Here is a 57,671-nt window from a genome sequence, read left to right as displayed (position 1 = left end):
TAATAAGTAAATAGGGGTAAGATTTATCGTCGCGTAGTAAAATATTATATTTAGGTTGGTACTTCTTAATATAATTGTTTTCTAGGATCAGCGCTTCGCCTTCCGTATGCGTTACGGTAACGTCAATAGCTGAGATTTGTTTAACTAGGGCGCGAGTTTTATTGCTACCAACATCTTTGCGAAAATAACTCGCTAGTCGTTTTTTTAGCTGTTTAGCTTTACCTACATAGATCACCGTTTGGGTTATATCGTACATACGATAAACCCCGGCTTGTTCGGAAACGGCGGCTAGAAATGCTTTATGATCAAATAATGTTTCATCATTTGATAAGATATTTTCAGACAATACTATAGAACTTCAGTCTTCAACATACCATGACGTATAGCCAAGTGAGTTAACTCAACATCATTACCAACATTAAGCTTTTCAAACATGCGATAACGATAGCTGTTGATGGTTTTAGTACTAAGTACTAGTTGTACTGAAATATCAGGTACTTTTTCTCCACGCGTGATCATTAGCATGATTTGTAATTCACGTTCAGACAAACTACTAAAAGGGTTTTCATCTGGGGATTTAAATTGGCTTAGCGCCATTTGCTGGGCAATCTCAGGTGTTATGTAGCGTTGACCACTATTCACAGCACGAATTGCATTGATCATTTCATCAGGACCAGCACCTTTAGTAAGGTAACCAGCTGCGCCAATCTGCATAACTTTGGTCGGAATGGGGTCCTCACTATAAACCGTTAACACAATAACTTTTACATCAGGCGCATAACGAATAATTTTTTTCGTCGCTTCTAAGCCACCAATACCTGGCATGTTCATATCCATCAGAACAACATTAGGTTCGACTTTACGACAAAACTGCACGGCTTCCTCGCCTGTTTTGGCTTCACCAATCACCTTAAGTCCTTTTACTTCGTCCAGTATTTTTCGTATTCCAGTACGAACCAACTCATGGTCATCAACTAACAAAACATTTATCAACGTAAGATTACCTTATAACACTTCATTAAAAGCAGTAGAATTAATAAAAATAATATAGCGAATTGGCCTTTAACACAATATAAATTCCTGCTTTCACATGAATTTATTTCACCTAAAAAGTGTTTAATAAGCAAGAATTACAGGTCATTTTTATTCAACCAGTTATTCAACAAACCAATTTGGCCATTTTTATATGCCGCGTAAGTCAAACGAACGGCATTACTTAAAATGATACTGTCATTCCATTTTGTTTGATCAGCAATCAATTCGTAGCATTTTTGCGCTTCTGGTGAGAGATAACCGCGCATTTCTTTTTTACCGCGGTCTTTTTGTCGTTCGCGATAACGCTTTTGTTTTTCAGCATTAGTTAATGCTTTCTTTTTTATATTCATCAATACTTTACCTTTTATAGGTTTAAAACCCTAGCGGTTACGCATAACCAATTCTTACAAATTTATTTACCTTTGTTAAGTAAAATCTTGATTTATTTAACTGTTCGGAGTTGTTTAGCGTACAAGTGTTCGCTAAAGTAACGCCTTTGAAATTATTAATAAATCTAAGTGATCACATGGAACAACAAAATTCGTTCTCGAAAGAAGACCTAGTCAAAGCAGGTACAGGTGAAATGTTTGGCCCTGGTAATAGTCAATTACCCTCTGACAATATGTTAATGATGGATAGAATTGTTAGCATTACTGATGACGGTGGTGAACATGGTAAAGGCGAAATTATTGCTGAATTAGACATAACGCCTGATCTTTGGTTTTTCGATTGTCATTTTAAAGGTGACCCGGTAATGCCTGGTTGTTTGGGGTTGGACGCTATGTGGCAATTAACAGGTTTCTTCCTAGCATGGTCAGGCGGCCCAGGTCATGGACGTGCTTTAGGTGTAGGTGAAGTTAAATTCACTGGTCAAATTTTACCAACAGCGAAAAAAGTAACTTACAAAATCACCTTAAAACGCGTGATTAAACGTAAACTATTTATGGGTATAGCTGACGGTACAGTATCTGTTGATGGTCGTGTAATTTACACAGCGAAAGATTTAAAAGTCGGTTTATTTACTGACACTACAAAATTCTAAACATTAGTTTAAACAATTTTTTCCTGAACATAAAAAGCCAGCATTTACGCTGGCTTTTGTTTATTTAACTTTAAATACATTTTAAATCTTAGGTGTTAGCTATTTGCAATTCGTGCATCAACAACAGCAATAGCTTGGTTAATTCTGTCTAAAACTTTCTGTTGGTCTAATAACGCTAGAGTAATATCCAATGACGGTGAATTACCACCACCAGTAGCCGCAACACGCAATGGCATACCAACTTTACCCATACCTACTTCAAGTTCAGTCGCAGTATCGTTAATCGCGGCATGAATAGCTGCAGGTGACCAATCAGTTAACGCGGCTAACTTCTCTTTTACTAACAACAATGGCGCTTTAACTACTGGACGTAAATGTTTTTTAACAGCGCCGGCATCAAGTTCAGTAAAATCTTCATAAAAGTAGCGGCTAATTTGCGCCATTTCTTTGAGTGTTTTAACGCGATCCGCTTGTATTTTAACTATGTCTTCAAGTGCGGGGCCATTTTCAATATTAATGCCCTGTTCATTCATGTGCCATGCAAGATGAGTGGCAACATAAGCAGGTTCTAGCGTTTTCATGTAATGCTGATTCACCCAAATAAGTTTATCAGTATTAAAGCCTGAAGCTGCACGGTTACAATCTTTAAGATCAAATAACTCAATCATCTCTTCACGAGAGAAAATTTCTTTATCGCCATGTGACCAACCTAAACGCACTAAATAATTAAGTAATGCTTCAGGTAAGTAACCGTCATCACGATATTGCATCACACCAACCGCACCATGACGTTTTGATAAACGTTTACCGTCATCACCCAATATCATAGGAATATGAGCATACTCAGGAACTGTTGCACCTAAGGCAATTAAGATATTAATTTGTTTTGGTGTATTACTAATATGATCATCGCCACGCACAACATGAGAGACTTTCATATCCCAATCATCAACAACAACGGTTAGGTTATAAGTTGGTGTACCGTCTGAACGCGCAATGATTAAATCATCAAGTTGCTCATTACTAATCGTAATATCACCTTTAACCATATCTTTAATAACAACATCGCCGGCTAACGGATTCTTAAAACGAATAGCATATGGCTTATCTTCTGGGTAATCAGTACGTTCACGCCATAAACCATTATATTTCTCAATTTCACCTTTTGCTTTAGCTTCCTCACGCATCGCGTCAACTTCTTCAGCGGTGCTGTAACAACGATAAGCGTTGCCTGAAGCTAATAATTGCTCGATAACTTCTTTATAGCGGTCAAAACGTTGAGTTTGAAAGTAAGGTCCATGTGTCCATGGTAAGTCTAACCAATTCATGCCGTCCATAATGGCGTCAACAGAAGCTTGTGTTGAACGTTCTATATCGGTGTCTTCAATTCTAAGAATAAAGTCGCCACCATTTTTTTGAGCATAGAGCCAACTATATAAAGCAGTACGAGCACCACCAACATGTAAATATCCCGTAGGGCTAGGGGCAAATCGAGTTGTTAAAGTCATAAAAGTCTCAATGAAATATATCTATTTGTTTAAGTAAATAAATTAAACAAAGGTTATTAATAAAGTTGCCAGTATTTTATCAGGCAAGCACAGGAAATACACCTTTTAGCGCGTTAAATTTATTGGCTATGATAGATGACAAATAAAAACAAAGTTCACAAAACCATCAGTCTGTCTAAATTTAGAGCGCTCAAGCTAAATAGTTAAAAAAAATATAAAAAATTACTGAGTTTTGGTTGACAGCTTTTTCGATCTCCCTATAATACGCCCCAATAGAGCAGGACGATTAGCTCAGTTGGGAGAGCACCGCCCTTACAAGGCGGGGGTCACTGGTTCAAGCCCAGTATCGTCCACCATTTCTATGCCATATAGAAGTAAAACTAAAATGGACGATTAGCTCAGTTGGGAGAGCACCGCCCTTACAAGGCGGGGGTCACTGGTTCAAGCCCAGTATCGTCCACCATTCTTTATTTATCAAAAACCAATAAAACCTAATTAAAAAAAGTCAGAGCACATTCTACCCTTTGCCATCCGCGCCGATTCACGAGTTCAAGCCCAGTATCGTCCACCACTTCTATTTTCCTGATAAAAAGTAATAGCAAATAAATTATGAGCTAAGTTGTGAAGCACCTTCTTCTCTCTACACCCGCACCTAGTTATTAAAGCTTAAGGTATTAGGGAGAATAATTGGCCTATGAAAAATAGTAAAAGTAGGTTTGATGGAATTGAATACTATAAATTGAGAAGTTAATTTTTTAATATAACTTAGCACCTATAACTAAGCATTTATAATTAAGACCAAATGGTAAATCGGCCTTAATTACTGGCGGTGTAAATTATTAAATAAGTATTTATAACAAATATAAAAATCTATTTAATCTATGGAGTTAATTCTAATCTAAACCAAAAAATGCGCTCATTTTTGTCAATAGGTGAACAGATATTTCATCGATCTTCTGATTTTTCGCATCTTTATTTAAACGTTCTTTTATTGTTTGAGTTTCAACTTCACGTTTAGCTAAAACTGTTGATATTTGCTCTATCATACTTGGCCGTTTAGTAATAATTTCTTGAAAATCATTTCGATGTAAACGATAACAGTACACATCTGTACTTGCTACTATAGTTGCACTCCTTGGTGCGCCGGTCATAAGCCCCATTTCGCCAATAAACGTCGGGGCTGTAATATCGGCTACTTTACTTTGTTTTTTAGCTGAACCTACCCAAACTTCAGCACTACCTTCAGTTAAAATATACAGCCAATCTGCTTGATCATTTTGGATCATTATATTCTCACCCTGAGTATATAGAACAGGTTGTAATGATTTAGCCAACTGCATATATTCTTGTTCAGTTAATACTTTCAAGAAACCAATCTCTTTTAATGCTTCAACTCTTTTTTCTATATTTTTCTGATCTTTACGTTTCCGCCGCTCATTATTGTCATTATCGATAAATAATTGTGAAGCAGGTATAGCTAACGGAATATTTGCGCGTTGTAAGGCTGCATATAAACGACGCCTAATTAAAGAACTAGTTGGATCATCATCGTTAATTTCTGTTAGCCAATAGCGCACAGCATAATGGGCATAGCTGTCACGATTATCTCCTGAAAAGTCTAGACATATACAATTGGGTGGTGGGGTTTTAGCGACATTTAAAATCTCAGGAGGTGCTTGTAGAGCTTTCTGAACTATTTCAATAACATGTGAAGGATTAGTGCGAAAATCCACATTAAAATATACCCACATTCTGTGCTGTAATGGCTCACCTACCCTTTTGCCTAAAATAATAATATTGGCTGATAACAATGACGAGTTAGGTACAATAATCGTATCCCAATCTCGGGTTTGTATCACAGTGTGCCGCCACCTGATTTCTTGTACTTTGCCTTGTTTACCATTTTCAAGCTGTATCCAATCACCGATTTTAATTGAACGATCAAGTTGCAAAGCTACACCACCAATAATATTACCTAGAGTAGCTTGTAATCCAATGGCTAAGATACCCGTTACCACTGCTGATGTAGTTACAATACTTGCCGTATCAACACCAAAGTTACGCAAAGTTAATGCGATTAAAATGATAATGGATATGCCTAAGAATAAATCAGCAATAATTGATGGTGGATGCTGTCCAAGTTTCGGTAGTGCTAACTTAAACAAAAGTATTAAAGACAGCTCAATTATGGTTATCCAGCCGGTTAAAAATGCAATATTATCAACAGTATTCGAAGCTTCACTCCACGCATAAATCTCAGAAAACTGCAGGAACACAACCGTTAATAAATAAATTAAGCAAAAATAAGCGACACGCTTTATTTGCGTATTATTGCCCGGCGAAAAGGCTCGCAACAGCGCTGCGGTAATGAGAAAAGCTACCGAGATAATACTGGCGGTAAACATAGTGGTTAGGATCATTAAAACTCCAACATTATTATCATTGGTGTATCAGTATGTCGCCATATATTCCATAAAATATATTTGGCAACTGTTTATTTATCGGTATGAGTAAACACGCCATTCCAGTCTTCAATATACGGCAAATCTACTAGCGTACTAATCCGGTCTATATATATTTGATAAATTTTCCGGTCTTTATAAGTAGATGATATTTCTATAAATGCTTGCTTTGCCAAAGCCCAATCTTGCGATAAATAATATTGATAAGCTTGCTCATAAGCTGCAATTTCTTCATCAAACGTCACTTCAGCCAATTGTGTTTCATTCAAGGGTTCAAAAATAGTAACCGGCTCACTTTTACCTTTCACCTTTACACAATCCATAAATCTGAAACTATAATCAGGGCATTGCACTTTAGTATTCTCACTAACTAAGCACTCAACGCCGTAGTACTTTGTTAAGCTCTCTAATCTAGCTCCAAGGTTCACCGCATCGCCTAGAACTGTATAGGCTCTGCGATATTCTGATCCCATATCACCAACACTCATATCACCTGTATTCAGACCAATACCAACATAAATCTCAGGCAGACCCGCTTGTTTAAATTCCACTCTTAAGCGCGTGGTAATATCAAGCATATCCAACGCGGCTTTTAAGGCATTTTGCGCATGTTCAGGATCATTTAAAGGTGCTCCCCAAAAAGCCATCACCATGTCACCAACATATTTATCAATCGTTCCTTTATGATCAAAGATACTTTTGGTAATAGGGTTAAAATATTTATTTAATAAATTCTTCAGATCAGATGCACTTAAAGACTCTGAAATTGACGTGAAACTACGAATATCAGAAAAAAGTACCGTCATTTCTTTTCTTTCACCATCTAAATTCACTGAACTGGGATCTGCTAACATTTTATCAATATGGGCAGGAGGGACGTATTGGTCAAAAATACTTTTAATGATTTTCTTTTGACTATTTTCTTTAAAAAACCCGAGAGCTAAATTATAAAACCCAACCAAGAAAATCAGCAATAAACTGGTAGTTAACATCAAACTAATATGATGCTGTTGCCAAAGCCAAAAGTTTGCATAGGTAGTGATTACCATAACTAAAGTACCAGTTATCATTAACGGTAACGGTCCAATTGCTGGAAATAAGAATACACAAAATACCGCTAAAACAAATAAAATTATAGCGATTGCAGCCTCCCACCAATCTGGCTGGTGTGGCAAAATTTCAGGATGTAATAGTCCTTCAAGAACATTGGCATGAACTTCAACACCTGGATAGGCTAACTCAACGGGTGTTGCCCTTAAGTCAGATAATCCGACAGCACTTGTACCAACAAAGACTACTGAACCTTCTAATTTATTCAGTGCAACTTTACCACTCAATACATCCGTTGCCGATATATAGGGGAAGCTTTTACGCTTGCCCCTAAAGGGTATTAACACTCTACCTGCGGCATCTGTTGGTATAACATCGTTACCCCATTTAACCCCCGCAATTTGTTTTACGCCTTTACCAATATCGACAATCTCTAGATCTATTTTATCGGTAAAAGTCAGTAACCTAGCGGCTTCTAGTGCTAATGATGGATAAAATTCACCTTTATATTCAGCAATTAACGCAGCCCGTCTAATAAAGCCGTCTTCATCTGGAGTTGAATTAATAAAACCACTACCAAAAGTTTGAGATTGCAAAATGTCGATATTGCTTTCGTAATTGGGAAAAGATACGCGTATTAGTTTATTTAAATCAATATCAACTGGCTTATTGATAACACTTAAAGGCAATTGTCCTTTACTTAATTTATCTTCATCTTGGAACAAAAGTCCAAGCACAGTATCAGTATTAGACAAACTATCGGAAAATAATCGATCAGCATCTAAGGCTAATTTTGCTTCGCTAAGAAATCTGGGAATGTCCATATTCACAGCGCGTAAATGCTTTGTTATAACATCAGCGGGATTTCTTTCTGGCTCTGAAAATAACACATCAAATGCGACAACAGCGACGCCTGCTTCTGCTAATTTATTCACTAGATCAGCTAACTTTCTGCGTGACCAAGGCCAACGACCTTCAGCTGCTAAGCTTTTCTCATCAATATCAATGATAAAAATAGCTTGATCAGTTAAGCCTCTATCTTCTAGCGTAGATCTCAGTCTAAGATCGTAAAATATACCGTCGAACCTAGCCAGTAATTGCTTTACGTCCGGCTGGGAAGTGAATTGTAAAAAAATAACACATGAGCTAATAAGCAGACCAGCAAGAATGGCATTTTTCTTATTTTTAATATAACTAAACACCTAGATAATTATTCCTTGCATCGTGAAGATTATAATAATGATAACGGCCTACAATTGTACTACTTGCCCTTCCATACTTAAAAAAGCATTTACGTTCTGATTCATATTATTAATTTCTGCTTGTAACTGATCAAGTTCATCGTCAGTTCGTTCTGGATCATGACTATAAATGGCTAAATTTTTCACTTTTGCTTGCACAGCTAAATCTAGGCTTTCTGAAATCAAGGAATGACCCCAACCAAATTTCAGGGGCATATCTGACGCGACATATTGACCATCATGGATCAGTAAATCGACATCGCTAACAATACTTATCCATTGAGAAATAGTAACTACAGGATTTGGAAAATTCAACTCATTGTCAGTAACGTAAGCAACGGTTTTATTGTCACAAGAAATTAAATACGCCATACCACCATTGGGATGATTAATCGGTTGTCTGGAAACACTAAAGCCATTAATTATTATTGGCTGTAGTTGCCAATCAGGAAATTGAAATTGAATATTAGCCTGCAGCATAGTACTGGCAATGGGCGAATAACTTCCGTGCATTTGTTCAACGATAGCTTTAGGTTCATTGGGTTGAGTTATTGCCGGATAGATATAAATATTTCTTTGTGCTTGAAAGGCTGGTTTGAAAAATGGAAAGCCTTGAATATGATCGAAATGATTATGAGTTACCAACAAGTAGATATCTTCCTGTTGTTTGACAAGTTCATCACCTAGTCTACGAATACCGGTGCCAGCATCTAAAATAAGCTTTTTACCATTGTTTGCTTCAATTAAAGTACAAGCGGTATTTCCACCATACTTAAGGGTGTCTTTACCCGGCGATGGACATGAACCTCTGGTACCATAAAAGCTTACTTTCATATTAACTCTACTTAATAAATGGCTAAAATATTGAATTTATCTTACATCGTTGGTTACTTATACTCTGAGTACCACATAATTAACCAACGATTCGTATCTACGTATTCATACTATTTATTAATTATCATCTTGTATAAGGTTAAAAGCTCGCACTCTAATGTCAACAAGCCCTAATGGACCAGAAGTAGTATCACCTAAAATGATTCGACTTTTTAATGGGTCAAATAATACTTTATTTAGCTTATCGCTGCTGCCTTCATCAAAAACCCAGTAACCAGGAGAACTGAACGCATTAAACAAAGGATCTAAACTGCCATCAACAGAAGATATTTTTACCACTAAGCTATCATCATCAACATTAGTGACATGACCTACAGCATAAAGACTCCCACTATCATCTAGGGTGATATCGGTCACTTTAGTCACCGAAGTACCTAGGTCTAATTCAAGTAACCCCGAATTAGCAAAAGCACCATCAAGAACGCCTGCGGTATCAGTTTTAACAACAAAACTGGTACCTGATGTACTGTTGTTGGCGTTAAAAATGAGAGAGCTATCGGCCAATTGAACAAAGTCTTCCTCTGTAATATTTTCTCCAATCGTACCTAAATCATAACTTTTAAAGCCAACACCGTTAAAACTGCTATCAAGAGCTCCACCCGCATCTATTTTTAATAAATATGGATTAGAGAAGCCAGCAACGCTTAAAGAGCCTAACCCAATTAAACTCCCATCGCCTTGAGGGATTATACGGTTTAAAGTTTCTGAGTTATTACCTGGCACATTGATAACAACTAAGCCATCGACATAACTACCACCAGAGAATAATGTGCCATCCGTTGCATTAACTTTTACGACAAAGACATCAGTTCCCTCGCTAACAACAGTACCAACAATAATGATATGGTCGCTGAAGGCATCATAGGCAATAGCATTGACTTCTGAACCAAATGGAAGATTCACTTGCGCATAACCAAAACCAGGAACAAAGTTTTCATCAACCGTAAAGTTTTTATCTGTGATCTTATGAATTAAAAAAGGAATCCAATCGAATTTCTTATAGTTTGTATAGATCAAACTGCCGTCTGCTAATTCTAGTGAAGGGCCATATGGAAAATCACCACCTATTACGGTAGTTTTGCCATTATTTAAACGATGATCTATTTTCCCATCACTATCCAATAAAGCTATAGTTCCACTGGTTTCTGCTACTCCAACAAGCTTATCTGTGTTAACCCATAAAGCACTGCTATTAGGTGATACCGTCAATAAATCGATATCCACAAGTGTTTCGTCACTGCCGGTAAAGTTAAATGTTTGTGCACTCGCCACAACCTCAGTACCGTCATTTAACAACTTCTTAAAGTTAATATCTGCATTAACGTTTATTTCGACAGTACTTGCTAAAAGTAACTCATCCGTACTCGGATCTACAATCAATTGTGCTTTGGGTTTCATAGTATAGTTTGACCGAAATACAACTGAGGAAAAACCTACATTAAAGTCACCACTACTGGTTAATTGTTCAACAAAATAACTTTCGCCATCTTCACCAATATTAGCAATTGAGACAAAAGTAATATTGCCAGCACTATCAAGGCTTGAAGTCACTATTTCTGAGAATTCAAAATTATTTCCATCGACGTCATCGATCAAGGCACCTGATGTAGCAAAACTCGTATTTGCAACAATGGTTGAATTGGTCACATCTATTTTTAATAAGGCAGATTCAGGTTGTCCTCCTAAATAATCTGAAGCGCCGACCAGTAAAAAGCTATCATTATTAAAACTTGAATAACTGTTTATTTTATCAATAGAGGCACCACTGCCATCTATAAGTTGGGCTAGATCAAATTTAGCAGTAACTAAACCGTTCTGAGCAAAATCGTTTTGATTTAACACAGCAGTCGCGAAATCTACTTGGAAAGTATTATCACTTGTGCCCATTACCACTAATTCTCCAGTTGATAATTCAGCTATGCCAACCGGATAAAACTTGAACGATGCAAATAAATCAAACTCACCAAAACCACTATCTGAGTTTAAATTAACTAGATTACCAGCAATATCAATACGCAGCATTTTCAGCGTGTGAGTAGAATGAGTAGAACTGAAACCATCACTGGCGATATAAATAAAGCCATTACTATGGAGAAGGATATCTTGACCGTAACTTGACTCAGCAAAGCTGAACTCAAACTTGCCATCACTATTAAAGCTGGTATCTAAACTCCCCGTATTGTCTACTTTCAATACAAAAGGATAATCATTAGAATTATTTTCAGTACCAACAATATATAAGTTTTCTGATGAGTCCAAAATAGCTTTACTGGCAAATTGACTATTAACAAAATTAAAGGTTTTTCTTCCTTGAATACCGTAGCTAACATCAAGGGAGCCATCAATATTTAATCTGATAACGCCCACATTGTCATTACCTTGAAAAGATATATTGGCAACCAAGAGTAATTTCCCATCAACTTGGCGTAAAACACTCACTAAATTGTCATCACTATTATAAGAGTAGGTATTAAATGTTGTTATACCATTTACACCAAACAAAGCATCTAGTGCTAATACCTGATTTTCAATAACATCAGAAACATCAACAGTAATATCAATGGTTTCAAAAATAGCAGGAGTGCTCGAATCTGCCGCTTTAATGGTTAATATATATTGTGTTGTGGTTTCATAATTTAATTCAGTGGTATCAATTACTGTAATGTTTCCAGCGCTATCAATATCAAAAATACCGTTTTCATTGCCCGCAATCATAGACCACGTTTGTGGATCATTTTCTGGGTCTGTGGCAGAAATACTCGAGATCGCGTCGTTAACTTGAGCTTTCTCACTAATTACTTGTGATGTCGGCGTAGCTGTTAATGTTGGCTTCTCATTGACATCGGTTAAAATCACCGTGATTAATATATTATCCGATTGTGCTGGTACACCATCATCTGTCGCGCTCAGTTGTAAATCATAAGTAGTGAATGTTTCAAAATCTAAGGAGCTATTATCGTTGATGGTTATTACGCCGGTTAACGAATCAATAATAAAGGCACTATTGGCATCCATGAGGCCCCAAGTAATATTTCCGAGTTCAGCATCAGTAGCCGTTGCGTTATAAACAGCAGTATTATTAGCAGTATTTTCGGCCATACTTACATTATCAGCTGAGGTAATAACGGGGGCATCATTGACCGCAGTAACCGTTATTGAAACCGTTGCGGGTGCTGAATCGAGGCTGCCATCATTAATGGTGTAGGTAAAACTGTCGGTTAAGGTTTCACTGCCATTATGTGTGTAGGTAGCTGTGCCATCGTTATTGTTAACAATGGTGCCATTAGTCGCTGTACTGATATTAGTGACCGTTAACGTATTAGCTGCTGTTTCAGCATCACTATCATTACTGCGCAAATCAATAATCGTACTCGCGCCTTCATTCACTGCGCCCATATCATTATTGGCGATCGGTGCATCATTGACCGCTGTAACCATAATTGAAACCGTTGCAGGTGCTGAATCGACACTGCCATCATTAATAGTGTAGGTAAAACTATCGGTTAAGGTTTCACTGCCATTATGGGTATAGGTAACCGTGCCATCGTTATTATTAACAACGGTGCCGTTACTAGCAGAGCTAAGATTAGTCACGGTTAACGCATTATTTGCTGTTTCTGCGTCGCTATCATTACCGCGCAAATCAATAATCGTACTCGCGCCTTCATTAACTGCGCCCGTATCATTATTGGCGATCGGTGTATCATTGACCGCTGTAACCGTAATGGAAACTGTTGCGGGTGCTGAATCGACGCTGCCATCATTAATAGTGTAGGTAAAACTATCGGTTAAGGTTTCACTGCCATTATGTGTATAGGTAACTGTGCCATCGTTATTATTAACAACGGTGCCGTTACTGGCAGAGCTAAGATTAGTCACGATTAACGCATTAGTCGCTGTTTCTGCGTCGCTATCATTACTGCGTAAATCAATGATAGTACTCACACCTTCATTAACCGTGCCGGTATCATTATTTGCAATGGGCGCATCGTTTATCGGATTAACACTAATAGAAACCGTTGCCGGTGCTGAATCAGCACTGCCATCGTTAATGGTATAAGAAAAACTGTCCGTTAAGGTTTCGCTGCCATTATGAATATACGTTACGCTGCCATCGTTGTTGTTGACAATTGTACCATTACTAGCCGCACTGATATTGGTCACAATTAACGCATTAGTGGCTGTTTCTTCGTCCGTATCATTACTGCGTAAATCAATGATAGTACTCGCGCTTTCATTAACTGTCCCGGTATCATTATTTGCTACAGGTGCATCATTGACCGCAATAACAGTAATAGAAACGCTTGCGGGTGCAGAATCAACACTGCCATCGTTAATGGTATAAGTAAAACTGTCAGATAAGGTTTCACTGCCATTATGAATATACGTTACGCTGCCATCGTTGTTGTTGACAATTGTACCATTAGTAGCCGCACTGATATTGGTCACAATTAAAGCATTAGTCGCTGTTTCGGCGTCTATATCATTACTGCGTAAATCAATAACAACGCTCGTTCCTTCATTTAAAGTTGCTACATCATTGTTAGCTACTGGCGCGTCATTCACTGCGCTAACATTAATAGAAACGGTCGCTGGTAGTGAATCTAAACTGCCATCACTTATGGTGTAGGTAAAACTATCAGTCAACGTTTCACTACCATTATGTCTATAGCTGACCGTACCATCGTTATTATTAACGACAGTTCCGTAATTAGCTATGCTGATATCGGTAATGGTCAATTCTGTAGTAAGAGTTTCCTCATCACTATCATTAATACGTAGATCAATAGTAACTTCACCACCCTCATTTACATTGGCGATATCATCTATGGCTTTAGGCGCATCGTTAACTAAATTAATCACCAAAGTCACGGTGGCTGTAGCAGAAGTAAATTCACCATTAGTAACTTTATAAGTGAATTGGTCTGAAGTCGTTTCAGAGCCATCATGACTATATGTTACGGTGCCATCGCCATTATCAATTACAAGTCCATTTGTACCGTTATTTAATTCTATAAAAGATAATGATGAATCATCGCTGTCGTTTGCTAATACATTAAGGATAATACTTGAATTTTCATCAAGCTCAGCAAAATCATCCTGTACTACAGGTGCACCGCGAGTAAGGTCAATCACACTTTTCTGTAAACTAAATGCACTTTCACCGCCATCATTAACCCCACTAACCGTGAAAAAATATTCTTTAGTGGCATCAAGTCCTGCAATAATTACATTATTTTCTACTAGCGATAATCTTGCTTGTCCATCAGTAAGCTCAGTCACATTATCACTGTTAACTCCTGATTCTGTTGCAATAAATACGTTATAAAATTGATAGTCAGCAACTTCAGACCAACTGATAGATAAATCACCAACAAAAACACCTGTGGTGTCATTGCCAGTAACATTGGTAAATTCGGCTTGGGTTTGGGCAATAACGACAGCTTGCCAGTTTAAATTAAAGGTAGTGGCAACACTTCGCTCACCAGCACTGTTATCAACCCATACTTTGATGGTATTAGGGCCACTTTGCCAATTGTAATCATGGGGATTAATACCATTGATGAATAATCGATAATTGCTGTTGTCGCCAGAGACTTCGTTAAAGTCATCACTTAAACAACTACCCGAGTTAAAGCCACATATTTCTAAGGCAGGGATCTCTGGATTTCCATTAGAAAAATCTAATGATATTTGTTCTATACCTGCAAGATCAATGACATCTAGCGCAAGTAAAATGTTACCCATAATCGTCTTGCTTTGATCAGGTAAATCTAAAACCGCAGTGGCAGGTTGACTTTCACTGACTGTTTCGGATGCGATGTAATTAAATGAAACTTGCGCTAAGGAGCTTGCTTTAACTGTTGATAATGAGGATTCGGTCGGCGCAATTACTTCAGCTATTGGTAGTGATGGTGCTGATTCCTTTTCACTTTTACTGCCGCCACAACTACTCAAACTAAAAATCAACACACCTAGTATTAAGCATTTTTTTGGTAGTGATTCCATTATATTTTCCATTATCGTTTTCTAATCAAATAAGCGCCATCGACTGCTATACCTGTGGTTCTATCAAATAATTCAAAACCTCCAGAAACAGCATCTAAGCCCATAAAGTTGATGAAGCTAGTAGAAATATTTCCGTAAGCTATATTATTGCCATGACTGGCAAAAGTAATCCCAACTTCCATAAATACATTGTCATTTCTAATATACATATTTCCGTTAAATACCGCATTCCAAAGATCGGTACTACGATCATCATTGAATGACAAATGACCGTTTGATATTTCACCAGAATCAAAATCAATTGCCATGCCCGCAGAAAAATTAGACAAGTTATAACTCGATGTAAACGCTGCGTCTGAATATTCTAAAACACCTTTTCGAGCAGCAACTAGATCGGCAATATTTTGCGGTTCAAGTACGTTAAATTGATCGTATACAATAAATTCAGTATTATCTTTTTCTAAAGACGTAATAATAGTTTCCGTTTCTATATTCAATGATTTTTTTTCTTCAATCGATGCGATGTATGATGTATTTTCATCATAAGATAACTCATTGCTCTCTTGCGTTTTAGAGCTCAGTCCTTGTTTAAAAATTTTAGGTGGCTCAATAAAATGTGTAACTGTGCCATTTTGACCAACACTGGCATAAGAATAATTTTCGCCAAATCCAAGTGATAATGTCGAGCCTGCATTAATGCCTATCGCTAATTCAACATCTATCGCCCCATCCCAAACAGCGAACCAAACAGTATCATTTACTATTTGAACTTCGTAATGTGTACCTCGAATACCAATACTTCCGATTGGGGTTTTTAACTTGTAATCGCCTTGGTCTGCTTTAATTGCGCCAGTTATTGAACGTAATCCTCCTTGTACTAAGTCTAAAACCACTGAATCTTTGTCATTATCAATACCAAATTTATACTCTGCTATTATCAGTTGAGAGTTTTCTTTCATGGCGATCATACTACCATCAGTCATTCTCAATTGAGTCTTGCTCGATGGTCCAGTAGTAACAACATCATTGACAAAAACAGCTGAACGACGCTTTAACGGCCGAATTTCTTCTTGCTCATTGGAAATAGCATTCACCGTGCCTTTGGTGATCATGGTTTTACCCGCCGTTTCTACGGCATATGAATGCGAAGTTAATAAACAACAAAACAGCGTAGCTAAAATACTTTTACTATGATTTAATTTAGTCATTAGAATGCATATTTCCATGTAAGGTTTGCTTCAAAGCGATCATATTCATATATTTTCATCGCCGAAATTTCACTATCTAACCGTTTATCTTGATAGCTTAATTGTAACTGTATTATTTGATTTTCGAAGCCAGTGTAGGCAAGCTCAGTTGAAACTACCGATAGCACCGAGTCACTATAAACGCCAAACAAAGGATTTGGTTCATCATAGTTTTGCTTTTCTAATTTAATCAATGTGTTACCAGTGAAATTTTGATAAATGGGGTAACTGACAATATATGAAATCCCCACTGCCATCCTACTATTATGATCAAAACCTTTTTGGTTTTTGTCTTGATACCAATTCAACAGAAACATATGTTGATACTTTGCTTGCATACGATAAAAAGCATTCATTTGATAACGTTCGAAATCTAAATCACTGTAAATATTATGCTTAACATCTGCAACAAGACCATTAACACCATAATTACTGGCTGTATTGATAGCTTGCTGCCAACCAAAATTCAATGCATTTTGTGTGCGATATTTTTCACTTGAAAACCAAAGTGGTGCGGTACTCGCGCCTAAATACCATGTTGAATTTTCTTGTAACTGTTGTTCATACTTGATTGAGACACTTAACATTTGGCGATTATATTCATGATGAGAAACGTAATGTTTATTCTGCACAGCAAAGTCAAATAGAAGTTTTTGATTCTGGCTTAAAGGTTGCTGATACTTCAACGCATATCTCGCTTGATAGGTGCCATCAGAAGTTGCTTTTGAAGAGTCAAATAGAGGGATTAACGTGCCGTCAGGTAAGGCAATTTCGTCTTCAGAACTACCACTATTTATATTGTTATCTGAACCAACACCAAACAAAATTTCATGTGACCACCTGCGTTTACGCTCAGATAAAATTCTGTTAACCGATTTTAATTGGTTAACTACATTCGCTTTTTGTTCATCGGTTAATGAACTTCCAGTTGATCGTGTAGTTAATAAAGTTTCAAATTCAACGATAGCACCATGGAGATTATCAACGGCTTTATAGCTTAGCGCTAGATAATAACGGCCGGTGTATGACATAGGGTCATGGATAACGACACGTTCAAAGGCAAACACCGCGGCTTGATATTTTTCAGCACCAAAAGCCGCTATACCTGCCATGAAATCAAAAGCAAATTCACCAGCTAAATCATCAGCTAAAGTCTCCGAATAATCATAAGCTTGAATATATTGCTTATCTGATAAATAACTTTTTAACTGCTTCAACTCTGCTTCATAACTTGCTAATGCTAGCGAGCTAAAGAAAAAGGCTAACCAAATAAATGTTATTTTTGTTAAACTTTTAATCATTAATTTTTTCATCCATTAACATAATTGATCACTGACAATTACTCAGTAAATTTATTTATTCTTTTAAATATAGTATTAATAACGCTTAAAATTTAGTTATTGTTTCACCCACCGATCATTAATTTTCTTCAGTTGCTTGGAAAATAAAGCGTCATCAAATTTTTCATCATCGGCAACAATATCAAATAAAAGCGATATATCAGCTGCAAACGTTGCTTTTTCATCAATAAACTCAAACAATAAATCTATAGCCATCACCACTTGCTCTGCAGCTATGTAGTCAGAAAACGCCCCTTTAGCCCCTTCCTGCAATATATTATTTAACGTTGATGTGGCAGAAACTTTTTTCTGAACTAAATTTTGTTGCACTAAGCTCGTTTCAATAAAGTCTATATCTTCTAAAATACCAGTAATTGTAATCTTGAGCTTAGACTTATCATTCAAGGCTTTTCTAATATCAGCTAAATGCTGGTGTAATTTATCACTATCAACAGTACTTGCAGCAATAATCATCAGCATTTTAAAATTACCGTCATTTAAACGTACAGTGCCCGGTTTAAAACCTTGTCCTTTATTTTCATTCCACTTTAAGTCTGACATATTATGATGGCATGAGTGACAATCAAACAATGATAACTCTGGAAATATTGACGAGTTATCAATCAACTTCTCTTCTAACAAGGTTAACGTCGCTCTACTCGCTTCAAGTTGACCATAAACCCATGTTACGTAATTATCACCTGACCACTTTTGCTTTAAATAGTCCTCATCAACGACATAATGCAAAGGCTGTAAAATACCAAAGGTGTCTAATTCAAATGCTAACCTTGGATGGCCTGCACCCATAATGTCATGTGTGGCTTGTTTATTCTTATTACCTAAATGACAAGACAAACAAAGCTTAGCACGCGCTTTAGGCTTATCTGTTGGAAACAGCCCATTAGATATGTTTTCATCTCGACTAATCGCGGCATGGGTATGGCTCCTGATATATTCCTCAGCACCACCATGACATGATTCACAACCAACACCATCACTTAACTGAAACTTTTCGCCTTGTTGCTCGGTTTTAACATTATCGCTATGACAATCTAAACAGACGCCAGCGCTAGCTGCATTTTCCAAACCTAATTTATTGGCTATTTCTGCTGACTCTGGCGATAACAACGTTTGAAAAGCTTGAGAGTGTGCATCTGCTCGGCTCCAAATAATGTACTCGTTTTGTAAAACGTCACTACCATCACGTGGAATAACAGAGCCATGACACATGCTGGCCGCACAACTTGCTACGCCTAGATGAACCTTTTCATCTTGCTGTGGTAATTCAGTAGCATTTAAAGTCAATAAGACAGCAAAATTTGCGACGATAATGCATAAAATTCTCATAATTTATCCTCATGCACTGAAGGTAATGGCATGTTTTCAACTTTATCTGTTTTCGGCTTTGACTGTTCAGGAACAACTAAAGCAGGCGTTGCGACACCAAAGTGTATTTGCTCGGCCATGGACTTTAATTTGTCTTTAACGAACCATGGTTTGCCATTTTTATCTAAATATAACCCTTTCATATCTTTTTCAGTTAAAGGGCCTGAGCCTAAGCGACTAAATACCGCAATTTGACCACCGGTTTCATCTACTGCACGATCTCTTTCTAAACCGCGTGATAACGATAATGCTTTTGATGTTGTTGAATACCAAGAGACAAATTCTGGCTTAGGGTCGGGACTAAAACCATAAAAGCGCGGTTGTGAATCTGGCGAGGTTAATTGCACCACTTTTAAGCCTGAGTCTCCATCAGCTATATAAGCAAATAGCGAGGCATTGGTGGTAGCAACAACGACGTCTTGGGCATCCTTAATCTGCCCTTCTGCATTATAAATCTGGTACGTTTTCATACTTTTAGGCTTATTGATATCAACAATCACTATGCCTTTTTTGCCGGCAGCAACATAAGCAAAAGTACGAGAGACAAATACACGATTAGCATCTTTAATCGCAATGGTGTTGTTTTTGACAATAAATGCTTGCTCTGGCGCGGTAATATCTATTGTTTTTAAGCCATCATCATCGGTGACAAACAAATATCTAAATTGTTGTGTAACTGAGTGGCCGTTATTTAAAGGCACGGTGAGTAAGTGTTTAGGTGTTAGCGGTTGATCTAAATCTAAAATGACCAAACCCGCATCAGCAACGACATAAACATATCGGCCACCGATAGTGATATGACGCGCACCTTTTAATACACCGTTTTCATTCCATGTTAACGCACGAGTTAAAAAGTTGTTTCTCGGCTCTCCGTCCATCAAAGTATCAATATTAGTCAATATTAAGCCTTCATTAGCATCAGTGATTAAAGCGTAATTATAAATAGGGTGGAACGGTTTCTCTTGGTTGGTGATGCGCATTAAATCACCTTGGTTACGCTCAGGCGCAACCGGTTGAGTAGTAACCAAAGAGACACAGGTAGCATTAGCACTTTTAATATTCGTGTCTTGGCCTAATAACGTCGTTGGCGCGGTAATAATACGCTGACTCACGCCTTTATTGGCAATAGAAGCAACGTCATAAACTACTAAACCTTCCCTGCCCGCTGCGGCAAATAAATACTCGCCCCGTAATTGCAAACAATTAATCGCGCCAGCATCATGATCATAGCCAATTTTTAGTTCTTTATTATTGTCTAAATGTTGCTGATAAAAATCAGGGTAGACGTATTTATGTAAAAAGCTTCCCTTCATCGCTTGTGGCTCTTCCCACTCAGTGACTTGTACTGCTTCAACTGATTCTTCACCACCGACATAGGCATGAAAGCCAATGAAGTCGATAAAGTCAGTTCCTAAACCGAGTGTTTGAGCAAATATAGCGTTATTGTCAGCATCTTCAGCTAAGTGACAATCACTACATTCACGGGTTTCTTCTTTTCTCACCGTATGGGCAAAATGAGGGTTCATCGCTTGCGAGCTATAACCACTGGCGGAAATCGGTGGCTGTTGCACATAGATTTTTTCACGATTTGAATTAGTTGAAGACAACACTAAGGCCGACGTTGATCGCAATGGCGCAATTTTTCCACCATTAATCCCCCCTCTGCGACCTAACATAAATATCTGGTCACGCACCACCTGAGGATTGTAACTGGCGTAGTTTCTAGACTCACCACCCTCATAATGTTTATTTTCTGTTTTCCAGTTTGCCTCAATCGGCAAGTGACAACCACCACAACTTGTCGTCCAAGACTGATGACAGGTGTAACATTCCATTTCATCATTATTATGCGCTAGCATATCTGGGGTAACGTCTAAACCAAAGTGCTGATCAATAGGGTCTTTCTTCATGGTTTTAGCACGAGCAGCTTTGGCGTTGTATTCTTTATGTTTTGGGTCGATAACGTCTTTTAAAAGACTTAATTTCCACTCAAGCTCAGGCCAAATTAAACTGCGTTGATATAAACCATCTTCTTTCCACTGAAACCTTTTTTGGCCATCAGGGTTACGAATTAGTGATAAATCTGTGCCTCCAGGAGGCGCGGCAGGACCAGAGGTTTTTAAATTTGGATAATCAGACACCGTACCATGACAATCTACACAATCAATTTCAACCGCACCGGCAACTTCACCGTAAACATGGCCGTTACCATGATTATCTTGAGAATAATGACAATCTACACAGTGCATACCGACATCTAAGTGCACTGATGACATATGTACCGCTTTATCGAATTTTTTCGGATCGTCAGGCTCGACTATTTTATTTTCTTTATCGAGTAAATTACCTTTACGATCTTTCTTGAATACGGCTCTGAAATTCCAGCCGTGACCGTGGTAATCAGCAAATTGCGTGTTTTCCATTTCATCATTTTTAGTCCAAACATCTCGCAAGAACTCTTGATCTGACCATAACCCTCTGACCGCAGCGCCTTCAGGGTTACTTGTCATAGTATTAAATTTTTCTTCATGACTTGGGTAACGTTGCTCTTTCGGGAACATTTTGGGTGCATCAGCTTCATAATCCCACATGGTGTAGCCTAAAAAGGTGTTCACAAACATATTGGGTTGATGCATATGACACGACATACACTGCGCAGTTGGGATAGCACGAGTGAAAACATGCTTTAACGGATGACCATCTTCATTTTTAGCAATAGTAGGATCAACCGTTTGCGTTTGACCGCTATTACCGAATTGGGCGTAAGGCCCAGAATGGCGTGGCTCTCTATCATTTGCATAAACCACATGACATGAACCACAACCTGAGGTTCTAAAATCGCCAGGATTATCATTGGTACCTAAAAACCACATCAGTGGATCGTTTAAGCGAGTTTTATGGGCATTAAGTAACGGCACTGAAATTCGTCCTCCGGTACCAGGGCCACGATTAGATTGTTTAAAGTCTGGTCTACCAGGTTCTTCAATACGCTGTAATTGCCCAAGGGCATTAGGCAATCCGGTTTCAGGGAAAACGTTGGAAATATTACGACCACCTCGTTCAAACACTCGAAATATATCTCCCGGTGGCACATTCTGCCATTTAGGCAAGGGATACAAAATGGGTAAAACCCCATGGTTTTTAGCCGCTTCTTCGCTATTGGCTAGAGGTGGTCCAGCAATCGCTGTTGGCTCTCCGTCACGAGTATAGGCTTCACCTAATACGTAATTTTTATAAGGTAAAATGTTGTTAGCATAAGATGCTGCACCAAATAGCATAGCACCTGTCGCCATAATGCTGCGTTTTGCTGCTTGCACTGTCGGTAAATGACACGCGCCGCAAGCCTCTTCAGCAATGCGTAAATCCGATGGATTGACAAAACGTACATACTCAGCCGCTTCTCGATTAAGCAAGGTATAACTGCCTTGTGGATTCGCACTCGAAGGAAAGTTCCAATCTTGTGGATAACTCGGAGCAACGTGCGCTTGCTTTAAACTGGCTAAATAATCTTTATCTTCTTGCTTGGCATTAAATGGCTTAGTAATTTCGGCATTACCTCCATGACAATCTGTACATCCTAATATCACACCAGGACTAGCATGCATTGATAAGCTGTCGGTATCAGTATGACAGCTTAAACAACCGGTACTTTTAACCAAGGCTTGCTCTGGTGTCTGACTTTTAGGCGCAGGTGGTGTAAAGCTGTATTCAACGTCAACTTTTTGATGTTTTTCAGACGATACCGCGCTAAACGTAGTTAAAGCCAAGCTAAGCATTAACAGCACAACTGCAGCAAAACATAGAGAGAAATTATTCAAAGTCATTTTAAAATTCATAAACATCTTAATAGGTGATAACTAGGTTAAATAGCACAGAATATGGCAGTTTATATTCACTGCCATAAAGTTGGTCAAAGCCTTTACCTGGCGCCAATACAGCAGCAGATAAACGGGCAACTATGTTTTGTGATTGATACGGTCGCCAGATTAATGACGCGGATAAGTCTTGTCCTAAGTCTTTGGCTATCGGTGCTTGTTGGCGCAAGCTCTCTAAAACTTTAGTGTCATCAAACCATAATTGATTTAGGTTCATCGACACCCGCAGCTCAGGCAAAATATCAGCATCAAAGCCAAAGCCTAACAAACGTAATCCTGGGTTGATAAAATTTGACTGCCCTTGCTCTTTACTTGATCTCAGCGATGGTAAAATCCCATTACGACCTGATAACGCGACACCACCGCCACCAATTAACGGTACCGTTTGTCGAATAAAAAAGCTGGTGTCCGCGCCGGCAAATTGCGGGTTTTCGAAAATAGCATCAAAGCCTTTGGCAACATTATCAAAAGGATCATCATCTCCTGAAGCCCATAACACCGATAACTTGGGTCTAAACCAATCAAAATCCATGGAAAATTCAGAGGCAACAAAAAAAGCCGCTATTTCATCTTTTTCATTGCGGTAACGACTACTCGTTTGCTCGCCGATAGCATAATAAGCAGACGCGGTGACATTTAAACGACCAAAATGACCGTCACCACTATAACCAAGATAAGTTACGTCATAATTTCGCGAAAATCGCTCTTCAAATAATGAAGACGGACGGGTAATAAAACCGTTTTGATCGTACTCTATTTGGCCTTTTTCTCGATTGCGGTTATAAGTTACACTGGCCTGAGAAACAAAACCTAACACAGGAAAGTCTTGCCAATATAAGTTAGCGGTATAAACATCATCATCACGTAAGCTTTGCGAAATATCATTTAAGCCACTGTTAGTGTCTTTTTCTAAACGTCTAAACCATGCAAGGTTATATTGAAAGATGTTATTATCTCTATTGCCAAATAAACGCACACCAAATTGTGAATCTTGAAATAAAAACCCTCTAAAATCCGAAGAAAACGGCTGAATACCTAGACGTAAACTGTCAAAGTCAAAACGATGTGAAACATTACGTAAGTGTTTATCAACAAATGCTGCTTGTATTCCGAGGAATTTATCTGAACGTTTTCGTCCGCCATCACTTTCTAACGTTGGATCAATATTGAGTAAGCCGCGTTCTTGAAATCGCACCTGATTAAAGTTAAATACTGTCGTTAGACGAAACTCATAATCTGGAGGTCTAAATGTGGTATCCCCCTGATAAAATACTTGCTCTAAAATTATACTTTGGCTAAAGACTGAGCCATTACCCGTCCCTATGGTATCTAATGAATCAGGTCTGTTGGTTGTCGCCACCCCAACCGGAACTGGAAAATTACGTGGTTCGACAACCGTATCTGAAATAGCGATAAGGTTATAAAACCAATCGTCACCCCACACCGGATAATCACCTTTTATTGGATTATAACCGTTATACGGGTCCCATAAATTACTCTCTATGCCTATCATTTCAACAATACGCCAACGATCTGGCATCATGGTGCCAAGTGGAATAGTTTTATACCAAGGTTTTAACTTTTTATCATCATCACACGGGCGCAGTTGATATTCATCTACCGGATGGCCCGGTCGTTGTCTTTTTGCTTCAACAGAGCCTTCACCACAAAGCAAGTAAGCAGGAATAATCGCACTCTTTTCGGTTTTATCACTTTTATGAATATTTTCAGCTTGTACAGTATGCAAAGCATTGAGCGCAAAACTAAGGATCAATACAGATGATTTAAAGGCCATTACACACTTCCGTTTCATCTGAGTTTAAAAATGGTGCTTGTGGACAATTAACATAACGTAATCTAATTGATTGATTGGGAATATCAATTTTATCGGCTCGTATTGCCTTCGGCGCGTTATTTAAGCCGGTGCCTACCGATAAACCTGTTTGATGAACGGCTAGAAATGAAATCATATCATCTTGATCAATGCCATCACCAGAAACACCAATGCCGCCAACTAAAGTATCACCTCGATAAATAGGAACACTACCCGGAAAAATCTGTATGCCATTGGCTAATGCCGAGATTTTATTAACATTAGTAAAGGCATTATTATTGGCTAAACCCGTATTGGCGGTACAATTATTATCAACATCAGGCGCAGCACCTAGCACAAAAGCAACGTGCTGTATCAATGCGTTATAAACAAGATCTGATTGTAAACCAACATTGAAGACACTCCATTGCCCTGAAGGTTTGCTTAATGGTCCAGGCGGTCCAGCAACTGGACCATCAGGGAATGTAGGTCGTGAAAGATTTCCACCTGCACGATCAGAAAAAGCAGTCAATGAACCATTACTCTCTAATGCCCCTGCCAGACCTAAAAAATTTTGTAAGTCAGTGACATAATCTGAAAAATTAATATTTGGTGAAGTTAATAGTGCGAGACCCTCAGTTAAATCAACCGGCTCCGCAACCGCATCAAGATACAATGGCGAAGGTAGAGCTCTAAGGGCGTCAGCTGGAGCATTAACTAAGTTTCCGGTATTAGAAAAAAATGCTGCTGTACGGGCTTTTTGTAGAGAAACATCTGAGCCAAATACCGGAGCATCTCGAGTTCTTGCCATGCCAAGTATCACGCCTTGGGTATCAACAACCGATACTGACACTCTTGCTTGACTGCCATTAGGCTGACGAATTTGGGCGCGACTTTTATTAGCAATGGCAATGGCCTGATTTAACAGTGCTTGTACTTCTGTTTTGGTTAATTGTTTATTAGCGTCGCCGCCAGGCTGATCGTTTGCTGTCTGTGCTGGAAAACGATTATTATCATTATCATCAGCAAATATAAACGCGTCAAGGCTATCACCTTCGGTGTCTTTAAAGATTAAAGGATCTGCAGCAATAATTCCTGAGCCACTTTGGCCAAATACAACGCCAGCTAGCACTTGTCTATTTACATCACTGGCACTAGTAATGTCTGCATCACCACCATCATAATAACCTGCTACAGCCACTAAGTTACCTAAATTATTATTAACACTGCTAAAATCTTCACTTGTCGTACTGAGTAAATCGCTAATAAAAGCATCACTAAAACGTGCCGTTTTACCAACAATGGTAATAACATCACCTCTGCGCGATAAAGGCGCTGCAAAACCTACTGAGCCAGCTAATGCAATCAATTCATCATTATCTAAATCAAAACCACTGATGTCTTTATCTAAGCCATAAATCCCATCAGAAATAACTCCTATAGCGCCAACAGGCGTACCTGCTTTATATAAAGGAAAGCCACCAGCATCGGCGGACAAACCTAAAGGTGAACGACGTGGCCCGGCGCTAGGAAGCTCAAGTGTGCTAAACCTTAAATTAAAATCACTACAGGCTAGCTGACTAAATTGAACGCCGAACAAAGGACCTGACGGGGTATTATTTTCACCCGGGTTAAAGTTCTCTTGAATGATTTGGCTGGCGGTACGCGTACTAAAAGCATTTCCTTCAGATGAAATAAAAGCAGCCGTAATTGCTTTGGAAATCGCCACCATAGTATCAGGAATAACATTTACATTTTCTAGACCGCCAGATACTTTAGGCAAGCTTGTATTCGAGGTTGAACTAATCGTAATAAACTTTTCGGCGTCTACCATTCTAAAAACAGCAAGCACATTACCAAGTCGGTCAGTAACCGCTATGGTCGCTTTAAGTTGACGAGCGATAGCCTCAGCAACTGCTTGGCTAATTATGAGTTCAACATCTGCTTGAGTTAAAAATGAATCTACTGTTGTGCAATGTCCTGTGCACCCTTGAACGTTAATATCAATTGATTGATTTTGGTCAACCGCTGACTTTTCACTGTTGTTTGAACCGCCACCACAACTGATTAACAGCGTTAGCAAAGGTAATATTATGAAGACAAGAAGCTTAATGCGCATTGGTGATTGGCTCCAAGCTTTTAATGTGTTGGTTTGCATGCGTTAATTGACGAAAAAAATGATCTTTCGCTTGATGAAAATCATGACAATCGATACAAGTATTTGGAATTAAATTCTTACTTTCAAGACCGCCATGACATTGCTGACAATTTTCTATATCTGGTATCAGGACATCTGAACTCAGATCTGATTTATCTGCTTCATGACAATCGACACAAGCCATTGTTTGATGTCCATGGTGAGTAAAGTCTGCTTTTGGTAACCATTTTTTGGTTAAAGCAACAGGTTCGACTTGCCATGGAACTTCATCGTCTTCATTTTTAGTCATTACATGGCAAACTGCACAAGCTTGACGTTCGAAGATATCGATTGCCGCTTGATTAGCTCGACTTTCTGCCCAAACAAGTGCCTCAGTTCTTACGGTTTGTTTGGTCAGTTTTTCAATAGCAGCAACCGTTTGCGAATTCAATGATTGTTCGAAATTTTTACGTAACCTTTCATCGCGCCCTGGTCGTCTAACCTTACGAACACTGTAAAGATCGCCAGCTTTAACGATAGGGTTATCAACATCATTATTTAGGTTTTGATAAATAAAACGAAAGGCATAATATTCTCTCATCATCAGTACAACGTCAGCTGGTGAGCCATGAGGTACAACCCGTTTGGGGTCATCAGGGTCAAAGGTTAATTGGTGACAACTTTGGCAGTTATCTTCCATGGTAATAAGCTTCATTTCTAAACCGTTTAATGCCGGAACATGACAATCAACACAGGCTAATTGCACCTCTCCAGTTGCCGACTTTATGCCTTTGGGATCCATGTGAAGTTGATGAGAAAACTCTAAATTTGATTGCTCTTTCAAATCAACATTGTTGAGTAAAAGGCGTTCGCTGTCCCAACCAGTCGTTACTTTATTCTCTAACACAGGTTTTAACATGCTGATGCTAAAACTCGGGTGATGCTGCTCGAAATCAGTTGCAGAACCATACTCATGTTGTTCAAGCTTATCTAAACTGGCTTCTACATGGCAGTCAACACAAACTTGTTGTGAATACTCGCTAAGGGTTTCTCGACTATTATGCTCTTTATGACAGCTTGTACATTGCTCCACTGCTACAAAATCTTCAGTGACATTAACTTCAGGAACATGTTGTTTTATTGTTTTATGGCAGGTTAAACACGCCTCATTTGTCGTTGGCTGAAATGCTTTTTGATGACATTGACTACAATCATCACCAATAAATTTATGGGGTTTTATTAATTCACCTGCCAACCATTGTTTATCGTCAGGCAGCGGACTTTCTCTGAGTGTTTCCATCCAACTAGGAGAAATCACACCAGAGATAGGAATAAGCAAACAAGCGAAGAATACTAAGAGAAAAAAGATCCAACTCCAACTACGCTTATACAGCTTCAAATCTGAAAATTTCACTTGGTATCGGTTTTGTATAGGTTCCTGCTTTGCTGTGCTCAACTTTACTTGGACAACAAAATCACAACCGTTCTCACCGGCCAATAAAGTTATTTTATGGCCAGATAGTTCGATAACATCGCCAATGCTAATGGCACAATTTTTAACCATCAAACGGTTAAATAAAACGTCTTTACCTGATGCTGTCACGATTTTACAGCCGTCTTGATAAGCAACAAGTTTGGCATGTTCTAATGCTACCCGAGGATCAGGTAGTAATATATGTTGATTGGTGCCACGGCCAATTTGTAAGGTATCGCCTGTTACAGTAACTTCTTCTGTAGCATAGCTCTGGCCCTGCTTTTTCAGGTATCTGATCAGTAATTTCATAAAATTTCCTTATATTACCAATAGATAAACACTGAGAGAATATGCGCCATTAATGCCGCTAATAACGCGAAAGAAACTGGCACATGAATATTTAACCAAAGCTTTAATAACACATTGGTTTTAATATGATAACGCAGGATTTTAAGTGATTTTTTTCTCCGGCCGAATAGATCTATTATTTGTTTTAATTGAACAGCTCTTTGTTGCTCTGTAACTTTAGATAACTCTTCAACTAAAAGGTGTATACAACCCGATTGATCGACATTGGCATAAAGCTCGTCCTTATATATCAAACAAGATTTGTCCTCAGCACTTAATTGCTCCAATAAATTGCCACCAATTTCAGTTCGTTCAATCGCACTGTTAATCATTAAACTCAAGCTTTCAGGTAAATCTTTTGCTAGTTTTATTATTTGTCTATCAACATCTTCAATCGACAAATAATACTCTTCAGCAGAAATTGTTTTCAGATTTTCTCTTTTTTTAATGGGCAGGTAGACATAAGTCCATGCGCCATAAAAACCACTAAAAATTGCAATACACATTAGTGCATAAGCTAAAGTGTGAACATTTAATCCAAATTGAAATCCAGTATGTAAGGTCGCTAAAATTAATAATGAACTACCAAGATACACATGAGCTGATAACCAGCCTTTAACAGTGCCCAAAGTTGAGAAGTAGTCTCTTTTTCTGCGTCCAAAGTACATTAACCAGATAATAAGCACAGCTGAAATAGTGCCAAGGGTATAGCCAAACCAAGTGCCACCATTTTTTGGTTGACCGGGTTCATGCATCACATAAATAATTGACAAAAACACGGATAAGAAAAGACTAACTTTTAAATAGCGCCCATTGGCGTAAGAGAGAAATTGTTCCATGGTTTAGATATTGACCACATTAATAAAGTTTTCAGGGCTAACACGATTTGCGGCGCCGGTTGGACAAGCTCGAACACACGCAGCTCCACCATCAATATCCTTACACATGTCACATTTAACGGCTTTTTTGATGTTATCGCCCTCCTTCACCTTGTTTTCACCCGGTTGTTCTCCGGCATTAAAGAACATCCAATTCCAAAAACTGCTGTTTTTTTCCTTTGGATACTCCATTTGAATAACGCCATAAGGGCAATTTCTTTCACAATTACCACAACCGATACAGCTGTCATCGATAAATACCTCACCGCCTAAGCCACCTCGATGAATAGCATCTGGCGGGCAGTCCTTCATGCAACTAGGGTCTTCGCAATGTCGACAAGATGTTGGCACGTGCACATGCGCAAAGGTTGGTCCTGCTTTTCGATTTAGCCGTGAAGTACCGCCATGTGTAGCAGCACAGGCAGTTTCACAGTTATCACAACCAACACAGGTGTCTTCATTGATAAGTAAGACATCGGTTGCTTCGCCTAAGCCTTGTTGCATTAAAAAGGATAATATATCACCGGTTTCACTTTCTGACTCAAGCTTGGTATTTTCTAAATGACGTTTTTGTACCTCAAGTTCCATGGTTGCACGTAATGTTGGAGATTTGGCTAATAAATCATTAAATGAATCACTGTCGATCGATATGGTTTCTGTTTTAACCGTCGCGGTAATCGTTGCAGATCTGACGGTATTACCCAATATGCCCATTTCTCCAACGACATTATTCGCCGCGACATAAGTCATTGGAATATCTTTGCCTGCCACTTTTTTAGACACGGTAACCGAGCCGCTTCTTATCACATGTAAGCAGTTAGCTTCATCACCTTCAGCAAATAATACTTCGTTTGCACTGTATTGATTTAGTTTTGCCTTGCTAACAATAGGTTGAAGTTCTTCAATAGTCACTTTCGGTGCAAATTTAGCTTGAATGGTTCGCGTAATGAAAGTTTCATCTAAAACTCTTTTGACCGCATCAACCGATGTGATCAATTTAATCATCGTACGACGAGGCGTTTCAATAACGATACAAGATTCACCAGACAACACAGTTGCTGAACGTCTCCGACCTGAAATCAAACTCATTTCACCAAAAAAGTTACCTTGAGTACTTTTGATCACCCGATCACCAATAACGATATTTACCTCACCTTGTAAAATAGTGTAAAAGCTATTGGTATAATCATTTTTTTTAAAAATTTCTATATTAGGTTCAAATACATGGACTTGACTATCTAGCATTAATTCTCTAAAAGTTAAGGCAGATAAAGGCGTAAAGACCGGTATTTCTGTTTGCATCAAACTGAGAATTTCATCAACACCTAAGTCAAAAGGTAAATGCTCAAGTTTATTTTCTAATAATGGATGATCCGCAGGGTTTATATTATTACCAAGAATGTATTCAACAACCTCATAACCTTGATTCATCGCCTGTTTTATTAAAGGGTAACCGCCGAGGGCACCAATAACATATATGCCGGGAACATTAGATTCATATTTAGCGGATAAAACCGGAATCGAATTTGGGTCGCTATTTGGAAACTCAATACCAAATGACTCAACTAGCGCTCTTGGGGGAATAGCACCTAGGCGGGCAATGATTCTATCAACGGGTATTTTGATTTCACCTGATGCCGTTTTTAAAACAAATATGCCTGGTTTTTCTTGCTCTGGCGTTAACTCAATGCTATGAGGATTGGTATTGTAACAACATTCGACATCCCCTTTGTCGATAGCGGCGGTAATTAGATTTAAATTCCCCTCTTTCGCTCTGGCAAATTCATCACGTCGGTTAACAATAAACACTTTATTGTTGCTTGCCAAAACGACCGCATTTTCTATCGCGGCATCGCCAGCGCCAACAATGACAATAGTTTCATTTTTATGATCATCAGGATTATCAAGGGTATATTGAACAAAGTCAGCGTCATCGCCAGTAACACCTAATTTTCTGGGGTTACCCTGCACACCAATACCTAGGATAATAAACTCAGCTTGTATTACACTGGAGTCTGCCAAGGTGATTTTATAATCACCTTTTTCACCATCAATATTTACTACTGCGGCATTATATTTAATATTAACTTTATTTTGTAAAAGACCTTGTTGCCATTCATCAAGAATTGCTTCTCTTTTTCCAGCTTCAAAGGCGATAGGGCTACGCAAAGGTAAAATGCTAGGCTCAGCCATAACATGTTTACCTTTTTGATATTTTTGAATAGTATTGGCAATTTTGGGACTAGCTTCTAACAACACGTGCGATATATTAAGCTCAGCAGCATGAGTCGCCGCACTTATTCCGCCAGGTCCAGCACCAATTACGACAATCTTATATTGTTCTGTCAAAATCCCAACCCTTGAATAATATTTTGTAATATTCTGGCTTCTAGTAACTAAAGCTATCTAATGATTACAAAATCTTTACAAACATTTACAAACTTTAACAACTTTAACAAGCTTATTCCATAAATTCAGTGTTTAAGGACACAGATTTATTTAACGCTAGTAATTTTTAAGAGTCATTAAGGCTGTACAAATAAATCTATGCATAGTTTTATCTAAAGATAATTGTTTTTATGAGTAATTCTGTAATATATTTTACTGAGTTTTCAGCTGATTTATGTGAATAATTCTTACGCTTTATCGCTATTTCACCAGACGACACAACAAGAAAACTCAGTTATAATCTTTTCTTCACTCCTGCTTATTTAAGATAGCTATGACAAATGATATTCCGCTTATTGATGTTTCAATCCAACCCATCGAACTATGCAAATTATTAAAAATTGCCAATATGGTAGGCGGTGGTGGAGAAGCGAAAATAGTGATCTGTGAAGGTTATGTATTGTTGAATAACGAGGTTGAATTTCAAAAACGCAAAAAAGTTTATCATAACGATATAGTCGAATTTAACGGTGAAATCATTCAAGTTAATTATAAAGAACCCTCAAATATAGAGCTTAGCGAAATCACAAAAACTAAAGCAAAAGTAGTACAGAATAAATCACAGAAAGCTAAACCAGCTAAACCAGCTAAACCAGCTAAAAAGAACAAATCTAGCAGCCATGTTAAACAACCAACGCCACAAACAATTGATATTAATCGATCAAAACGTAAGCCCATTTCCTTCTAAGGTTTAGTTATATATTCCACCTCTGTTTTATAAACATACTTTTTTAAACTTTACCAATAAGCACAATAACCTCAGTAAACCCAGACTAGTTGAAACTCAAAGCTAAATTTCTAACTTTTAGCCCTGATTTAACGGTAATTTTTATCAAATGAGCAATTTAAACCTTTTGTGGCTGAAACTGCCCTGCTAGAATAAGTGCCATATTTTATGCTCGTTTACTAATGGAATTTTTTCTCAATGCGTACAAGCCAATATTTACTTTCAACCCTGAAAGAAACCCCTGCTAGCGCTGAAGTTATCAGTCATCAATTAATGTTACGTGCCGGTTTAGTGCGTAATGTCGCATCAGGTTTATATACTTGGTTACCGACAGGTTTAAAAGTACTACGTAAAGTTGAAAATATTGTCCGTGAAGAAATGGAACGAGCGGGTGCATTAGAAGTTTTAATGCCGATGGTTCAACCAGCCGATTTATGGGAAGAGTCAGGTCGTTGGGAAGATTATGGTCCTGAATTGTTACGTTTAAAGGATCGTCATGACCGTGCCTTTGTTTTAGGCCCAACGCATGAAGAAGTAATCACTAAACTGGTTGCTAATGAAATTAACAGCTACAAACAGCTACCATTAAATCTTTTTCAAATTCAAACTAAATTCCGTGATGAAATTCGCCCTCGTTTCGGTGTAATGCGTGGCCGTGAATTTTTAATGAAAGATGCTTACTCTTTCCATCTAGGCGAAGAGTGTTTAAAGAAAACATACCAAGCTATGTTTGACGCTTACTGTCGTATATTCGACCGTTTAGGCTTAGATTACCGCCCTGTTATTGCTGATACTGGCTCTATTGGTGGTGAAGCTTCACATGAATTTCATGTGTTAGCTGATTCTGGTGAAGACGATATTGCTTTTAGTGATGGTTCTGACTTTGCGGCTAACGTTGAAAAAGCCGAAGCGCTAGCACCAACAGGTGAACGCCCTGCTGCAACACAAGCCTTAAGTGAAGTTGCCACACCAAAAGTACGCACAATAGAAGATTTAGCGAAATTTTTATCTGTTGATGCAGCAAGCACGGTTAAAACATTATTGGTGTTAGGCCAAGCAACAAAAGAAAACGAAGCGCCAATTGTAGCGTTAGTATTGCGCGGTGATCACCAGTTAAACGAAGTTAAAGCTGAAAACTTAGCACAAATTGCCTCACCGTTAACTTTTGCGACTGACGAGCAAATTTTAGCTGCCGTTGGTTGTAACGCTGGCTCAATTGGCCCGGTTGGTTTAAATATTGACGTAATAGTTGACCGCAGTGCGGCTCACTTAGCTGATTTTGTTTGTGGTGCTAACAAAAATGACCTGCATTTAACTGGCGTTAACTGGGATCGTGATGCTCAAAACTACAGCGTTGCAGATTTACGTAATGTGGTAGCAGGCGACCCTAGCCCTTGTGGTCAAGGTAGCATTGAAATTAAACGCGGTATTGAAGTGGGTCATATTTTCCAATTAGGTGAAAAATATGCGCAAACGATGAACTGTGGTGTGTTAACAGAAGCCGGTAAAAACCAAATCTTAACTATGGGTTGTTACGGTATCGGTGTTTCTCGTATTGTTGCCGCGGCGATTGAACAAAATCACGATAAATACGGTATTAAATGGCCTGCAGCAATAGCACCTTATCAAGTCGCCGTTGTGCCAATGAACATGGCAAAGTCTGCACGTGTTAAAGAAACCGCAGAAGCGTTATATGAACAATTACAAACCGCTGGTATCGAAGTTATTTTTGATGATCGCAAAGAACGCCCTGGCGTTATGTTTGCTGATCATGAGTTAATGGGTACGCCATTATTACTTATTATCGGTGAACGTAACTTGGACAATCAGGAAATTGAAGTAAAGAACCGTATTACGGGTGAAAAGTCTATGCTTGCGATCAATGATGTTATGTCTCTATTTGCCTAATAAAGTCATAAAGCCATTTTACATAACAGAGTAATCTTTGAATATAGAACTGGTTTAAAAATAGAAAACGGCTTTGCATAACCTGCAAAGCCTTTTTTTATATTCAATGAAATATCAGTAAGTATTTTAGCAATCGCACTTGTCCCAATAAATAACTCGGTCAAACAATTGTGCAAGATTTAACGATAATGCTTTAAATGTTGTGATCGCTTTAACGTCAGATTGAAAGCACTGCCATATAAACTGATGGCAGTTGTTGTCAAATAAATGATAGTCGATCACTTGATAAAGCTGGGCTATTGCCTTCTGGGCTGCTAACTCACTTGCTAACGGCGTACCTAAGGAGTCACAAGCGATAAAAATGCTTTTACCAGAACGAGTATGAGTAAAACGTTGTGCAGATACGGCTTTTACTAAACCATTACCATCCACTTCAATAATAGTGTTGTCTCCGATCCAAATACCGCTATGCTCCAATACTCCGCCAATGCCACAACAAACAATGGCGCCAACGATGGGTTCTATCTGCTGCTCAGTAGAAAACATATCGGTTGGATAAGTAGCAATTGGCGACTCATATTGCTCAAGATCAGCCAGCGTTTTAGCACGATAGCTTTTAACTCGGCTACTTTGTTGATATTTTCTATCATCAGCTAACCCTTTAACCGCTAATGCCGAAACAGCAGCGGCTCCTAACCATAATAAAGGCAATGGCATTTCTAATTTTCCTCGTCAGCTCTGATAGCTATTTAAGTACAATATTTCAGTACCAGTAGTCAAAGAATAAGTAAATATACTGTTCAAAATTCAATCATAATAACAAGATGATGCAATTATTAACATTTTGCTATAAAAAAAATGCAAGTAGCTGTTTCAAAGTTAGACAATATTAGCAACAATGGACTTAAGCACATTAATTACATATTAAGTGCAAAATTCGCGCACACAATGACTATAGGTTTATCTTTAGCTTACTTTTCATTTTCTGTTTTTTATTAACGAAAGCAACAACGTTAATTAATTTTTATCATTTATAAGACTGTCATTATGAAAATTATCCAAAAATCTTCAAAATTAAAAAATGTCTGCTACGAAATTCGTGGACAAGTAGCCGCCGAGGCTAAACGTTTGGAAGATGAAGGTTACAAGGTGTTGAAGCTTAATATTGGCAACCCTGCACCCTTTGGTTTTGAAGCGCCTGATGATATTCTAAAAGATGTTATTCATAATCTACCAACGGCTCAAGGCTACTGTGAGTCAAAAGGCATTTACCCTGCAAGAGTAGCGGTAATGCAGTATTTTCAACAACAAGGCATATTAGATGTCAGTGTTGACGATATATACATAGGCAATGGAGTTAGCGAACTCATTGTTATGGCTATGCAAGGCTTGTTAAATAATGGTGATGAAGTATTAATTCCAGCACCTGATTACCCATTATGGACCGCCTCGGTTGCCTTGTCTGGCGGTGAACCTGTGCACTATCATTGTGATGAAGAAAACCAATGGTTTCCAGACCTAAAGGATATGGAAAGCAAAATAACGCCTAAAACCAAAGCCATTGTTTTGATCAATCCTAATAATCCTACTGGCGCAGTTTATAGTGAAGAGGTGCTACAAGATATTATTGAACTTGCGCGTAAACATAACTTGATCATATTCAGTGATGAAATATACGACAAAATTCTTTATGACCAAGCACAACACATTCCAACCGCAAGATTAGCCAATGATGTATTAATCATCACCATGGGTGGATTGTCTAAAAATTATCGTATTGCAGGCTTTCGTGCTGGCTGGATGGTAATCACCGGTCCCAAAATTCATGCGGAAGATTATTTAGAAGGCTTAGATATTCTCGCTTCAATGCGCTTGTGTGCCAATGTACCTTGCCAACACGCTATTCAAACGGCACTGGGTGGCTATCAAAGTATTAATGAGTTAATTCAGGGCGATGGGCGTTTATTAAAACAGCGTAATCTTGCTCATGAAATGATCAATAACATTGACGGTCTTTCTTGTAACCCTGCTATGGGGGCTTTATACCTTTTTGTTAAAGTAGATCAGGAAAAATTTAATATTCATGATGATGAAAAAATGATTCTAGATTTACTCAAACAAGAAAAAATATTGTTAGTTCACGGCCGAGCTTTTAACATTAAGCAAAAAAATTATTTCCGCTTAGTGTTTCTGCCACATGTAGATGAATTAAAACCAGCACTAGAAAAACTAGCAAACTTTTTCAGTACTTATCGCCAATAAACAAAAATATAAATAAATTACTACTTAATAAGGTTTTATAATGCAAAGTACTTTTCTCGCATGGATGTTCAGAATGCCCCTCATTAAACGTTGGGCATTGATGTTTTGTGTTAAACCAGAAAATGTTGCAGAGCATTCTCACCAAGTGGCCATTGTTGCTCATTTACTGGCTGTTATTAAAAATGAAAAATTTGACGGCAACATTAATGCCGATAAAGTAGCAACAGTCGCGCTTTATCATGAGGCAAGTGAAACCCGCTTTGGCGATATTGTTAGCCCAACTAAATATGCAAATCCTGAAATTGCTCGTGAATTTAAAAAAATAGAATATATTGCTGAAAAACAATGCCTTGAATCTTTGCCTGAAGAGTTTCAAGCATTGTTTTCAGACATAATCGTGCAAGATAATGTTGACGACCAATACAAAAAAATAGTGAAAGCGGCCGATATTCTAGTGGCTTATATTAAAGCGCTTGATGAATTAAACCATCAAAACCACGAATTTGATCATGTAAAAGAACGCTTAGAATTGAAACTAGCTACTCTGAAACTACAAATGCCAGAAGTGGAATATTTTATGTCGGTGTTTCTAAAGTCATGTTCCGCAACGGTAGATAAACTCACCGAAGTACAAATTAAAAAATAGTTGTATATAGCAACAATAATGACTAGAAATAACAATTAAAAATTGCATGACCAATTTAGGAAAACGTCATAACATTATGATTAAAAAACATTTAGGTTTTTTATTTAACCTTATTGCAATTACACTATTTATTCCCGGTGTATTATTACCTATGTTTTCACTCAATATGGCGATGACAGCTAATGTTAGTGGCGCACAAATAACCAATACCTTAATTGATAAAAACCTATCATTATTGCAAACAATACAAGAGCTTTGGCAAGATGAACGACTGTTGGTTGCGCTACTAATTTTTGCCTTTTCAATCTGTATCCCGGTATTAAAATTTGTATTACTTAGCTTTGCTTACGCCAAAAAAAATTCAAGTTCAGAAGCTGTTATCTATAGCTTTATAAGCAAAATTGGTAAATGGTCAATGGCCGACGTTTTTGTTGTTGCGATTTTTCTTGCTGTGCTATCAACTAATCACGCTGAAACAGCAACAGCAGAACAATTAGGGCTATTTGGCTTTAAGTTAGACTTAATTATTAGTAGTGAAACTCTATCAGCATTGGGGCCAGGTTTTTTTTACTTTACCGGTTATTGTCTGTTATCACTGTTAGGTACCGCTATTAGCAGCAGTAGTATTAACACAGAAAATAAAATGGTATCAAAACCCGATTAGGTTAACGCTGCGATATATTGTAGGTGTATGTTCTCAATCGGGTATTACAAAATAGTGATGAGAAAACTGAGATGTTTATCGCTACATGTTGCGGTATTAAGGCAAACAAGCGCTATATCGATTGGTATGAGGTATTGAGAGCTTAATCTCCCAATTAAGAAGCTAAGCTGCTACATAAGCTGAGTTTCTATTGATAGCTTTTTACAATGTAAAACTCGTCTGCGCGTTTCTCTGTTAAGTAAGCATGATTGTACTCACTAAATATGCAAATCGGACGACGATGTAATGAGCAATATACGTTTCCATCTGCTTTTAGTTCATCACCACTAATATCTGCCCCTTGATGCGGGCACTTTGCCGATACCGTTCGATATTCTTTTTCGCCATTCGCTAACGTCTGAGAATATATCACTACAGGTTTTTCTGTACTTGCATAAGGCAGCTTTGCCATTGCAGTCAATACATCTGCCCGCTCAGTTGGCTTAATATTAATAATTTTAATCTCATGTTCCGCCCGACCACCTGCAGGGTAGTAACTACTTAATGTTAACAAAAATTTTCCTTTTAATTTAGTGAATAACCTATTTTGCCACGGTGGCTAGGTAATACAAAAGGAAAGTTTATAAATTATTGATTGAATTAACATTGATTTTTACGAGGTTATAATCTCACTTAACGAATATCAACCTAAAGTAGTCTATTTTATAAATAGTTAACTATGGGTAAATACTGAAAAACATATCGTTTTTACTGGACTAATATTGCACTAGAACTCAGTATTTATCAGTACTAAAATGAATTTTAAAAAGAGGCTAAGGTTATTTTTTAGATATTTTTATGTCATATAAAAATTGAGCATTAGTTAATACAAAGCCTTCAGTATTGAGCCATGTAATAGCGTCATTGACATTGTGAAATACACAACGTTCATATCCCTCATCCGTGTGCGGTATCATTTTCTCTAGTTGCATACTCTTTAAAATATTCGAACTATAAACATGGCAGTCTTTAACACAGCCATGTTGTTTAAACCATTCACAAAGTTCAGTTACATGATGCTCTATTTCAGGTATCCCTAACTCCCATTGTTCAAAAACAGAAATAATGGCCCACTCGTCATCAATTAAGGGTGCTGCCGCTGCTTTAAACTCGGTTATATATTTAACAACAGCTTCTTCATTCCATGAATCAGCAAACCATTGCATCAGTACTTGATCTCTAACTTCTATTTTCCAACGGCCATGAATGGGTAACATAAAAAGTCCTTAAAAAGTAAAAGGTCTTATAAATATATATCATAATATGGCACTAAGCTAACTGTGTTTCATAAGACTATAACAATCAATCATAAGTCATGTCATAAAATCAAAAGGGTACTATAATACTTAGCAGGTCAATTAGTTAACTGGGTAATTTAGTCTCTTTGAAAAAACACTTTATAAGCAATAGCATTACTACATTGATTTTTTTAGTGCTAACCATGGCTAATAACTTATCATATGCTCATGATAAAAAGCTTAGCTTCAGCGTACCACCTTTTCCGCCATTCAATAGCTTTGCTGAACACCAAAAATGTACCGGTGTAGGTGTTATTGCGATACAAGAAGTAACTAAAAATCTAAAAATAAAACTTGAATTAGCTAATTATCCTTACGCTAGAATTTTGCTCTCTTTAAAAACAGGTGAACTTGATTTAGCACTCATCTTCAAAAATAGCACTATTGCTAATGACGTTGAATATATCGGTCCTCTCTCGTTATCAAAAGTTATTGTTCTTACTCAAAATAACACTAAGATTAAAGATTATGATGAGTTATATAAACTTGAAAGTATTGCCGTCATTAGAAATGCACAATTTAATGAAAAATTTGATCAAGACAACGCACTCAATAAAGTCAGCGTCGCTAGTTATGAGCAAGCTATAGGGATGTTAAAACTCAAGTATGTAGATGGTGTTATTGGCTCAAGAGTGGGTCTTGAGTATGCCTTACGCCAACAAAATATGGATGAAAGCATAATAACTAATGCTTACAGTCTAGGAACTAAAGAATGGGGACTTCATTTAGCTAAAAAATCTTCTTTTATAGCTCTACTACCATTACTCACTACCGCCGTTAAAAACACTTATCAAAAAGATTTGATTTATCGTCTTTATCAACAACAGATCAAACATTGCTTACCTTCTACATAATCAATTTTTGTTAACCATCCTTTGCTGGACTATTCGTCTTTATCCAACCTTCATTTATTTAATGACTTAATTTTGACTATTATATTAGAAAAAACAATTGAATAAAAAAGGCCGCTAGCGGCCTTTGATGAGTCAAATTACCAAGCTAATTTTTTGCCAACGTATCAGCAATATATTGATCAATAAAGCGCGCTAAAATATCTAAAGGTACAGCACCATTTTTTAATACCACATCATGAAAGTCGCGCAAATCAAATTTATCGCCCAACGCTACTTGAGCTTTTTCTCTTAGGGCTAAAATTTTCATCATACCCACTTTATATGACGTTGCTTGTCCTGGCATAACAATATATCGTTCGATTTCCGAAACAACATCAGATTGCGCCATACCTGTGTTGGCTTTCATATAGTCGATCGCCTGTTCTCTCGTCCATCTTTTATAATGAATTCCCGTATCAACTACTAATCTTACGGCTCTAAATAACTCAGCTTGCAAGCGACCTATATTATCAAAGGGATCATCTTGAAAGCCCATTTCCCATGCTAAATATTCACTGTAAAGGGCCCAACCTTCAACATAAGCAGTAAAGGGGGAAAACATTCTAAATAAAGGTAAACCTTCTAATTCCATCGCCACTGCAATTTGAAAATGATGCCCAGGAATACCTTCATGATAAGCCAATGTTCTCATTGAGTACTTAGGCGTCGCTTTAATATCATACAAGTTTGCGAAGAATCTACCTGGGCGACTACCGTCAATTGCTGGTTGCTGATAATAAGCGCCTGGCGCCGTTTTTTCCTTGAATTCAGGTATACGTACTACTTCCATACCCGCTTTTGGGCGAATTCTAAAGGCTGAATCTAAACCGGTATCTATTTCATCAAGAATAGCTTGATAGTCTTTCAATATTTGGGCACGACCTGCATCGCTGTCCTGATAATAAAAATTTTCTTGTGCAGCTAAATACTCTATTGCTGCAGTGAAACCTTGTGAAACATCATAATTTTGAACAGCCAAAATAGTCATTATTTCGCTTTGAATGCGATCGACCTCTTTTAAACCAACATCATGAATATACTGTGGCGTATAATCTGTAGTGGTAAAAAACTGCAAAGCACTTGCGTAAGCTTTGTCACCTTGAGGTAAGCGCCAAAAGCCATCGTCATCTGTCGCTTTCGATTGTAAATTTGTAAAATAGTTAATTAACAAATTATAAGCCGGATGAACAAATGTACTGATGTTACTTTTTGCTTTAGCCAATAACTGCGTTTGTTCTTCAGTTGAGATACTCTCACTTTCAGACATTTTCTTCGCGAGTGAGCTATAAAGAATATTTTCTTCAATTGGCTTATTAACAAAGTTAGTCATTTCTTCAAGTACACGTTCAATAACAAATGCAGGAGGAATAATACCTTTCTCTTCTCTAAGTTTTATCCCTTCTAATTCTTGAGTAAATTTAAGTTTAACTTTTTCCAAACGAGATAAATAATTTTCAGCGTCAGCAACACTATTAACCTGATGTTGAGATTCCATAAAGCTTGGGTAACCGTTTTGAATACCAAACAATTGGTTTACCGGGTAACTATGGTAGCGATATGGTTCAGACGCTTTGGCAAAATCTAACAAGTACAGCGCAATTTCTTTTGAAAGTAGATCTGCATCACTCAAACTATCGTCATCATAGTCATTTAAAGTGTTATGTACTGTTTTCAATTTGACAAATAACTCATCCGCTTTAGCAAGACTAGCATCGTCTAAATCAGCGTTATGTCCTGTTATCCCGACAGATTCTAAAAACCCCAAAGAGGTTAGTGTTTCAGGGCTCTGAAAAGCCATTTTCAACACTTCGCGATCAACAAAAGATCGAAACCTCATAGGTTTATCCGCATTCCATTCGTAAGCAGCAAAACTACCGCCGAGCACAACAATGCTTAACAGTAAAATACCTAACCATTTAAAAATTTTTTTAATCATAATTCCCTCGAATTAAACTTTATATTAAGTTATTAAAATCAGAAGCTTATTAGTTATATTTTATCTTCATAACCTGACGTTAACAAACTAGTAACAACAAGTAAAAGAAATTGATAATGAAAGGGGTAAGGTACTTACTGATGGTTTTGCAAATAACGTTTTATCTAGATGGACGGTTAGCAGGCTTTAAGCTTGAATAATTAAGAAAAAAAATACTCTCACAAGTTTAGTAAAGTTAAAATTGTTTATTTTTATGAGGTTAGTGGTGTTTTACTGTCTTAAATCCAATTGAAAAAACCTCAATAACATGAGGTGTTATTTATGATTTTAGCATTTCAATATTACTGATACTTAATCATGCTTGCAAACCTATAGCACAAATATTACGCACTAATGTTAGCTTATCTAATGAATAAAGATGATATTAACTATGCTGGCAACCGTTAGTTTCAATTTGCAAAACACTGATAGTAATAGCAAATTGTTCTTTTAAAACTCGTTCAACCTGAAAACGACAAACTTCATCGTGTTTTTCTAATGTACATTGATGTTTGAGTACAATATGAGCACCAACCACTACTTGACCGTTGTCACTTTTAACAATTAAATTATGCACATTATCTATGTGTTCAAGACTCTGCAAGGCAGCTTCAATTTTCTTCAGTGCAGGTAACCTAACACCATTGAAAAACAGTCCTTTAATACACTTATAAATTAGCTTAGAGCCGGTAAAAAGTACAAATACAGAGATGAGTATACTCGACAAAGAATCGACAACAGTCCAGCCTGTAGCATGAATGATAATACTTGTAACGAAAGTGACTATGGTAGATAACAAGTCGAAGAATGTATGTAAAAACACCGCATAAACATTAACACTATCTTTACGGCCTTTATATAAAACATAAGCTGACGCGCCATGAAATAAGAAACCTAGAGAAGCAACTGCTGACATCACAAAGGTATTTATTTCATGTTCATCATGATGTTCGTGTCCAAATAACCTTTCAGCACCTTGCAGTAGTATCCAACAACTGATCAGTAAATATAAAGTACCATTGATCAAACCACCAGAAAGCTCTAAACGACGATACCCATCACTAAAAGTTTGACCAAACTTTATCGCTAACGTAGAGGCAATTAAGGCAATAAATAGCGAACTATTATGCACAAACAAGTGCCCTGCATCAGCATATACAGCTAATGAATTTGCGTAAAAGGCTCCAAAAAGCTGCAGCAACATAAACACACTGGTAATGGCAAGTGCAATAAGTAAGCGGCGTTGTGATGATTTATGGGTCGTTAGAGTAGTCATGCAAAAGGTTAATATTCTCAGTAAAAAATTAGTTGAAAAAACGGTATATTTTTATCATCGAAAAAAGCGCAGCCATTGTAGTCTTAATTCAACTAATTAAATAGTCATCACAATAACTGCCGATAAACTCAGCTAACTTTTATAAAAGCTAGCAAATGAACTACTGTGCCCAATAAGCTTGGTCTAAACTGTCTTCGCGTTCGGGTAAACCACGAGACAAACGCGGAGAATGCTGAACTAGCACCTCATAACTTGCCCTATTAGCATATTTACTCATTTGCGATAACGACGAATACGTTAAGGCTGGTTGCTGATGTTTACTAGAATTAGCCACGGTATTTTTATGATAAACATTAGCACTTAAATCATGCAATATTGCGGCAAGCGCAGCGTCGCCAGCACCATTGGTATTCTTAATACTTTCAGGCCCACCCATATATGGCGCAGAATGGGTATAAATTCGCATTGGCTTATAGCAATCTTTTAAGAACATAGGGCGAGAATACTCATAACGATTAAACTCGTGAATTTCGCCAGATAATAACGGATATTCACTTTCTCGCTTAAACGCTTCATCCACATAACCGGCCATGTATAAGCCATCTTTACCTGCGGTACATATCACCATATCAACCCAATCAAGGCATTTGTTCGCAGCAAGAAGCGGGTCTTCGATATCGGTAATAGCTAACGCCTCTTCTTCGTTCATGGTCAGTATGTTGACATACTTTTGCACGAAATCACGCCAAAACTCAGGCTCTTCTTCTATCAAGAACTTAGTGCCTAAGGTTAATACAACCGGAACACCCGCAGCATTCGCGCATTTAACCGCTTTAACTGCAGCTTCGGTCATTGTGTCGCCGGGTTGGGTACGCATTAAATAAGAGCTAATCACCAGTGCTGATGCACCAGCGATTAATGACTCATCAATAGAATCTGGATGCAGACGATTAATTAACCCCGCATTAATACCAAAGGTGCGCTCGCCAGTATCGTCAATTAATGTAAAACAACGACCAATGGGGCCATCAACGGGTTGTAAATAGTTAAGATCAACACGTGATGAAGTATTACTAATGAATCGATACGCGTAGTCGCCAACATGAATGTCTTTAGACATAACACCAAGCAGCACTGAACGGTCATCCGCTAATACCGAGTAATTATGCATAGTATTGCCAATAGTGCCACCGGCAAATTCATAGTTAATGAGAGATTCATTTTTCAGGCGCTGATAAAGGCGCTGTGTTACTTCATCTGAGATAACTTGCGACATACCACGATGTAGATTAAATTCATCTAAAAACGCTTGATCAACTTTAGCTTCAATATCGACCAAAACCTGATCTATACCAACAATATAATTTTGCGTGGCATTGGAGCTAGGGTTTACTTGGTTTGTTAACGGGTGTTTATTATCTACAGGGAAATAATGTCTATGTTGACGGCGTCCAGGAAACTTCATGAAGCGATACACGGTTAATAGCAAAAAACGAATTATAGCGTAATGCTATTTGGTTTGACCAGAGCACATCACCTGAAATCACCAAGAAATGAAGATAAGTTTGGCTTAATCACTGTTTGGATATCAGTATTTGTATAAATTAAGTTTTAGAGCGCAAGTAACAACTACAAAGCGTCAATGATTAGCGCTCTACTTAATACGGTTTGGTATTAATGCATTTCAATATTATGGCATTGCATAGCTGTCATAAGACGCTATTTCCCGTTGCATTCTTTTTTGTTCTTTCAGCGCTTCTATTTCTCGCCATTTACGCTTTGCCTGTTGTTTGTTTTTAATCTGCTGATAATCAAAATAATCATCGATATCATTAAGGTCTTTTTCTTGCCATTCTTTAGTTTGCATTACAAATACTCCTATTGTTAATTACCTTTAAATTAATCAATTTATATGACAGTTATTTGAAAGAAAGATGACAATTTGAATAACCAGACCAGATTAGTATGATGAATGTTTTATGTCCTGTTCTATCGCTTGCAAGTCAAGTTACTACAAGGCTAGTAGTGAAGTAACACTTAAAGAATGAAATGAATTGTTATATTTAGAATATAGCTTGTACGTAAATCTATTTCGCATAACCTTAATACCCAAAATTTCAGAATGGGACAAAACTAAAAACACATTATTTAAACTTAAATTCTTTATGCCCTAATTATTCTATTGTAAATATGCTTAAATAAACCATGTGATGTTAAATAATAAAAAATTAAAGCTAATGGAGATAGTAAATGTCAGATAGTAAACAGTACCGTTTGGTTACTCGTAGTGATTTTGATGGCTTAGTTTGCGCCATTTTACTCAAACATATTAATTTGGTTCACGATATTCTCTTTGTTCACCCCAAAGATATGCAGGACGGAATTATTGCCGTTGGGCCAGATGACATTTCGACTAACTTACCTTTTGTTGACGGCGTTCATCTCGCTTTTGATCACCATCACAGTGAAACGCTACGAAATGAAAAGTGTGACAATCATGTAATCGACCCTGATGCGCCTTCAGCGGCGCGTGTTGTTTATGATTACTACGGCGGTGCTGAAACTTTTCCTGCAAGCTGGGCAGATATGATGGCAGCGGTAGATAAAGGTGACTCTGCACAATTTAATATGGAAGAAGTTCTACATGCTAAGCGCTGGGAGTTACTTAATTTCATTATGGACTCGCGTACGGGTTTAGGGCGTTTTAGAGATTTTAGGATATCTAACTATGAGCTAATGATGGATCTAATCGAGTTTGGTAAAGATCACAACATTGATGAATTATTAGCGCTACCTGATGTAAAAGAAAGAACCGATCTTTACTTTGAACACGAAGAAAAATTTAAAGCGCAAATAAAGCGTTGTGCCACCGTTCAAGGTAACCTAGTTGTGCTGGATTTAAGAGAAGAAGACGTTATTTATTCAGGCAACCGTTTTGTTATTTATGCTTTATTTCCACAGTGTAATATATCAATTCATATTATGTGGGGACTTAAAAAACAGAACACAGTTTTTGCGACCGGCAAATCTATTTTTGATCGCAGTTCAAAAACAAATGTAGGCGAATTAATGTTGAAATACAACGGTGGTGGCCATAGTGCGGCAGGAACTTGTCAAGTACCCCATGAGCAAAATGAAGCTTGCCTTGCAGAACTTATTGCCACGATTAATGCTGACGGTTAATCATTTGTAATTACATTTGTCACCTTAAAAATGCTCCTATAAGAAAAGCTGTCTGGCTTTACCTTCTTGGGGCATTTTTTATTATTTGCTTATCCAAAAGCAAAATACACTTTTATTATCTTAATCAGCACTTTTGTTAGCAACACCAATGAATGTAAAAAGCATCGCTGCGTCAATAATAAAGAAGTGTGAATTAAGCACCAAGCCCTACTTACTATCTCTCGCAGCGTTCCACACGACAAAATATAAAAACATTTTAATTTATGATATACATAACCATATAAAAACACTTTTGCACTAAACAAGGAACTTTATGCCAGAGTCTCAATGTTCATCTTGTCAACATATCGTAAAATCAATTGTCCGCCATTGTCCTATGTGTAATGGCGGTATGAATACGGTAGAAAAATCTCAATCAAAAGAGTGCCCTCGCTGTTTAGTTCCGTTAGATGAATACTTGTATCGAAATCATGAACTAGATAAATGCAATCAGTGCGAAGGTATATGGCTACAACCTGATGAGTTTTCAGTGTTAACGTCTGAGTTTGATGTATATCGTGACGATGAAAGTAACCCACTGTATTTAAGACCAGGACTTCCCTCAGCTGAAAACTACCTGCCTTGCGCAAACTGTCAGAAAATGATGTCTCGTCGAAATTTTAAATCAATTTCAGGCGTTTTAATTGACTCATGCCTGCATTGTGGAATTTGGCTCGACAAAGGCGAATTAGCATTTATCAGAAGCTTTATCGCCAGTGGTGGATTAGATAAATCACAAGACCACACGTTAGTACAACATGAGCTACAAATAGCAGCACTCGATGACCGTATTTCAGATGTTGAGTTGATGGAGAAGATGTTAAATAAATATAGCTTGAAAAGAATATTCTTTCGGGGTTTTTAATATAATCGTTCAACTATAAATAACTTAGTGGCGTCGCGCTCTATTGCATAGATACCGGAATTAGAGCAACGCCATTTATCTTAAAGTAAAGACACAGATTTCGCCCTTTCAGCTGGCACTGTGCCCTACTCAGCTACAACATTAAAAATTTAAGCTTCAATTCCCCAACCGTCAGTATGACCTTTAAACTGAGTTACTATTTTTTCAAAACGAGCTTCTAGCACAATAATGGCATCATAAAGCGGGAGTACTGTTATTGAACAATCTAATGCCCACACTTTTGGATTTTCATCAATATGAACATCACAAATAATATCAGGTGATACTTCAGCAAGATGATCTGCCATAGCCTGCGCTTGCTCTTGTGTTTCAAATAAGTGGAAAAAAACAACAGTATGCTTCACGGTTAAATCGACACCTGCTTTTTGCATTTCAAACAGTACTTTACCTGTTTCATTTTTTGGGAAGTTCATATTACTCTTCAAAGCTATAAAATTAATGACGGCATTATAAACGGCAATGTTTTAAATGAATAGAAAACAAAATATATTTAATAGTTGTAGTCGGCATCCCCACGCCAAACCAGTAAACAAACTCCAAACCTGTCAATTTAGAGTGAGTGACCGTCTAATATTGAAAACTTAACGGATTGGAGTTTTAATTTTCTGCATGGCGTCGCGGTGGCGACTACACGCAAGGGGGAAATAGACACAGATCTCCCCCCTTGCATCCCCCACTGTGCCCTGCACAGTAAAACACACCAACTTAATTTAGGTGAGAAGTTTATTCCTGCCGAAAATCGTCCCTTCACACGGCAGTCTACGCCATCGACGTGCATGGACGCACTAATGCCGTGAAGGCATGGATGCCTAGGAACAGCCATGGCTTCGATAAACATCGCACTTATCTAAATTAAGTTTCCATTGCTGTGATGGGATTTAGAGATCGCTGTAACAGCTGTTAAAGCTAAATCACTGAGAATAATTACTAACGCAGAAACAAACACTAAGTCTGCTTCATTAAACGCCGTAATGATGACCAATATTCACGTATTACTGGCATGAATGCCAGTGATAGCGATGTAGTACATGGATGCACGTTCAGCGCTGGTATGTCGAAGAATATTGGACAGCATAGAGGAAACACGTTTAATACAGTAGCGACGGGTGAGTCCATAGAGGGTTCAGCGTTTAACCCTCTTTGGGTGTCGTCGCCACCGCTATAAGTAGTTTGTGAAATTTCTGTTTTACTTTTAGATCTGACAGCTTATGATTATATCAATCAAATAAATAAGGATATACTTTGCCTCAAAGAACAAATGACTTCCAAAAGTTAATTTTAAGAATTCATGAAATTCTTCTCCCTAACGGAGCATCACTAACTGAATCAAAGATGATACTTGATGAAGACTCTGGTTCTGTGAGGGAAGTAGATATTTGTATTGAAACAACAATTATCAATCAGAAATTGATGTTTATGATTGAATGTAGAAATCACTCTCGAAAGCAATCAACGGAATGGATTGAGCAACTAATTACAAAAGCTAAATCACTTAAAGCTAACAAAGTTATTGCCATTTCTCATAAAGGTTTTTATAAACCTGCTATAAAATTAGCTAACAAACATGGAATAGAAACTTTAGATTTAGTTGAGGCTCAAAATAAAGACTGGGATAGATACAAAATCCAACCTGGAATTGCATTAATCAGCCATGAATCATACCAACTGCATGGAATATCAATATATATAGCTGACTCTGCTACCCCATTCAACCAAATTGATAACACCACCCCAGTTTTTTATCAAGGTAAAGAATTAGGAAGTATTATTGAGTTTATTGAATATTATTTCAAAGAACATTTGACTCCTGAGCTAGATGATAAAATGGGGGAAGAGTTCAAAAAGTTGGTAAATAACTTAGATGATGCTAGAAAACTAATTCAAATAGAAGTAACAAAACATCTAGCAGGTTTATCTTTACATACAACTAAAGACATCGTTTTAAATATATCTAAAGTACAATTCTTAATTATTGGAACTCGAGAGGTTACTGATATACAAATGGAGCATAAAGTGTTTGATAATCAGATGATTTCTTTTGGACAACACTTAAATTCAACACACGAACATGACGTGGCTATAATCCAAAAGCCTGATAGCGAAAATTTTATCGGTAATATAAAAATATCAAGAAAATAATTCTTTAGTTACTTAAACAAAAAACCCGCTAGAAGCGGGTTTTTATTAAGAATTACAAGCTGTAAGCAAATCGCTTACCAACCTGTTTTCTCTTTAAGTGCTTTACCGATATCCGCTAAAGAACGAACTGTTTTAACACCAGCCGCTTCTAATGCTGCGAATTTCTCATCAGCTGTACCTTTACCACCAGCGATAATCGCGCCAGCGTGACCCATACGCTTACCTTCTGGTGCAGTAACACCAGCAATGTAAGATACTACAGGTTTAGTAACGTGTGCTTTGATGTATTCAGCAGCTTCTTCTTCAGCCGTTCCACCAATTTCACCAATCATTACGATTGCTTCAGTTTGTGGATCGTTTTGGAACATTTCCAATACGTCGATGAAGTTAGTACCAGGGATAGGGTCACCACCAATACCTACACAAGTAGATTGGCCAAAACCAGCATCTGTAGTTTGTTTAACGGCTTCGTACGTAAGCGTACCAGAACGTGAAACAATACCAACTTTACCTGGTAAATGGATATGACCAGGCATGATACCAATCTTAGTTTCGCCAGGAGTAATAACACCTGGGCAGTTAGGACCGATCATACGAACGCCAGATTGATCAAGCTTAGCTTTAACGTCAACCATATCTAAAGTTGGAATACCTTCAGTAATAGTAACGATAAGCATGATGCCAGCATCAATAGCTTCTAAAATTGCATCTTTACAGAACGGAGCTGGAACGTAGATAACTGTTGCTGTTGCGCCAGTTGCTTGTACTGCTTCACGTACTGTATTAAATACTGGAAGGCCTAAATGCGTTTGACCGCCTTTACCTGGGCTTACGCCACCAACCATTTGTGTTCCGTACTCAAGTGCTTGTTCTGAATGGAATGTACCTTGACCACCAGTGAAACCTTGACAGATTACTTTAGTATCTTTATTAATTAAGACAGACATTATTTGCCCTCCGCAGCTGCTACAACTTTAGTTGCTGCATCAGATAATGACTCAGCAGCAATGATATCTAAGCCAGAGTTTTTAAGAACTTCACGACCTAATTCAGCATTAGTACCTTCTAAACGTACAACAACTGGTACTTTAACGCCTACTTCTTTAACCGCGCCAATAATACCTTCAGCGATCATGTCACAACGAACGATGCCACCAAAGATGTTAACTAAAACAGCTTTAACGTTGTCGTCAGAAAGAATGATTTTGAATGCTTCAGAAACACGTTCTTTAGTCGCCCCGCCGCCAACATCTAGGAAGTTAGCTGGCTTGCCGCCATGTAAGTTAACGATATCCATAGTACCCATTGCTAGGCCTGCACCGTTAACCATACAACCTACGTTACCGTCTAGGGCTACGTAGTTTAGTTCAAATCTTGCTGCATGAGCTTCACGTTCATCTTCTTGAGATGGATCGTGGAAAGCGCGCATTTTAGGTTGACGATATAAAGCATTACCATCGATACCAATTTTGCCATCTAAACAGTGAAGATTACCTTCGTCAGTAATAACTAACGGGTTGATTTCTAATAAGGCGAAATCGCAATCTTCAAACATTTGAGCAAGACCTAAAAAGATCTTAACAAATTGCTTCATTTGCGTTGGGTTTAAACCTAACTTGAAGCCTAATTCACGGGCTTGGTAAGGCTGAGCACCAACAAGTGGATCAATTTCAGCTTTGTGAATTAATTCTGGAGTCTCTTCAGCAACAGTTTCAATTTCAACGCCACCTTCAGTAGATGCCATGAAAACGATTTTTTGTGAAGCACGGTCAACAACAGCGCCAAGGTATAATTCGTTTGCAATATCAGTACAGCTTTCTACTAAAATTTTTGAAACTGGTTGTCCGTGCTCATCTGTTTGATAAGTAACTAGGTTTTTACCTAACCAGTTTTGGGCGAAATCTTTGATTTCTTGTTTAGTTTTAACTAGCTTAACACCGCCAGCTTTACCGCGACCACCAGCGTGTACTTGAGTTTTAACAACCCACATATTGCCGCCAATTTTATCAGCAGCTTCTGCAGCTTCTTGAGCGGTATCGCAAGCGAAACCTTCAGAAACTGGTAAACCATATTTAGCGAACAATTGTTTCGCTTGATACTCATGCAAATTCATGGTGTATTTCCATTTATCTGTAGATGAAAATGATAATAATAACTAAATTACTACCATCGAAAAAAAGTCGACTGATTATAGTACAAAAGCTCTAAAGAACATAGTCCTTAGAGCCTAATACTATAGTCTACATCGAACAAAATAATTTAACATTGCTACTTAACTGATGTTTAACTATATGTTTAATAACAAGCGAGTTGGATCTTCCAACAACTCTTTAATAGTTACTAAAAAGCCAACAGACTCTTTACCATCAACTAAACGATGATCGTAAGAAAGCGCTAAGTACATCATAGGTAAAATTTCAACTTTTCCGTCAACAGCCATTGGGCGGTCTTGGATTTTGTGCATCCCTAATATTGCCGCTTGTGGCAAGTTAAGAATAGGAGTTGAAATTAATGAACCAAAAACGCCGCCGTTAGTGATAGTAAAGTTACCACCTTGCATTTCGTCCATGGTTAATTTACCGTCACGACCTTTAATCGCTAATGAACGAATACCGTTTTCGATACCTGCCATGCTTAGCTGATCTGCATCACGTAAAACCGGTGTAACTAAACCTCGTGGTGTAGATACCGCAATCGAAATGTCGAAAAAATTATGATAAACAATGTCATCACCGTCAATTGACGCGTTGATTGCAGGGTAGCGCTTAAGGGCTTCAGTTACCGCTTTAACGTAGAACGACATAAAACCTAAACGGGTATCATGAGTTTTCTCGAATACGTCTTTATATTGGTTACGAAGATCCATGATTGGCTTCATATTAACTTCGTTAAACGTCGTTAACATGGCCGTAGAATTTTTAGCTTCTAATAAACGTGTTGCGATTGTTTTACGTAAACGTGTCATAGGTACGCGTTTTTGAGTACGCTCGCCTAGTGCGGCAGATGCTTGAGCTGCTGGCGCTGGTGTCGCTGCTTTTGCAGGTGCTGCTTTGGGTTTGTTCGCTGCGGTTTCTACGTCTTCCTTAGAAATACGACCGCCTTTACCAGTACCAACAACGTCATTTGCTGTTAAGCCTTTTTCTGTCATTAGACGACGTACAGATGGGCTAGCCAAATCGTCAGAACTAATGGCTTCTTCAGCTGAAGCAGCAGGGGCTGAGCTTGCTGATGCGCCAGCGTTAAGTTCACCAATTTTTTGGTTGCCTAATACTGTGTCGCCTTCAGCGTGAATTATTTTACCAATTATACCATCAGCTTGTGCAACAACTTCTAAAACCACTTTGTCGGTTTCAATATCAACTAAGTGTTGGTCAACAGTAACTGTATCGCCTGCAGCAACATGCCATGTAGCTACAGTGGCATCAGCAACTGATTCTGGTAATACAGGTACCACAATATCAATCACTTTTACTGAGCCTTTATCAGCAGGAGCTGAATCTGCACTCTTGTCTTTTGCAGCAGTATCTTCGCTTTTACTTTCAGGTGCAGGAGCTTCTCCCTCACCTTCTGAAAGAATAGCAATAACTTGCTCGCCTAAAACCGTAGCACCTTCAGCTTGTGATATTTCAGTCATCACGCCATCAGATAATGCTTGTACTTCTAGCACTACTTTATCAGTTTCAATATCAACTAATACTTGATCACGAGATACTTTATCGCCTACTTGTACGTGCCAAGTCGCTATAGTTGCATCAGCAACTGATTCAGGTAAAACGGGAACCTTAATTTCGGTTGTCATTTATAATATTCCTTACACACTCTTAATTAATCTCTTTATAAAAAAGAGGGTCTATTCAACATTAAGCGCGTCATGAACTAGCGCTTGTTGCTCTTTAACATGAACTGACATATAACCTACAGCTGGTGCCGCAGAAGCGTTACGACCTGCATATGTCAAATAAGTATTATCAGGGATAGCCGCTCTAAAGTGATGCTGTGAACAGTACCAAGCACCCTGGTTTTGCGGTTCTTCCTGACACCAAACGAATTGCTTAACATGCTGATATTTTGCAATTTCAGCTTTGAGCTCTTCTTCTGGGAACGGGTATAATTGTTCGATACGAACGATGGCAACATTAGTTTGCTCATTCTTACGACGCTGATCGAGTAGCTCGTAGTAAACTTTACCACTACAAAACACTACGCGTTCAACGCTGTCAGCATCAAGCTCGTCAACTTCACCTATTACATTATGGAAAATACCGGTAGATAGCTCTTCTAGAGAAGAAACTGCCATCGGATGGCGCAATAATGATTTAGGTGACATAACCACCAAAGGACGACGCATTGGACGAACAACTTGACGACGCAACATATTAAATATCTGCGCAGGTGTTGTAGGTACACAAACTTGCATGTTGTGATCGGCACAAAGTTGTAAAAATCGTTCTAAACGTGCAGACGAATGCTCTGGACCTTGACCTTCATAGCCGTGAGGTAACAACATAGTTAAGCCACATAAGCGACCCCACTTTTGTTCACCTGAGCTAATAAACTGATCAAATACCACTTGTGCACAGTTAGCAAAATCACCAAATTGTGCTTCCCAAATGGTTAAACCGCTAGGCTCTGCCGTGGTATAGCCATATTCAAAAGCCAGCACTGACACTTCAGACAATACAGAGTCATGAACATCAAATGGACCTTGACCTTCGCGAATATTTTGTAACGGTAAGTAGCGACTACCATCATCTTGACCATGTAAAACAGCATGACGATGGAAAAACGTACCGCGACCAGAATCTTGGCCGGTAAGTCGAACACGCTTACCTATATCGACAATTGACGCATACGCTAAGTTTTCAGCCATACCCCAATCGAGTAGTTTTTCACCACTGGCCATTTTCGCACGGTCATCATAAATTTTCTGTACACGGTTATGTACTTTATGATCCGCAGGAATAGTTGAAATTTTACCCGCAAGTTCTTTTAACTTTTTAAGTGAAATTTCTTTCTCGTAGTCATCATCCCAGTCATGGCCAATATAAGGTGACCAATCAACAGAATGCTCTGTCATCGGACGCCATTGTTCAACTGTGCATTGGCCTTCATCAAGTAATTTACGATAATAAGCGGTTAACTCATCAGTCTTCGCTTTATCGAGCGAGCCTTCAGCATTAAGTTTATCGGCGTAAAGTTGACGAGGTGTTGGATGCTTTTTAACTTTTTTATACATAAGCGGCTGAGTAGCACTAGGCTCATCAGCTTCATTATGTCCATGACGGCGGTAACAAACTAAATCAATCACCACATCACGTTTAAATTCGTTACGGTAATCAAGCGCAATTTGCGTTGCTAAGATCACAGCTTCAGGGTCATCACCATTAACATGAAGAATAGGTGCTGAAACCATTTTTGCGACTTCAGTACAGTATTCACCACTGCGGGTATCTTCCGAACTTGATGTGGTAAAGCCCACTTGGTTATTGACCACAATACGAATAGTACCGCCAACTTTAAATGCCCTAGCTTGCGACATATTAAAAGTTTCTTGTACAACACCCTGACCAGCTATTGCTGAGTCACCGTGAATGGTGATAGGTAATACTAAATCACCCTCGTTACAATCGCGACGATCGAGTCGTGCACGTACAGAGCCGATTACCACAGGATTAACAATTTCAAGATGCGATGGATTAAAGGCTAATGCCAAATGAACGTTACCACCTGGAGTCACAAAGTCTGACGAATAACCTTGATGATATTTAACATCACCTGAAGACAATATTTCATCATGCTTGCCACCGAATTCGTCAAAAAGTTTAGATGGGTTCTTACCCATCACATTAACGAGAACGTTCAAACGACCACGGTGAGCCATACCCATAACCACTTCTTTAGCACCTTGCGTACCGGCACGAGTGATTAGCTGTTTCAACATAGGGACTAGCGCGTCGCCACCTTCAAGAGAGAAACGTTTAGCACCTGGAAACTTTGCTCCTAAGTACTTTTCAAGTCCATCAGCTGCAACTAAGTCCTTAAATATTTCTTCTTTTTCTTCAACGCTTAGTACGGCTTTTGACTGTACTGATTCCAGACGTTGTTGTAACCAACGTTTCTCATCAGTAGAGTTGATATGCATATATTCAGCACCAATAGAACCACAGTATGTAGTTGTAAGGGCTTTATATAACTCACCAAGTTTCATCGTTTCTTCGCCTATAGCCAAAGAACCGATTTTAAACTCACGGTCGAAATCATTTTCTGATAGATCATGGTGAGATAATTGTAGGTCACGTACTTTATCGCGTTGCCATAACCCTAAAGGATCAAGGTTAGCATTTTGATGTCCGCGAAAACGAAAAGCATTAATTAATTGTAAAACTTTAACTTGCTTGGCGTCAGAACCACCTTCAACAACCACTGTTTTTTGTGTTTGTTGGGCTAGCTCTTTAAATTCATTGCGGATTTCAGAATGCCGATATTCAACGTCAGCACCTTCAATTTTAGGAAGTTGTTGGAAAATACCTCGCCACTCTGCAGTAACAGATTGTGAGTTATTAAGATAAGATTCGTATAATTCTTCAATATAAGCAGCGTTTGCACCACTTAAATGGGAAGACTCTATCCAAGTCTTCATAGCACCTTCGGGCATTGCCTGTTCCTTTATGGGATAAAAGCAATCAAAAGATATGTCTAAAATAAAATATCCGAACACTATTTATAAACAGTGTTCGGATGAATAAATTAAACCGCTCTGGTTAGCAACATTGACTTAATATGGCCAATGGCTTTGGTTGGGTTTAATCCTTTAGGACAAACATCAACACAGTTCATGATACCGTGACAACGGAATACGCTGTAAGCATCTTGTAAATCATCTAAACGTTCTTCTGTTGCGGTATCACGGCTATCGATAAGAAAACGATAAGCATGTAATAAACCAGCAGGACCGATAAATTTATCAGGATTCCACCAAAAAGAAGGACAAGATGTAGAGCAACAAGCACATAAAATACATTCGTAAAGCCCATCTAATTTTTCACGTTCTTCGATAGATTGCAAATGTTCTCGTGCAGGTTGTTCTTTACCATCATTAATTAGGTAAGGTCTGATTTTTTCATATTGATTATAAAATTGCGTCATATCAATAATTAAATCACGTACTACAGGTAAACCTGGTAATGGGCGTAACACAATTTTATTTGCTGGAACAGCAGATAAAGGCGTGATACAAGCCAAACCGTTTTTACCATTCATATTCAAACCGTCAGAGCCACAAACACCTTCACGACATGAACGACGGAATGAGAGGCTAGAATCTTGCTCTTTCAGCAAAATTAGCGCGTCTAATACCATCATGTCTGAGCCTTCTGGAATTTCCAGCTCATAATCTTTCATGTAAGGTTTGTTATCAACATCAGGGTTGTAACGGTAAATTGAAAAAATTTGTTTCATCACAACGCTCCTAGTAAGTTCTTGCTTTCGGTGGAAAAGCTTCACGGTGAAC

At 38.1% G+C, this 57,671-nt stretch carries 41 protein-coding genes and 2 tRNA genes (2 of these 43 cut by a window edge); 12 read left to right on the top strand and 31 right to left on the bottom strand.

Going from position 1 to position 57,671, the window contains the following annotated elements:
• The 3 genes from uvrC to H4J38_RS12090 all read right to left on the bottom strand — a co-directional run.
• A protein-coding gene (uvrC, locus tag H4J38_RS12100; protein ID WP_182132040.1) for an excinuclease ABC subunit UvrC crosses the window boundary here: on the bottom strand, positions 1-346 show its beginning. It extends 1,508 nt beyond the left edge of the window; only the first 346 of its 1,854 coding nucleotides appear in the window; it begins with the start codon at positions 344-346; the stop codon falls past the left edge of the window.
• A 2-nt stretch (positions 347-348) separates the two neighbouring features.
• Positions 349-993: a UvrY/SirA/GacA family response regulator transcription factor gene (gene uvrY, locus H4J38_RS12095; protein ID WP_182132039.1), complete on the bottom strand. Its 645-nt coding sequence runs from the start codon at positions 991-993 to the stop codon at positions 349-351.
• Positions 994-1,130: 137 nt separating this feature from the next.
• Complete coding sequence (locus H4J38_RS12090) at positions 1,131-1,385, bottom strand: hypothetical protein (RefSeq protein ID WP_172820659.1); 255 nt, start codon at positions 1,383-1,385, stop codon at positions 1,131-1,133.
• Positions 1,386-1,561: 176 nt separating this feature from the next.
• Here H4J38_RS12090 and fabA point away from each other — a divergent pair, with 176 nt between their 5' ends.
• Positions 1,562-2,077 (top strand): bifunctional 3-hydroxydecanoyl-ACP dehydratase/trans-2-decenoyl-ACP isomerase, encoded by a 516-nt coding sequence (gene fabA, locus H4J38_RS12085; protein ID WP_081153845.1) that lies wholly within the window; start codon positions 1,562-1,564, stop codon positions 2,075-2,077.
• Between the two features lie 95 nt (positions 2,078-2,172).
• Here the strand turns inward: fabA and gltX are convergent, their stop codons facing one another.
• Positions 2,173-3,585 carry a glutamate--tRNA ligase gene (gltX, locus tag H4J38_RS12080; protein WP_182132038.1) on the bottom strand — a complete coding sequence of 471 codons (1,413 nt, stop codon included), beginning with the start codon at positions 3,583-3,585 and terminating at the stop codon, positions 2,173-2,175.
• 280 nt (positions 3,586-3,865) lie between these two features.
• Between gltX and H4J38_RS12075 the strand changes: the two genes are divergently transcribed.
• Both H4J38_RS12075 and H4J38_RS12070 read left to right on the top strand, forming a co-directional pair.
• Positions 3,866-3,941, top strand: a tRNA-Val gene (locus H4J38_RS12075).
• Between the two features lie 31 nt (positions 3,942-3,972).
• Positions 3,973-4,048: transfer RNA gene (locus H4J38_RS12070), tRNA-Val, on the top strand.
• 430 nt (positions 4,049-4,478) lie between these two features.
• Here H4J38_RS12070 and H4J38_RS12065 read toward each other — a convergent pair.
• The 13 genes from H4J38_RS12065 to H4J38_RS12005 all read right to left on the bottom strand — a co-directional run bounded on the left by H4J38_RS12065 (position 4,479) and on the right by H4J38_RS12005 (position 32,088).
• Positions 4,479-6,005, bottom strand: coding sequence for a mechanosensitive ion channel family protein (locus tag H4J38_RS12065; protein ID WP_182132037.1), 1,527 nt, complete (start codon positions 6,003-6,005; stop codon positions 4,479-4,481).
• Positions 6,006-6,079: 74 nt separating this feature from the next.
• Positions 6,080-8,299 carry an adenylate/guanylate cyclase domain-containing protein gene (locus H4J38_RS12060; protein WP_310733472.1) on the bottom strand — a complete coding sequence of 740 codons (2,220 nt, stop codon included), beginning with the start codon at positions 8,297-8,299 and terminating at the stop codon, positions 6,080-6,082.
• A gap of 48 nt (positions 8,300-8,347) precedes the next feature.
• Positions 8,348-9,172 (bottom strand): MBL fold metallo-hydrolase, encoded by an 825-nt coding sequence (locus tag H4J38_RS12055; protein ID WP_182132036.1) that lies wholly within the window; start codon positions 9,170-9,172, stop codon positions 8,348-8,350.
• A 117-nt stretch (positions 9,173-9,289) separates the two neighbouring features.
• Positions 9,290-15,241 carry an S-layer family protein gene (locus H4J38_RS12050; protein WP_182132035.1) on the bottom strand — a complete coding sequence of 1,984 codons (5,952 nt, stop codon included), beginning with the start codon at positions 15,239-15,241 and terminating at the stop codon, positions 9,290-9,292.
• An 11-nt stretch (positions 15,242-15,252) separates the two neighbouring features.
• Positions 15,253-16,449 carry a FecR domain-containing protein gene (locus tag H4J38_RS12045; RefSeq protein WP_182132034.1) on the bottom strand — a complete coding sequence of 399 codons (1,197 nt, stop codon included), beginning with the start codon at positions 16,447-16,449 and terminating at the stop codon, positions 15,253-15,255.
• Complete coding sequence (locus tag H4J38_RS12040; protein ID WP_182132033.1) at positions 16,449-17,789, bottom strand: surface lipoprotein assembly modifier; 1,341 nt, start codon at positions 17,787-17,789, stop codon at positions 16,449-16,451. The genes H4J38_RS12045 and H4J38_RS12040 overlap by 1 nt, the downstream gene beginning before the upstream one ends.
• 96 nt (positions 17,790-17,885) lie before the next feature.
• The gene (locus tag H4J38_RS12035; RefSeq protein ID WP_182132032.1) at positions 17,886-19,175 is read right to left on the bottom strand and encodes a multiheme c-type cytochrome; all 1,290 of its coding nucleotides are present in this window, start codon (positions 19,173-19,175) and stop codon (positions 17,886-17,888) included.
• Entirely contained in the window at positions 19,172-23,038 is a 3,867-nt protein-coding gene (locus H4J38_RS12030; RefSeq protein WP_182132031.1) for a hypothetical protein, read from the bottom strand. The genes H4J38_RS12035 and H4J38_RS12030 overlap by 4 nt, the downstream gene beginning before the upstream one ends.
• A 19-nt stretch (positions 23,039-23,057) precedes the next feature.
• The gene (locus H4J38_RS12025) at positions 23,058-24,884 is read right to left on the bottom strand and encodes a hypothetical protein (RefSeq protein ID WP_182132030.1); all 1,827 of its coding nucleotides are present in this window, start codon (positions 24,882-24,884) and stop codon (positions 23,058-23,060) included.
• A complete protein-coding gene (locus H4J38_RS12020; protein ID WP_220465529.1) occupies positions 24,874-27,021 on the bottom strand; it encodes a heme-binding protein in 2,148 nt (715 codons plus the stop codon). The genes H4J38_RS12025 and H4J38_RS12020 overlap by 11 nt, the downstream gene beginning before the upstream one ends.
• The gene (locus H4J38_RS12015; protein WP_182132028.1) at positions 27,011-28,822 is read right to left on the bottom strand and encodes a cytochrome c3 family protein; all 1,812 of its coding nucleotides are present in this window, start codon (positions 28,820-28,822) and stop codon (positions 27,011-27,013) included. The genes H4J38_RS12020 and H4J38_RS12015 overlap by 11 nt, the downstream gene beginning before the upstream one ends.
• 14 nt (positions 28,823-28,836) lie before the next feature.
• Entirely contained in the window at positions 28,837-29,700 is an 864-nt protein-coding gene (locus H4J38_RS12010; RefSeq protein WP_182132027.1) for a hypothetical protein, read from the bottom strand.
• A gap of 3 nt (positions 29,701-29,703) precedes the next feature.
• The gene (locus H4J38_RS12005) at positions 29,704-32,088 is read right to left on the bottom strand and encodes a cyclic nucleotide-binding domain-containing protein (RefSeq protein ID WP_182132026.1); all 2,385 of its coding nucleotides are present in this window, start codon (positions 32,086-32,088) and stop codon (positions 29,704-29,706) included.
• Positions 32,089-32,461: 373 nt separating this feature from the next.
• Between H4J38_RS12005 and H4J38_RS12000 the strand changes: the two genes are divergently transcribed.
• Together H4J38_RS12000 and H4J38_RS11995 are read left to right on the top strand one after the other, a co-directional pair.
• A complete protein-coding gene (locus H4J38_RS12000) occupies positions 32,462-32,875 on the top strand; it encodes an RNA-binding S4 domain-containing protein (RefSeq protein WP_182132025.1) in 414 nt (137 codons plus the stop codon).
• Positions 32,876-33,112: 237 nt separating this feature from the next.
• Complete coding sequence (locus H4J38_RS11995; RefSeq protein ID WP_182132024.1) at positions 33,113-34,822, top strand: proline--tRNA ligase; 1,710 nt, start codon at positions 33,113-33,115, stop codon at positions 34,820-34,822.
• Positions 34,823-34,948: 126 nt separating this feature from the next.
• Here H4J38_RS11995 and H4J38_RS11990 read toward each other — a convergent pair whose 3' ends face one another.
• On the bottom strand, positions 34,949-35,539 hold the full coding sequence (locus H4J38_RS11990) for a hypothetical protein (protein WP_182132023.1): 591 nt from the start codon (positions 35,537-35,539) through the stop codon (positions 34,949-34,951).
• Between the two features lie 330 nt (positions 35,540-35,869).
• Between H4J38_RS11990 and H4J38_RS11985 the strand changes: the two genes are divergently transcribed.
• The 3 genes from H4J38_RS11985 to H4J38_RS11975 all read left to right on the top strand — a co-directional run bounded on the left by H4J38_RS11985 (position 35,870) and on the right by H4J38_RS11975 (position 38,394).
• Positions 35,870-37,084 carry a pyridoxal phosphate-dependent aminotransferase gene (locus tag H4J38_RS11985; protein WP_182132022.1) on the top strand — a complete coding sequence of 405 codons (1,215 nt, stop codon included), beginning with the start codon at positions 35,870-35,872 and terminating at the stop codon, positions 37,082-37,084.
• A gap of 40 nt (positions 37,085-37,124) precedes the next feature.
• Positions 37,125-37,730 carry a 5'-deoxynucleotidase gene (gene yfbR / locus H4J38_RS11980; protein WP_182132021.1) on the top strand — a complete coding sequence of 202 codons (606 nt, stop codon included), beginning with the start codon at positions 37,125-37,127 and terminating at the stop codon, positions 37,728-37,730.
• A gap of 76 nt (positions 37,731-37,806) precedes the next feature.
• Complete coding sequence (locus H4J38_RS11975) at positions 37,807-38,394, top strand: paraquat-inducible protein A (protein ID WP_220465528.1); 588 nt, start codon at positions 37,807-37,809, stop codon at positions 38,392-38,394.
• Positions 38,395-38,581: 187 nt separating this feature from the next.
• Here H4J38_RS11975 and H4J38_RS11970 read toward each other — a convergent pair whose 3' ends face one another.
• Both H4J38_RS11970 and H4J38_RS11965 read right to left on the bottom strand, forming a co-directional pair.
• On the bottom strand, positions 38,582-38,947 hold the full coding sequence (locus H4J38_RS11970) for a Rieske 2Fe-2S domain-containing protein (RefSeq protein ID WP_182132020.1): 366 nt from the start codon (positions 38,945-38,947) through the stop codon (positions 38,582-38,584).
• 265 nt (positions 38,948-39,212) lie between these two features.
• Positions 39,213-39,650: a hypothetical protein gene (locus H4J38_RS11965; protein ID WP_182132019.1), complete on the bottom strand. Its 438-nt coding sequence runs from the start codon at positions 39,648-39,650 to the stop codon at positions 39,213-39,215.
• Between the two features lie 224 nt (positions 39,651-39,874).
• Between H4J38_RS11965 and H4J38_RS11960 the strand changes: the two genes are divergently transcribed.
• Positions 39,875-40,585: an ABC transporter substrate-binding protein gene (locus H4J38_RS11960; protein ID WP_182132018.1), complete on the top strand. Its 711-nt coding sequence runs from the start codon at positions 39,875-39,877 to the stop codon at positions 40,583-40,585.
• A gap of 145 nt (positions 40,586-40,730) precedes the next feature.
• Here H4J38_RS11960 and H4J38_RS11955 read toward each other — a convergent pair whose 3' ends face one another.
• From H4J38_RS11955 to H4J38_RS11940, 4 genes are all read right to left on the bottom strand, one after another.
• Positions 40,731-42,560 carry a DUF885 family protein gene (locus H4J38_RS11955; protein ID WP_182132017.1) on the bottom strand — a complete coding sequence of 610 codons (1,830 nt, stop codon included), beginning with the start codon at positions 42,558-42,560 and terminating at the stop codon, positions 40,731-40,733.
• A gap of 424 nt (positions 42,561-42,984) precedes the next feature.
• Positions 42,985-43,875: a cation diffusion facilitator family transporter gene (locus tag H4J38_RS11950; protein ID WP_182132016.1), complete on the bottom strand. Its 891-nt coding sequence runs from the start codon at positions 43,873-43,875 to the stop codon at positions 42,985-42,987.
• A gap of 160 nt (positions 43,876-44,035) precedes the next feature.
• Positions 44,036-45,340, bottom strand: coding sequence for an inosine/guanosine kinase (locus H4J38_RS11945; RefSeq protein WP_182132015.1), 1,305 nt, complete (start codon positions 45,338-45,340; stop codon positions 44,036-44,038).
• Positions 45,341-45,565: 225 nt separating this feature from the next.
• On the bottom strand, positions 45,566-45,742 hold the full coding sequence (locus H4J38_RS11940; RefSeq protein ID WP_182132014.1) for a DUF3545 family protein: 177 nt from the start codon (positions 45,740-45,742) through the stop codon (positions 45,566-45,568).
• Positions 45,743-46,125: 383 nt separating this feature from the next.
• Here H4J38_RS11940 and H4J38_RS11935 point away from each other — a divergent pair, with 383 nt between their 5' ends.
• Both H4J38_RS11935 and H4J38_RS11930 read left to right on the top strand, forming a co-directional pair.
• Positions 46,126-47,058 (top strand): exopolyphosphatase, encoded by a 933-nt coding sequence (locus H4J38_RS11935; RefSeq protein WP_182132013.1) that lies wholly within the window; start codon positions 46,126-46,128, stop codon positions 47,056-47,058.
• A 313-nt stretch (positions 47,059-47,371) separates the two neighbouring features.
• Positions 47,372-47,962, top strand: coding sequence for a zf-TFIIB domain-containing protein (locus H4J38_RS11930; RefSeq protein ID WP_182132012.1), 591 nt, complete (start codon positions 47,372-47,374; stop codon positions 47,960-47,962).
• Positions 47,963-48,111: 149 nt separating this feature from the next.
• On the opposite strand, the gene H4J38_RS11925 is transcribed toward H4J38_RS11930, so the two are convergent.
• Entirely contained in the window at positions 48,112-48,435 is a 324-nt protein-coding gene (locus H4J38_RS11925) for a ribonuclease E inhibitor RraB (RefSeq protein ID WP_182132011.1), read from the bottom strand.
• 829 nt (positions 48,436-49,264) lie between these two features.
• Between H4J38_RS11925 and H4J38_RS11920 the strand changes: the two genes are divergently transcribed.
• Positions 49,265-50,161 carry a restriction endonuclease gene (locus H4J38_RS11920; RefSeq protein ID WP_182132010.1) on the top strand — a complete coding sequence of 299 codons (897 nt, stop codon included), beginning with the start codon at positions 49,265-49,267 and terminating at the stop codon, positions 50,159-50,161.
• Between the two features lie 74 nt (positions 50,162-50,235).
• Here the strand turns inward: H4J38_RS11920 and sucD are convergent, their stop codons facing one another.
• The 6 genes from sucD to sdhA form a co-directional block, all read right to left on the bottom strand.
• Positions 50,236-51,108: a succinate--CoA ligase subunit alpha gene (sucD, locus tag H4J38_RS11915; RefSeq protein WP_182132009.1), complete on the bottom strand. Its 873-nt coding sequence runs from the start codon at positions 51,106-51,108 to the stop codon at positions 50,236-50,238.
• A complete protein-coding gene (gene sucC / locus H4J38_RS11910; protein WP_182132008.1) occupies positions 51,108-52,274 on the bottom strand; it encodes an ADP-forming succinate--CoA ligase subunit beta in 1,167 nt (388 codons plus the stop codon). Before sucC ends, sucD begins: the two co-directional genes overlap by 1 nt.
• Before the next feature lie 174 nt (positions 52,275-52,448).
• Positions 52,449-53,960, bottom strand: a complete 1,512-nt coding sequence (odhB, locus tag H4J38_RS11905) for a 2-oxoglutarate dehydrogenase complex dihydrolipoyllysine-residue succinyltransferase (RefSeq protein WP_182132007.1) — start codon at positions 53,958-53,960, stop codon at positions 52,449-52,451.
• A 51-nt stretch (positions 53,961-54,011) separates the two neighbouring features.
• A complete protein-coding gene (locus H4J38_RS11900) occupies positions 54,012-56,816 on the bottom strand; it encodes a 2-oxoglutarate dehydrogenase E1 component (protein WP_182132006.1) in 2,805 nt (934 codons plus the stop codon).
• A 92-nt stretch (positions 56,817-56,908) separates the two neighbouring features.
• Entirely contained in the window at positions 56,909-57,619 is a 711-nt protein-coding gene (locus H4J38_RS11895) for a succinate dehydrogenase iron-sulfur subunit (RefSeq protein ID WP_081153103.1), read from the bottom strand.
• Positions 57,620-57,629: 10 nt separating this feature from the next.
• On the bottom strand, positions 57,630-57,671 hold the final stretch of the coding sequence (sdhA, locus tag H4J38_RS11890; protein WP_182132005.1) for a succinate dehydrogenase flavoprotein subunit. The gene runs 1,728 nt beyond the window's last position; the window shows 42 of its 1,770 coding nt (coding positions 1,729-1,770); its start codon lies beyond the right edge, outside the window; its stop codon occupies positions 57,630-57,632.

It is taken from the genome of Colwellia sp. BRX10-3, from assembly GCF_014077505.1.
GTDB lineage: Bacteria > Pseudomonadota > Gammaproteobacteria > Enterobacterales > Alteromonadaceae > Cognaticolwellia.
Note: the sequence above shows the minus strand (reverse complement) of the source record. Positions and strands in the feature narration are given on the sequence as shown.

What these genes read in the sequence shown, in the direction of transcription:
- H4J38_RS12090 (WP_172820659.1), bottom strand. Translation starts at nt 1,385, where the DNA reads ATGAATATAAAAAAGAAAGCATTAACTAATGCTGAAAAACAAAAGCGT.
- fabA (WP_081153845.1), top strand. Translation starts at nt 1,562, where the DNA reads ATGGAACAACAAAATTCGTTCTCGAAAGAAGACCTAGTCAAAGCAGGT.
- gltX (WP_182132038.1), bottom strand. Translation starts at nt 3,585, where the DNA reads ATGACTTTAACAACTCGATTTGCCCCTAGCCCTACGGGATATTTACAT.
- H4J38_RS12065 (WP_182132037.1), bottom strand. Translation starts at nt 6,005, where the DNA reads ATGATCCTAACCACTATGTTTACCGCCAGTATTATCTCGGTAGCTTTT.
- H4J38_RS12055 (WP_182132036.1), bottom strand. Translation starts at nt 9,172, where the DNA reads ATGAAAGTAAGCTTTTATGGTACCAGAGGTTCATGTCCATCGCCGGGT.
- H4J38_RS12050 (WP_182132035.1), bottom strand. Translation starts at nt 15,241, where the DNA reads ATGGAATCACTACCAAAAAAATGCTTAATACTAGGTGTGTTGATTTTT.
- H4J38_RS12045 (WP_182132034.1), bottom strand. Translation starts at nt 16,449, where the DNA reads ATGACTAAATTAAATCATAGTAAAAGTATTTTAGCTACGCTGTTTTGT.
- H4J38_RS12040 (WP_182132033.1), bottom strand. Translation starts at nt 17,789, where the DNA reads ATGATTAAAAGTTTAACAAAAATAACATTTATTTGGTTAGCCTTTTTC.
- H4J38_RS12035 (WP_182132032.1), bottom strand. Translation starts at nt 19,175, where the DNA reads ATGAGAATTTTATGCATTATCGTCGCAAATTTTGCTGTCTTATTGACT.
- H4J38_RS12030 (WP_182132031.1), bottom strand. Translation starts at nt 23,038, where the DNA reads ATGACTTTGAATAATTTCTCTCTATGTTTTGCTGCAGTTGTGCTGTTA.
- H4J38_RS12025 (WP_182132030.1), bottom strand. Translation starts at nt 24,884, where the DNA reads ATGGCCTTTAAATCATCTGTATTGATCCTTAGTTTTGCGCTCAATGCT.
- H4J38_RS12020 (WP_220465529.1), bottom strand. Translation starts at nt 27,021, where the DNA reads ATGCGCATTAAGCTTCTTGTCTTCATAATATTACCTTTGCTAACGCTG.
- H4J38_RS12015 (WP_182132028.1), bottom strand. Translation starts at nt 28,822, where the DNA reads ATGAAATTACTGATCAGATACCTGAAAAAGCAGGGCCAGAGCTATGCT.
- H4J38_RS12010 (WP_182132027.1), bottom strand. Translation starts at nt 29,700, where the DNA reads ATGGAACAATTTCTCTCTTACGCCAATGGGCGCTATTTAAAAGTTAGT.
- H4J38_RS12000 (WP_182132025.1), top strand. Translation starts at nt 32,462, where the DNA reads ATGACAAATGATATTCCGCTTATTGATGTTTCAATCCAACCCATCGAA.
- H4J38_RS11995 (WP_182132024.1), top strand. Translation starts at nt 33,113, where the DNA reads ATGCGTACAAGCCAATATTTACTTTCAACCCTGAAAGAAACCCCTGCT.
- H4J38_RS11990 (WP_182132023.1), bottom strand. Translation starts at nt 35,539, where the DNA reads ATGCCATTGCCTTTATTATGGTTAGGAGCCGCTGCTGTTTCGGCATTA.
- H4J38_RS11985 (WP_182132022.1), top strand. Translation starts at nt 35,870, where the DNA reads ATGAAAATTATCCAAAAATCTTCAAAATTAAAAAATGTCTGCTACGAA.
- yfbR (WP_182132021.1), top strand. Translation starts at nt 37,125, where the DNA reads ATGCAAAGTACTTTTCTCGCATGGATGTTCAGAATGCCCCTCATTAAA.
- H4J38_RS11975 (WP_220465528.1), top strand. Translation starts at nt 37,807, where the DNA reads ATGATTAAAAAACATTTAGGTTTTTTATTTAACCTTATTGCAATTACA.
- H4J38_RS11965 (WP_182132019.1), bottom strand. Translation starts at nt 39,650, where the DNA reads ATGTTACCCATTCATGGCCGTTGGAAAATAGAAGTTAGAGATCAAGTA.
- H4J38_RS11960 (WP_182132018.1), top strand. Translation starts at nt 39,875, where the DNA reads ATGGCTAATAACTTATCATATGCTCATGATAAAAAGCTTAGCTTCAGC.
- H4J38_RS11955 (WP_182132017.1), bottom strand. Translation starts at nt 42,560, where the DNA reads ATGATTAAAAAAATTTTTAAATGGTTAGGTATTTTACTGTTAAGCATT.
- H4J38_RS11950 (WP_182132016.1), bottom strand. Translation starts at nt 43,875, where the DNA reads ATGACTACTCTAACGACCCATAAATCATCACAACGCCGCTTACTTATT.
- H4J38_RS11945 (WP_182132015.1), bottom strand. Translation starts at nt 45,340, where the DNA reads ATGAAGTTTCCTGGACGCCGTCAACATAGACATTATTTCCCTGTAGAT.
- H4J38_RS11940 (WP_182132014.1), bottom strand. Translation starts at nt 45,742, where the DNA reads ATGCAAACTAAAGAATGGCAAGAAAAAGACCTTAATGATATCGATGAT.
- H4J38_RS11935 (WP_182132013.1), top strand. Translation starts at nt 46,126, where the DNA reads ATGTCAGATAGTAAACAGTACCGTTTGGTTACTCGTAGTGATTTTGAT.
- H4J38_RS11930 (WP_182132012.1), top strand. Translation starts at nt 47,372, where the DNA reads ATGCCAGAGTCTCAATGTTCATCTTGTCAACATATCGTAAAATCAATT.
- H4J38_RS11925 (WP_182132011.1), bottom strand. Translation starts at nt 48,435, where the DNA reads ATGAACTTCCCAAAAAATGAAACAGGTAAAGTACTGTTTGAAATGCAA.
- sucD (WP_182132009.1), bottom strand. Translation starts at nt 51,108, where the DNA reads ATGTCTGTCTTAATTAATAAAGATACTAAAGTAATCTGTCAAGGTTTC.
- sucC (WP_182132008.1), bottom strand. Translation starts at nt 52,274, where the DNA reads ATGAATTTGCATGAGTATCAAGCGAAACAATTGTTCGCTAAATATGGT.
- odhB (WP_182132007.1), bottom strand. Translation starts at nt 53,960, where the DNA reads ATGACAACCGAAATTAAGGTTCCCGTTTTACCTGAATCAGTTGCTGAT.
- H4J38_RS11900 (WP_182132006.1), bottom strand. Translation starts at nt 56,816, where the DNA reads ATGCCCGAAGGTGCTATGAAGACTTGGATAGAGTCTTCCCATTTAAGT.
- H4J38_RS11895 (WP_081153103.1), bottom strand. Translation starts at nt 57,619, where the DNA reads ATGAAACAAATTTTTTCAATTTACCGTTACAACCCTGATGTTGATAAC.